The 48,007-nt window shown below is 63.0% G+C and carries 40 protein-coding genes and 3 pseudogenes; 21 read left to right on the forward strand and 22 right to left on the reverse strand.

Annotation, left to right across the window (positions count from 1 at the left end):
* Nucleotides 1–127 precede the first annotated feature (127 nt).
* From VGE08_RS22220 to VGE08_RS22230, 3 genes are read right to left on the reverse strand one after another with little or no spacing between them, the layout of a single operon-like run.
* The gene (locus VGE08_RS22220) at nt 128–538 is read right to left on the reverse strand and encodes an ATP-binding protein (RefSeq protein WP_331070160.1); all 411 of its coding nucleotides are present in this window, start codon (nt 536–538) and stop codon (nt 128–130) included.
* 60 nt (nt 539–598) lie between these two features.
* Nucleotides 599–2,152: an IS21 family transposase gene (gene istA, locus VGE08_RS22225; RefSeq protein ID WP_331070161.1), complete on the reverse strand. Its 1,554-nt coding sequence runs from the start codon at nt 2,150–2,152 to the stop codon at nt 599–601.
* A gap of 30 nt (nt 2,153–2,182) precedes the next feature.
* Nucleotides 2,183–2,635, reverse strand: coding sequence for a hypothetical protein (locus VGE08_RS22230; RefSeq protein WP_331070122.1), 453 nt, complete (start codon nt 2,633–2,635; stop codon nt 2,183–2,185).
* 378 nt (nt 2,636–3,013) lie between these two features.
* On the opposite strand from VGE08_RS22230, the pseudogene VGE08_RS26645 reads away from it, so the two are divergent.
* Nucleotides 3,014–3,109: pseudogene (locus tag VGE08_RS26645) on the forward strand (transposase); the annotation flags it as partial.
* A gap of 269 nt (nt 3,110–3,378) precedes the next feature.
* Here VGE08_RS26645 and VGE08_RS22240 read toward each other — a convergent pair.
* Together VGE08_RS22240 and VGE08_RS22245 are read right to left on the reverse strand one after the other, a co-directional pair.
* Nucleotides 3,379–3,510, reverse strand: coding sequence for a hypothetical protein (locus VGE08_RS22240; RefSeq protein ID WP_331070123.1), 132 nt, complete (start codon nt 3,508–3,510; stop codon nt 3,379–3,381).
* A gap of 38 nt (nt 3,511–3,548) precedes the next feature.
* Nucleotides 3,549–4,149: pseudogene (locus tag VGE08_RS22245) on the reverse strand (IS110 family transposase); the annotation flags it as partial.
* On the opposite strand from VGE08_RS22245, the pseudogene VGE08_RS22250 reads away from it, so the two are divergent.
* The 3 genes and pseudogenes from VGE08_RS22250 to VGE08_RS22260 all read left to right on the forward strand — a co-directional run.
* A pseudogene (locus VGE08_RS22250) lies at nt 4,144–4,527 on the forward strand (integrase core domain-containing protein); the annotation flags it as partial. The pseudogenes VGE08_RS22245 and VGE08_RS22250 overlap by 6 nt on opposite strands.
* Nucleotides 4,528–4,929: 402 nt before the next feature.
* On the forward strand, nt 4,930–5,949 hold the full coding sequence (locus VGE08_RS22255; RefSeq protein ID WP_331070125.1) for a helix-turn-helix transcriptional regulator: 1,020 nt from the start codon (nt 4,930–4,932) through the stop codon (nt 5,947–5,949).
* A gap of 57 nt (nt 5,950–6,006) precedes the next feature.
* Nucleotides 6,007–6,660: a trimeric intracellular cation channel family protein gene (locus VGE08_RS22260; RefSeq protein WP_331070126.1), complete on the forward strand. Its 654-nt coding sequence runs from the start codon at nt 6,007–6,009 to the stop codon at nt 6,658–6,660.
* A 67-nt stretch (nt 6,661–6,727) separates the two neighbouring features.
* Here the strand turns inward: VGE08_RS22260 and VGE08_RS22265 are convergent, their stop codons facing one another.
* The gene (locus VGE08_RS22265) at nt 6,728–7,615 is read right to left on the reverse strand and encodes a MurR/RpiR family transcriptional regulator (protein WP_331070127.1); all 888 of its coding nucleotides are present in this window, start codon (nt 7,613–7,615) and stop codon (nt 6,728–6,730) included.
* A 422-nt stretch (nt 7,616–8,037) separates the two neighbouring features.
* Here VGE08_RS22265 and VGE08_RS22270 point away from each other — a divergent pair, with 422 nt between their 5' ends.
* Nucleotides 8,038–8,592: a BON domain-containing protein gene (locus VGE08_RS22270; protein ID WP_331070128.1), complete on the forward strand. Its 555-nt coding sequence runs from the start codon at nt 8,038–8,040 to the stop codon at nt 8,590–8,592.
* 39 nt (nt 8,593–8,631) lie between these two features.
* Here the strand turns inward: VGE08_RS22270 and VGE08_RS22275 are convergent, their stop codons facing one another.
* The 8 genes from VGE08_RS22275 to VGE08_RS22310 all read right to left on the reverse strand — a co-directional run bounded on the left by VGE08_RS22275 (nt 8,632) and on the right by VGE08_RS22310 (nt 18,628).
* Complete coding sequence (locus VGE08_RS22275; RefSeq protein WP_331070129.1) at nt 8,632–9,288, reverse strand: DUF2459 domain-containing protein; 657 nt, start codon at nt 9,286–9,288, stop codon at nt 8,632–8,634.
* Nucleotides 9,289–9,344: 56 nt separating this feature from the next.
* Nucleotides 9,345–10,979, reverse strand: coding sequence for an alkaline phosphatase family protein (locus VGE08_RS22280; protein WP_331070130.1), 1,635 nt, complete (start codon nt 10,977–10,979; stop codon nt 9,345–9,347).
* 272 nt (nt 10,980–11,251) lie between these two features.
* Nucleotides 11,252–13,024: an IlvD/Edd family dehydratase gene (locus VGE08_RS22285; RefSeq protein ID WP_414717523.1), complete on the reverse strand. Its 1,773-nt coding sequence runs from the start codon at nt 13,022–13,024 to the stop codon at nt 11,252–11,254.
* On the reverse strand, nt 13,014–13,883 hold the full coding sequence (locus VGE08_RS22290; protein WP_331070132.1) for an SMP-30/gluconolactonase/LRE family protein: 870 nt from the start codon (nt 13,881–13,883) through the stop codon (nt 13,014–13,016). Before VGE08_RS22290 ends, VGE08_RS22285 begins: the two co-directional genes overlap by 11 nt.
* A gap of 44 nt (nt 13,884–13,927) precedes the next feature.
* Entirely contained in the window at nt 13,928–14,689 is a 762-nt protein-coding gene (locus VGE08_RS22295; protein ID WP_331070133.1) for an SDR family oxidoreductase, read from the reverse strand.
* A gap of 21 nt (nt 14,690–14,710) precedes the next feature.
* On the reverse strand, nt 14,711–15,865 hold the full coding sequence (locus VGE08_RS22300; RefSeq protein ID WP_331070134.1) for a fumarylacetoacetate hydrolase family protein: 1,155 nt from the start codon (nt 15,863–15,865) through the stop codon (nt 14,711–14,713).
* Between the two features lie 12 nt (nt 15,866–15,877).
* Complete coding sequence (gene xylE / locus VGE08_RS22305; RefSeq protein ID WP_349258774.1) at nt 15,878–17,368, reverse strand: D-xylose transporter XylE; 1,491 nt, start codon at nt 17,366–17,368, stop codon at nt 15,878–15,880.
* A gap of 177 nt (nt 17,369–17,545) precedes the next feature.
* On the reverse strand, nt 17,546–18,628 hold the full coding sequence (locus VGE08_RS22310; protein WP_331070135.1) for a LacI family DNA-binding transcriptional regulator: 1,083 nt from the start codon (nt 18,626–18,628) through the stop codon (nt 17,546–17,548).
* 134 nt (nt 18,629–18,762) lie between these two features.
* On the opposite strand from VGE08_RS22310, the gene VGE08_RS22315 reads away from it, so the two are divergent.
* The 3 genes from VGE08_RS22315 to VGE08_RS22325 are packed head-to-tail and all read left to right on the forward strand — an operon-like array spanning nt 18,763 to nt 25,638.
* Complete coding sequence (locus VGE08_RS22315) at nt 18,763–20,958, forward strand: alpha-glucuronidase family glycosyl hydrolase (RefSeq protein ID WP_331070136.1); 2,196 nt, start codon at nt 18,763–18,765, stop codon at nt 20,956–20,958.
* Between the two features lies 1 nt (nt 20,959).
* A complete protein-coding gene (locus tag VGE08_RS22320; RefSeq protein WP_331070137.1) occupies nt 20,960–22,915 on the forward strand; it encodes a sialate O-acetylesterase in 1,956 nt (651 codons plus the stop codon).
* A gap of 59 nt (nt 22,916–22,974) precedes the next feature.
* Nucleotides 22,975–25,638 (forward strand): glycoside hydrolase family 3 C-terminal domain-containing protein, encoded by a 2,664-nt coding sequence (locus tag VGE08_RS22325; RefSeq protein ID WP_331070138.1) that lies wholly within the window; start codon nt 22,975–22,977, stop codon nt 25,636–25,638.
* An 82-nt stretch (nt 25,639–25,720) separates the two neighbouring features.
* Here VGE08_RS22325 and VGE08_RS22330 read toward each other — a convergent pair whose 3' ends face one another.
* Nucleotides 25,721–27,007 (reverse strand): MFS transporter, encoded by a 1,287-nt coding sequence (locus tag VGE08_RS22330; protein ID WP_331070139.1) that lies wholly within the window; start codon nt 27,005–27,007, stop codon nt 25,721–25,723.
* 602 nt (nt 27,008–27,609) lie between these two features.
* Between VGE08_RS22330 and VGE08_RS22335 the strand changes: the two genes are divergently transcribed.
* The 7 genes from VGE08_RS22335 to VGE08_RS22365 all read left to right on the forward strand — a co-directional run bounded on the left by VGE08_RS22335 (nt 27,610) and on the right by VGE08_RS22365 (nt 37,154).
* Nucleotides 27,610–30,741 carry a TonB-dependent receptor gene (locus VGE08_RS22335; protein WP_331070140.1) on the forward strand — a complete coding sequence of 1,044 codons (3,132 nt, stop codon included), beginning with the start codon at nt 27,610–27,612 and terminating at the stop codon, nt 30,739–30,741.
* Nucleotides 30,742–31,181: 440 nt separating this feature from the next.
* Nucleotides 31,182–33,365, forward strand: coding sequence for a LysM peptidoglycan-binding domain-containing protein (locus tag VGE08_RS22340; RefSeq protein WP_331070141.1), 2,184 nt, complete (start codon nt 31,182–31,184; stop codon nt 33,363–33,365).
* A gap of 23 nt (nt 33,366–33,388) precedes the next feature.
* Nucleotides 33,389–33,763: a hypothetical protein gene (locus VGE08_RS22345; protein ID WP_331070142.1), complete on the forward strand. Its 375-nt coding sequence runs from the start codon at nt 33,389–33,391 to the stop codon at nt 33,761–33,763.
* Between the two features lie 157 nt (nt 33,764–33,920).
* Nucleotides 33,921–34,487 carry a L,D-transpeptidase family protein gene (locus VGE08_RS22350; protein ID WP_331070143.1) on the forward strand — a complete coding sequence of 189 codons (567 nt, stop codon included), beginning with the start codon at nt 33,921–33,923 and terminating at the stop codon, nt 34,485–34,487.
* Between the two features lie 16 nt (nt 34,488–34,503).
* Entirely contained in the window at nt 34,504–35,919 is a 1,416-nt protein-coding gene (gene ppnN, locus VGE08_RS22355; RefSeq protein WP_349258776.1) for a nucleotide 5'-monophosphate nucleosidase PpnN, read from the forward strand.
* Nucleotides 35,916–36,617 (forward strand): DUF6901 family protein, encoded by a 702-nt coding sequence (locus VGE08_RS22360; protein WP_331070145.1) that lies wholly within the window; start codon nt 35,916–35,918, stop codon nt 36,615–36,617. Before ppnN ends, VGE08_RS22360 begins: the two co-directional genes overlap by 4 nt.
* Nucleotides 36,618–36,884: 267 nt before the next feature.
* On the forward strand, nt 36,885–37,154 hold the full coding sequence (locus VGE08_RS22365; protein ID WP_331070146.1) for a hypothetical protein: 270 nt from the start codon (nt 36,885–36,887) through the stop codon (nt 37,152–37,154).
* Nucleotides 37,155–37,176: 22 nt separating this feature from the next.
* On the opposite strand, the gene VGE08_RS22370 is transcribed toward VGE08_RS22365, so the two are convergent.
* A complete protein-coding gene (locus VGE08_RS22370) occupies nt 37,177–38,193 on the reverse strand; it encodes an AAA family ATPase (protein WP_331070147.1) in 1,017 nt (338 codons plus the stop codon).
* Between the two features lie 204 nt (nt 38,194–38,397).
* Here VGE08_RS22370 and VGE08_RS22375 point away from each other — a divergent pair, with 204 nt between their 5' ends.
* The 3 genes from VGE08_RS22375 to VGE08_RS22385 all read left to right on the forward strand — a co-directional run bounded on the left by VGE08_RS22375 (nt 38,398) and on the right by VGE08_RS22385 (nt 41,443).
* Nucleotides 38,398–38,640, forward strand: coding sequence for a hypothetical protein (locus VGE08_RS22375; protein ID WP_331070148.1), 243 nt, complete (start codon nt 38,398–38,400; stop codon nt 38,638–38,640).
* A 211-nt stretch (nt 38,641–38,851) separates the two neighbouring features.
* Entirely contained in the window at nt 38,852–40,840 is a 1,989-nt protein-coding gene (gene htpG / locus VGE08_RS22380; RefSeq protein WP_331070149.1) for a molecular chaperone HtpG, read from the forward strand.
* Nucleotides 40,841–40,963: 123 nt separating this feature from the next.
* Nucleotides 40,964–41,443, forward strand: a complete 480-nt coding sequence (locus VGE08_RS22385) for an FKBP-type peptidyl-prolyl cis-trans isomerase (RefSeq protein WP_331070150.1) — start codon at nt 40,964–40,966, stop codon at nt 41,441–41,443.
* A gap of 33 nt (nt 41,444–41,476) precedes the next feature.
* Here the strand turns inward: VGE08_RS22385 and VGE08_RS22390 are convergent, their stop codons facing one another.
* Nucleotides 41,477–42,121 carry a YbhB/YbcL family Raf kinase inhibitor-like protein gene (locus VGE08_RS22390; RefSeq protein ID WP_331070151.1) on the reverse strand — a complete coding sequence of 215 codons (645 nt, stop codon included), beginning with the start codon at nt 42,119–42,121 and terminating at the stop codon, nt 41,477–41,479.
* A gap of 232 nt (nt 42,122–42,353) precedes the next feature.
* Here VGE08_RS22390 and VGE08_RS22395 point away from each other — a divergent pair, with 232 nt between their 5' ends.
* Nucleotides 42,354–43,010 carry an alpha/beta hydrolase gene (locus VGE08_RS22395; RefSeq protein WP_331070152.1) on the forward strand — a complete coding sequence of 219 codons (657 nt, stop codon included), beginning with the start codon at nt 42,354–42,356 and terminating at the stop codon, nt 43,008–43,010.
* A gap of 50 nt (nt 43,011–43,060) precedes the next feature.
* On the forward strand, nt 43,061–43,516 hold the full coding sequence (locus VGE08_RS22400) for a TerB family tellurite resistance protein (RefSeq protein WP_331070153.1): 456 nt from the start codon (nt 43,061–43,063) through the stop codon (nt 43,514–43,516).
* A 125-nt stretch (nt 43,517–43,641) separates the two neighbouring features.
* On the opposite strand, the gene VGE08_RS22405 is transcribed toward VGE08_RS22400, so the two are convergent.
* From VGE08_RS22405 to VGE08_RS22425, 5 genes are all read right to left on the reverse strand, one after another.
* Nucleotides 43,642–43,953: an HU family DNA-binding protein gene (locus VGE08_RS22405; protein ID WP_331070154.1), complete on the reverse strand. Its 312-nt coding sequence runs from the start codon at nt 43,951–43,953 to the stop codon at nt 43,642–43,644.
* A 252-nt stretch (nt 43,954–44,205) separates the two neighbouring features.
* Nucleotides 44,206–44,694 carry a DUF4426 domain-containing protein gene (locus VGE08_RS22410; RefSeq protein ID WP_331070155.1) on the reverse strand — a complete coding sequence of 163 codons (489 nt, stop codon included), beginning with the start codon at nt 44,692–44,694 and terminating at the stop codon, nt 44,206–44,208.
* A gap of 103 nt (nt 44,695–44,797) precedes the next feature.
* Nucleotides 44,798–45,331 (reverse strand): YggT family protein, encoded by a 534-nt coding sequence (locus tag VGE08_RS22415; RefSeq protein ID WP_331070156.1) that lies wholly within the window; start codon nt 45,329–45,331, stop codon nt 44,798–44,800.
* Between the two features lie 135 nt (nt 45,332–45,466).
* Complete coding sequence (gene proC / locus VGE08_RS22420; RefSeq protein WP_331070157.1) at nt 45,467–46,285, reverse strand: pyrroline-5-carboxylate reductase; 819 nt, start codon at nt 46,283–46,285, stop codon at nt 45,467–45,469.
* Between the two features lie 62 nt (nt 46,286–46,347).
* A complete protein-coding gene (locus VGE08_RS22425; protein WP_414717524.1) occupies nt 46,348–47,052 on the reverse strand; it encodes a YggS family pyridoxal phosphate-dependent enzyme in 705 nt (234 codons plus the stop codon).
* Between the two features lie 157 nt (nt 47,053–47,209).
* On the opposite strand from VGE08_RS22425, the gene VGE08_RS22430 reads away from it, so the two are divergent.
* On the forward strand, nt 47,210–48,007 hold a 798-nt coding region (locus VGE08_RS22430; RefSeq protein WP_331070159.1), incomplete at its 3' end, for a type IV pilus twitching motility protein PilT.

Raw genomic sequence — 48,007 nt, forward strand, 5'->3', positions numbered from 1 at the left:
GGCTGATGATCAACGGCGCGGAGCTCATTCCCTGGCTTCGGAGACTCTAAAGATATGTGGAGTGCATCATCCAGCTTCTCCGTGCGAAACCGATGTCGAGGTCCGCCGGCTCCACATATTTGAGTCCTCAACATAGGTCGATGCAAAGGAGCGCGGGCGTGGTGTAGCGACGCAGCCGACGCGATAGCGCCGTGGAGCTGTCTTGTGCCGCCAGATCGTGCAGCATTTCGGAGGCGAGCGTGAAGCGTGCGGTGTAACCGCGCAGCACCGCTTGGTGCAGCAGGTTCTTGGCGATCATGGTCTTGCCCAACCCATTGGGACCGACGATGACGATGTTGGCCGCCTGTTCGAGGAAGGCGAAGGTGAACAACTCCTCCAGCAGCGCACGATCGATCTCCTTGGGCCAGGCGTAATCGAAGTCGGCCAATGGCTTGAAAGCACCCAAGCGGGCGTTGTCCGTGCGTCGCTTGAGACTGCGCCGCTGACGCTCGCAATCCTCGACCTCCAACACGCGCGCAAGCCAAGGCTCGGCGATGATCTCCTCGGCGTGCGTTGCGAGCCCATAGAGGTGAGCCGGCGCAGGCGCGCTCGCAGCGACTCAACGCTCGGACTCGTCGCTGCGGTGATGACCAACGGGCTCGATGGCGTGCTCATCTGTGTGTTCATGGGCGTTCTCTCGCAGGAGTTGTTCGTAGTTCGATAGCGAATGCGGACGCACGGTGAGCGAGCGCACGCGTGGGTCGTTGGGCAGCGTGATTGCAATCGGCGGGGACTGACCGCGCCGGGCACGCTGCTGATCGATGAAGTGACGCACGGCGCCCAGGTGGGCAGCTTGTTCGCGCAGCGCCGCGGCGATGGCGGCCTCGAGGGCGGCCGCGCCATGGCTATCGAGCAGATCGACGAGCCCGCGAGTGAGCGCACCCAGATGCGCGCCGCGCTCGGCGGCGAGCTTGAAGAGCGCGCTGGCACTGGCGGCGGCATGATGAAGTCGATCCATGGCGCGATGGGCGCGGCCGGCGCGCTTGTGGGCAACCAGCGCCTCGATATGGCTGGGCTCTTCGATCTGCTGATCACGATCGAAGCTGCGCGCATGAGTGGCGATGACCTCGTCGCCGTCGAGTACTCGCACGCGTTCCTGAGTGGCCACGACCTGCAGCGTGCGGCGGACATGCGTGTGAGGAATGGAGTAATCGTTCAGATCGAAGCGCACGTACGGGGTCTTGTGGGAGGGAACATCCACACGTTCCTGACACGGAAACGGCTCGGCGGGCAATGCGAGCAGCCGGGGTCGTTCTTCCTCGAAGCACGCGCGCACCGTGCGCGCGCGATCTTCTGGACAGGGCCGCTCGGCGGCCTCGCCCGCACACCAGGCGAGCGCTTGCGCGTTCAGGTCGGCCAGATCGGCGAAGCGCCGAGCGGCGAAGAAGCGTTCGCGCGCGAAGCGAATCGCCCGCTCAACGCGGCCCTTCTCGTTGCCGCGGGCGATGGCGACCGGACGCGGCTGGAAGTGATACCACGCCGCCAGCTCCAGCAACGTGGGATGGAAGCGGATGGCATCGCCGATGCGCTCGAGCACCGCGCTTTTAAGGTTGTCATAAAGGCATTGACGAGGTACGCCTTGAAAGAAGTTGAATGCCTGGACATGACCATCCAGGAAACAACTCATCGACGCCCCGAGATAGAAGCGCAGGAATACCTGGCGCGAGTAGCTGAGCACCATCACGAAGGCCATCAGCGGGCGCAACGCTCGCCCGACCACCAGGCGGCCGAAGTGCGCCCAGTCAACCTGGCTCTGTTCTCCGGGGAGCGTGCGTAGTCGCAGATAGGCCTCGGCGCTCGGTCGCGGCCGATACAGCGCCACTTGATGACGGAAGTGATCCGGGCTGCCGGGGTAGCCACGCTCGCGCGCCATCTGATACAAGCGACTGGCGCGCAGCGTGGGATAACGCGTAAGCGTGTCCTCGATGAAAGACACATACGGATCGATCATCGAAGGACGCGGCCGCTCTCGCACGATCGCGATGCCGGCTTGCCTGAGCACACGACGCACCGTCGTGTGGTGTACGTGGAGCTGGCGCGCCAATGTGCCGATCGGCCAGCGCTCGGCATGATGAAGCCGCAGAATCTCCGCCTCGAGCTCGCGCGAGATCATCACTGCCACGATCGCAGACGGCGCCGACGCCTATCCGCTCCACTGCCACAAGCGTAATCGCGCCCACGAGGGCAGCACCTCACCACAGAACGTGCAGCGAGCCCGCGCTGCGCCGGGCGGATCGCCCGCATCGGCCCGTGCAATGTCGGAAACTTCGTCGCTGGCATCGCTCGACTGACCGCTGGTGACTATCGGGGTCGACACCTTGCGCGCCACCGCGTCGTAATGGCATCCCTGATGAGTCACTGTGTGTGGCTTGCGCGTGCGCCAGCGACGTTGCCGGGCTGCATGACGATGCGCTCCGCGACGCGTGCGTTGATAACGTGCCGCAGCGCGACGCAGCGACTCGCGACGACGAATCTGCGCGCACTCCCCGGCGCAGTAAATGTTGCCGTGATCGCAGCGACGGCAGATCCGCACCTGCACGCCACAGCGACGGCAGTTGTAGAGCCGATAGGTCGCAGGCTGAGCGGCGCCAGGCACCCGTGCCTCCCCGAAGCACTGGACAGCGCACGGGTGGCAGGCGCATAAAAGCCTTGCGAAAACGCCTGCCAAGGCGCTGCGCACCGAAGGCCCGGGGTGTCGACGCCAATCAACGACCCGGGTCTTCGGTCCTTCATCCTCCTGCGCCGCGCAGCATACCGAAAACAACACGCACGAGCGCGCGCTCGCAAAGATGCTGACTGGCCTTCGCCCCTCCGGGCGCCAGAGCTCGTCTGCGAGCTACGAATCTGAGGTTCAGGGAGGACGGAGATCTGGAAGTGCACTGCCGTGCCTCTTCCCGTCGATGAGATCCGGCGAGAACGATCAGCGCGGAGAAGTGCGCGCCATCGCCAGAAACAGGCGGTTCCTAACAGCCATCAACAGCTGGAGCAGGCGAACGCGAAGCTGAAGAAGCTGCTGGCCGAGCGCGACCTCGAAATCGATGTGATGAAGGAGGTTGCGGTAAAAAATGTATGACCCGCCCCGTGTTTGCAAGAGGCTTCTTCTGAGGGTGTGGCTCGTCGGTCTGCCAAAATGTATCCGGCCTACTGTTGGAAGTTGCGAGCTTCCTGGCCTTGATGGAGATCCGCGCACGTCAGGCCTAATAAATGGTGCGGTCTATGACGACCGATTTTTTGAGGCAGGCTCGAGACGTGTGGGGTTGACCGTACTGCCATCCTCGTGAAGTCTCCTGCAGAACCCGGTGGGAGAAGTTGTGCTTGTCGATGGCGAGCCGCGTGTTCCTATGCGGCGGTCGCGGCGCTAGCGCGATAGAGCTCACCGCGCGTAAGCACCGCCCATGCGATCCGCGCGATCTTGTTCGCTACAGCGACGGCGACCACGTTCTTGTGGGCACGCTGTTCAAGCTGAGTCATCCATAGTCCCAGCTCGTGATTTTGTCGATGCAAATGCTTCAGCAGGGATCGCGCGCCGTGGATTAGCAGCTTGCGCACGTACGGGTTACCCGCTTACTGATTCCAAGGAGTGTTGGCTTACCTCCAGTGGGATTTCTGTCGCGGAACGAGACCAAGCCACGCTGCGAGTTCACGACCGCGCTTGAACGCTGCGCCATTACCAACGGCAGCCACCAAGGCTGTGGCGCCCAGCGGTCCGATGCCAGGCACGCTCACTAGGCGGCGACAAGCATCATGACGTTTGGCGATCAGTTCGATCTCGTGCGTGTACTCGTTAATCGATTCGTCGAGATATTTCCAATGCGAGCGCAAACGATCGACGAGCTGTCGCATTCGATCCGACAGGCCATTCTCCGGATTCTCGAGCATTGATGGGAGCTCACGGCGTAGCGCGGCCCGGCCCTCCTTGACTGCAAGTCCATACTCGATCAGGAATGCACGGATCTGATTGATGATCGACGTTCTTTGGCGCACGAGCCGCTCGCGAATGCGATGCAGTGCTTGCAGATCGAGCTGCTCGTTCGATTTGACTGTGACGAAGCGCATCGTCGGGCGCGCGACGGCCTCGGCGATCGCCTCAGCATCATTGAAGTCATTCTTTCGGCGCGAGTCATCGATCTGCTCAGCCGGCTCGTCAGCACGCACGGCGCTCCGCGTTATCTGCGGTCTGACAACGGACCCGAATTCGTTTCAAGAGCCGTGCTGCGCTGGCTGACGCAGGCAAATATCGACACTGCCTACATCGATCTGGGCAAGCCATGGCAGAATGGCTCGAACGAACCGTTCAATGGCAAGTTCAGAGACGAGTGCCTGAACCTGCAGTGGTTCAAGAACAGGGTCGATGCAAAGATCCTGATCGAAACCTTCCGGCGTGAGTACAACGAGGTCCGACCGCACTCGAGCCTCGGGCAGCTTACGCCTAACCAATTCAAACAAACCCTTTCAACAATGAACCCGACAGCCGCATCTCCGAAGTAATCACTGGTCCTGAGAAAGCCGGCAGGTCAGGTACGCGTGGAGGGCAGCAAACTCGTGGTCAGCACCGCGGACCGAAGGGTACGCGATGAGTGAGAAGATCCAGCCGCAGCACCTTGCACGCAAGGCGGCGCTCTACATCGGGCCGAATGCTGCCCGCATTTGCAGCACGTTCTTTTGCAGCGCCGCTAGCTGAACCCGAAGAGGCCGCTTCTCGGCGTGCAATAGAACGGGATCACTCTCATCTAGTCTTTCTTCGCTGAATACGCATGCTGTCCCTGCGGTTAGAGACCCGAAAAGAGGGGGCCACTTCGCCCCACCCAGCTGTCATCTTAGTAACCCCGTCCGTACGGGCTCACACGGCGTGCCTCTCCAGTTGCTGCAGAACAGCAGGGAGTCCAATCAATGCTCAGAACGGCCTTCAAGGATTTCGATGAGTTCGCCGAGTCCATTGCGGGGATCGAAGGAAGGTTCGTACCCACGGCGCCGGCAGCGGCTGAGTGGTGGGTGCAGGGCACGCAGGCACACCGTGTGTCGGTGCAAGAGCTTCAAGTCGGCGGATGTGCGACGTTCGCCGGAACCGGTCAACGAGACCGGGTCGCGCTCGGCCTGCCGATGACCGATGCGCGCCGCATGCGTATCGATGCGGTCGACCTGCGCGAGGACTGCTTCATCCTCATGCAGGGCGAGCAGCCCTTTATATTCACCGGTACAGGTGCGACGCGCTGGGCCGGGATCACGCTGCCTTTCGATCATCCGATTCTCGATCCGCGTACGCTGGAAATACTCCGCGCCTCGGGCTCGGTACGAACGCGTACTCAGCTGGAATGCTTGACGCAGCTGCGCGCGCTGGTGAACCGCGCTCTTTCCAATGATCCCGATGTTTGCTTCGCGACTCCGCACGCGGCCGAGGCGCTCGAGGAGGATCTCTCCATCGCCATCACGCGGGTGTTGCAGTCGAGTGTTGAAGATCGAGATCCGAGGCGAAGATATCTGCATTCCCAACGCGCACGCGCGTTGTGGCGCTGTCTGGATTTGTTACTAGCCAGCCCGGAGGTGCTGCGCGTCGAGGACCTGGTGCGAGAGGCAGGGGTATGCGAGCGCGCGCTGCGAGCAATCTTTCTGGAGTACTTCGGCGTTTCGCCGAAGCGTCTGCTGAAGGCAAGACAGTTGTGGGAGATCCGCGCGGCGCTGCTCGCCCGCGAGCCGGGCCAGCTCGTAACGAAGATCGCGGCGAACCTGGGAATCTGGGACCTCAGCCTGTTCGCCCGTAACTACAAGGCGCTGTTCGGAGAGCGACCCAGCGATACGGTGCCATCGCCGGTACGGACATCGAGCCGTAACGCCAGCATGACATGGCTCATCTACGCGGCCAAGACGTTCCGCGCTCAGGCGCAAAGCGGTTACCGAAACAGGCCGCATTAGCGGGAGGGTCGCCTTCAGACGAGCGCTGACGCAATTTTCTTGGTAGGTTGCGCAGTCATGCGCACGCTCGTATTGATCCTCGACCTGGCTGGCACGTTCGTTTTCGCGATTGCCGGAGCAACGCTGGGGGCGAGGCGCCAGCTCGATATCTTCGGCATTCTGGTGCTCGCCTTCGCCGCGGCCTGCGCTGGAGGCATCACACGCGATCTGCTCCTTGGCGCGACGCCGCCTGCCGCGATCAGCGATTGGCGGTTTGTCGCCATTTCCAGCGCCGCTGGGATGATCGCGTTCCGATGGCACGCGAAGATCGAGCAGATGGCCAACCCGGTGCGTATGTTCGACGCGGCGGGGCTGGCGTTATTTGCAGTGTCCGGTACTCAGAAGGCGCTGGATTTCGAGCTCAACGGCGTGATGGCGGCGTTGCTCGGCATGTTGACGGGCATTGGCGGCGGTGTGGCCCGCGACCTGTTGCTTGCTCAAGTTCCCACAGTCTTGCGCTCGGATTTGTACGCAGTAGCTGCGCTGGGTGGAGCGACAGTCGTGGTGCTGGGCGATCGATTTGGCGTGCCGCCCGTCGTTGCCGCCCTGAGTGGCGCGGCCCTGTGCTTCGTGGTGCGTGCGATGGCCATCAAGCGCGGGTGGTATTTGCCCAAGGCATTTCATGACCCGCCGGGCCTGCCGTCGTCCAAGGATGACCGCACTCAGGGTTGAGGGATCGGGGCTGGCCAGGGGCACTCGGCACCGATTCAGGGTCTGATTCACACAAGCCTGCGAGTCATCACTCCAGGCGCCGCTTGAGGAGCGCCTCTCCGGACTGCTGCAGCTTGGTCGCGGTCCGGCTCTTGTGCTTCAGGGCCAGAGAAACGAACAACGCATCGATCAATGCCAGCTGCGTGACGCGCGAGGCGAGCGGCGCCTGAAAGTACTTGATCTCGCTCGGCGTCGCGTACAGGCAGTAATCGCTGTGCTCGGTGATGGGCGACTTGATCGCGTTGGTCAGGCAGATGGTGGCCGCGCCCTTGCTCTTGGCGACTTGCAGGCACTCCACGGTCTCGCGCGTCGTACCTGATAAGGAAATGCCGATGGCGACATCGCCCTTTTCCAGCTGGCTCGCGGCGATCAGCTGCATGTGAGAATCGAAATGGGCCGAGGCCTGCAGCCCGAGCAGAAGGAAGTTGCAGTACGCGGTGTACGCCACCGGGTACGACTGCCCGATGGAGAACAGCTCCACGCGCCGGCTCTTGCCGATGAGCTGGACGATGCGCTCGAACTGCGCCGGCGGGTTGACCTGCACGGTTTCGATCAGGCTCTGCGCATGAACCTGGAAGACTTTCTCCAGCTGCGAGCCATTCTCCAGTTGCCCGCCGGGCAACCCCGATTGGGCCAGGTCCCGGGCCAGGGCGATCTTGAACTCGGCGAAACCGGCCGTGCCCACCCGGCGGCAGAACGCCACGATGGCCCCGACGCTGGCCCCGCTGGCGTCCTTGAGCTGGGCGATGGAGGAGGTCAGGACTTTCTCCGGATCTGCCAGCACACAGTCCGCGATCAACCGGTCTGTCGGATTGAGGGACGCGAGAATGCCCTTGATATAGGTGAGCAGCGGCCGGCGGTTGTCGCCGTCCGCGGTCTCGCCCGCCCGTTTGGTTACTGAAGTCTTGCGTCGCACAGGCCCATTCTATGGGCAGCCTCGACATCGCACCAGCAGCCACGACCTATCGCTGAACATCGTTCATATCGATGTAGTGCCCCCGGCCGCACGGAAAAGCGCGTTTGGCAGCACGGTTCTTGTCATTGCAGGTTAACCCGTGTCGCTCGAATCGATTCCTCGCCTGATGCGGCCTTCGCATGGGGACTTTGCCGGGACTGGAGCTGACATGACTCACTCGCCGGCACTCTGATCCGGACCGTGTTCGCGTCGGCTGTTCATTGCTCGGCTTCACGCCGCCCTGATCAAATCACCCCGACGCAGCGTGGTCGAACCTCCCGCCGGCCGGAACTTCAGATTCCCTGACTCATTCCCTCCCTATTCGTCGAGCGAATCGCAGTTCCCATTATCCGATGGGACGCATCTGCGAGTGGAGGTGAGCCATGCGCCACTGGAGAGAACTTACCCTGATCGTGTGCTTGTTCTGCATCGTCGAAGCGGCGGCGGTTCAGGCCGCGCCTCCGCCTGGCAGCGATGTTGCCTTGACGACCAAGGTGAAGGCCGCGCTTGCATCCGATCGCGCCATCCAAGCCCGCGATATCGAAGTGGAAACGCGGGACGGTGTGGTTCAGTTGAGCGGATTCGTGAATTCCGAAGGCGAAAGAAACGCGGCGCTGCTACGCGCTCGGTCGGTCGATGGCGTAGCGGAAGTGCGCAACGATCTGAGCGTTCGTACTGACGACCGCCCCGCCCGAGGGCCGGTCGCCGACACCGTCATTGCGGCTAGAGTTCGCGACAGCCTGGGCAACGTGAAGCTGGCCGAAGACAGCGATGTGAACGTGGAGGTGAGCGAGGGCGTCGTGCAGCTGAGCGGCTTCGTCAAAACCGTCGAAGAGAAAGCGCAAGCGGGTGATGCGGCGAGCAGGGTCGCTGGCGTGAGAGATGTGGAGAATCACATCGCCTTGCTGGATGAGAAGGAAGGCTCCCGTCAGGAGTAACTTCCCGACGCTCTTCTTGCGAGCAGGCGCGTCGATCCGTTACGGCGCGCCTGCGAAACTTCTCGCTTCCCGGATCATGCGATTGGGCGAGATGACCGACCAGGCCGCGATCGGGCAGTTGGCATCTTCCAATCGCTTGGCCGTCCACCAGTTGCACATACGCGGAAAGTAAAAGCGTCGCCTGGCGCTGTAGAACTTGTTGGGCTGCGGTGTGACCTCGAGCGAAGCGCCATTCGCGGTGGGTTGTTCCTGAGTGAACTCGCGCTCTATGGATTCAGCCAGTCGTTGCAGACCTTCCGCTGTAACTCGCACCTCGACGACTTCATCGGCGAGCAGCGGTTCGGCTGCGGGATGGTCGAAGCCAATGACATGAATGCTGCTCGATGTGGAGAACAAGGCGGCCCGAACGGCCATCCACCAGGTCTCTTGCTCGGCTTGATAGTACCGGGCGTCGCCCCAGCCAAACTCCAGATAGCTGGAGTCTGGAAAATCGCGCAGTACGGACCATTCGCGGTTCGGCCAGTCTGCCGCGGCAACGGCAATGCCTGTATGCCAGGCGCGTTTGACTACGTAGACCGAGCGCAGCGACTCCGTTGGAGTCGCAGGCTCATAGCAGGCGTCATTCGAGACACAGCCCGCGAGTACGCTGGCGAGCAACGCCAGGGCACAAAATGAGAACAGCTGTCGCGGGTCCATGCGCCACGACGCTACTCAAATGTGCATATAACCGCAATCGCTGCGCGAGCACCCGGTCAGGGTTGCACGACGGGAAGCACGCGGCCATCGAACTCGCTGGCGGGAACGTCGAGGCCGATCAGCTTCGCCAGCGTCGGCGCGATATCGACGGTCTCGATCGCAGTCGGCTGCTCGAATCCCTTCACACCCGGCCACCAGAACACGATCGGCACGCGACGGTCGTAACTCCACGGCGAGCCGTGCGTCGAGCTGAACTCCGTATCCGGATTCCTGGGCGCGTGATACGGCGAGATGTACGGCTTCAGCAGCACGAACAGATCCCCAGACCGCTGCGGATTGAAGCTCGCCTTGGCGCGCTCGAGCAGCGTCCACTCATCCACCGGGCCTGATGGAGGAGCGGCGGCGATGAGCTCGTCCTTGGTGAAAACGGTGGCGACTTGCGGATGCTGTCGATACTTCAGAGCAACAGCGCGCAACACGGCTTCGCGCCGCTCGGCAGGGATGCCGGCGTTCAGATAGACATCGTGGGAGAATTCCATCGGGCCGAGCACGACGGGCTGGGGAAGATCGTGGAACTGCGTTTCCAGTGCGGCGCTGATGTTCACTGGAAACAGGCTTTCATCCACACGCTCTGCAGCGGTCACGCCGCGGGCGCGGTTGCGCTCGGTTGCATCCACGCCGCCATGATCCGCGGTCATCGCGACGACGTATGGAACATTCCACTTATCGAGCGCCGTGAGCAGCCGGCCGATCGTCTGATCGAGAGCGAGCTGCTGAGTGCACATCTCGGCGCCTTCGGTGCCATAGTAGTGGCCGGTGTAGTCGGTGCCGGAAAGACTCACGGCGAGCACGTCAATCGACTCTTCGCGACCGAGATTCAGGCTCTTCATGGCCGCGATGGCGGCATCGACCGTGAATGCATCGAGCGCCGGTGTGGCGCGCCAGCGCCGCGAATTGCCGGGGAACGACTTCAGCGTACCGATAGAGACGCTATCGGTGATCTTGAGCTCGCGCGATTTGGGCTCGCAGGCGGCCGGCAGCTTGGGAACCGTGGGCTGACTGTACGACTTGCGAACGCTTGCATTGATCTTGTCGCTGATCTCTTTGGGAACACTCGATTCCTTGCCGGTATAGGTGACGAAGCCCTGAGTGGTCCACCACAATGTGAGATCCGCGTTGTGTCCGCCGAGCATGATGGCCGATCGATCTTTACCCGCCACGGCAACCACGCGCGTCTTCGGATCGCGAGCCTTCATGCGATCGCCCAGCGTGGGGACCAGCAGCGGGTCGGGCGAGAGGGTGGGCTTGCCGTCGGGGCCGTCCATCTTCACGACGCAGTACACCGTGAAGGTCTGCTTGCCATTCAGCGTGTAAGGTTGAGACGGGACTTGCCAGCCATTGGCAATGATTCCCGTGCGGCCGGGCCGGGCGCCCGTCAGGATGGTGGAGTGGCCCGGACAGGTTTCAGTCGACGCATGACTCTGATGTCCGCGCGGAAACACCACACCCCCGGCAAGGCGCTTCAGTCCGGCCTGATACAGCGGCCGGTATTCGGTGAAGACATCGGCGGAAAACTGGTCGACCGCGATGGTGACGACGAGCTTGGGTTGGGGTGGTTCTGCGGAACTGGCCGCGAATGCGGCCAGAGAGCCCAACAACATACAAACGGACAGGCAACGTGCGAATGCCACGCGAGACGATGCTTTCATTTGTGACGAGCGGTTCCGTGTTATGCAGGCCCAAACCGGGCCGGGCATTCTACGGCAGTTGGCGGGCCGCCAACAAAAAGCGGGCCAGGTCCAATGGTGCTTGGTTAACCGTTTCTATCGCAGCGGTTCGCGGATAGCGGTTAGCGGTTAGCCAGAAATGTGGCCTCCGTTCTGCCCCAACCGCCAACCGCCAACCACTGGAGGGCGCTAACTAAGTGCCATTGGGGCCAGGTCGGCCGCCTGGCTCGAAGCGGTCAGTGATTGTGCCGCGGCGTCTTCCTGGCCACCTGGCGGTACTTGAGTGCCATCTCCATCACGCCGCCCTGGTCCAATTGACCGACGGTCGCGCGATACAGCTCCTGCCAGGGCGTGGCGCTTTCGGGCACGGGCGGAATGCCGTCCTTCTTGCGGCGGGCGATTTCTTTCTCCGAGACCAGCATGTCACATCGCGCGCGATTCAGATCGATGCGGATGGTGTCGCCCGTGCGCAGCCAGGCCAATCCGCCACCGGCGGCGCTTTCGGGCGAGGCATTGAGAATGGAGGGGCTGTCGGACGTGCCGGACTGCCGGCCATCGCCGATGGTGGGCAAGCTGGCGATGCCGCGTTTCAGTAACGCGTCCGGCGGCTGCATGTTGACGACTTCCGCGGAACCGGGCCAACCCAGCGGGCCAGCGCCACGAACTACCAGTACGCTGCGTTCGTCGATGCCGAGTGACGGATCGTTGATGCGGGCCCGGTAGTCATCGGAGCCGTCGAACACGATGGCGCGACCTTCGAACACGTTCTCGTCTCCGGAGGCGCACAGGTAACGCCGACGAAAATCTTCCGTGATGACGCTGGCTTTCAGGATGGCGAAGTCGAACAGATTACCGCTCAGCACGACGAAGCCCGCGCGCTCCCGCAGCGGCTTGTCGTAGGTCGTGATCATCTCGCGATCGCGGCTCGCACGACCGCGAACGTTTTCTCCCAGCGTCCGGCCCGTAACAGTCATCGTATCGGCATGCAACTTGCCGGCTTCGATCAGCTCGTGCAGAACTGCAGGCACGCCGCCAGCGCGATGGAAGCGTTCGCCCAGATATTTTCCGGCAGGCTGCATGTTGAGCAGCAGCGGAATGTCGTGCCCGTACTTGGTCCAATCCTGCGCGTGCAGTTCGAGGCCCGCGTGACGTGCCATTGCAGTGAGATGCGGTTGCGCGTTGGTCGATCCCCCCAGCGCGGCAATGGCTGTAATGGCATTGAGGAAAGATTCGCGAGTGAGGATCTTGGAGGGCCGCAGATCCTCGAATGCGATCTCGACGGCGCGACGGCCTGTTTCATAAGCCATCTGGCCTCGCTCGCGATAGGGCGCGGGAATGGCGGAGCAGCCGGGCAGAGACAGACCCAGCACTTCGGCGACGGCGTTCATCGTCGATGCCGTGCCCATGCTATTGCAGTGGCCGGGCGAGGGCGCCGAGGCAGCCGCGGCATCGAGAAATTCCTGCTCCGTGATTTGCCCGGCGGCCAGGCGCCGGCGGCTCTTCCAGATCACCGTGCCGGAACCGACCAGCTCGTCTTCGAACCAACCGTCCAGCATCGGGCCGCCGGACAGAACGATCGCAGGTATATCGACGGTCGACGCAGCCATCACCGCGGCCGGTGTCGTCTTGTCGCAGCCAGTGGTCAGCACCACGGCGTCGATGGGATAGCCGTGCAGAATTTCCACCAGGCCGAGATACGCCAGGTTGCGATCCAGCGCGGCCGTGGGGCGGCGGCAGTTCTCGAAAATCGGATGCATCGGGAATTCCATGGGCACGCCGCCGGCATCGCGAATGCCTTCCTTGACGCGCGCCGCCAGGTCCACATGGATGCGATTGCAGGGAGTGAGATCGCTGCCACTCTGCGCGATGCCGATGATGGGCTTGCCGCTCATCAGCTCCTTCGGCGTGAGCCCGTAATTCATGAAGCGCTCCAGGTACAGCGCCATCATGTCGATGTGATCGCGGGCGTCGAACCAGTCCTGGGAACGAAAGCGGCGCTTAGCCGTCATAACGGGCCTCATGCGGAGTCAGGCCGGCCGTGTGGACGCGCGTAGCGAACAAACCGCCGGCCAGCGGCTGCGTGGCGAGCTGCTCTTTCGACAAGCCCTTCCACGCCGTGGTGATGTACAGGGTACGAAGATCGTCGCCGCCAAAAGCGATCTTGGTGCAATTGGCGACTGGCATGTCGATGGTCTGCAGTAGGTCGCCTGCGGGCGAGAAGCGCTGCACGGCCCAACCGCCGAACAAGCCGATCCACACGCTGCCGCCCGAGTCGACGACGGGGCCGTCCGGATACGCGCCGGGCTTTTCGATGCGAGCAAAGACGCGGCGGTTGCTGAGCTCCCCGTCGTTCAGATCGAAGGCATAGACCACTCGGCCCAATGTATCGACATGATAGAGCGTGCGGCCGTCGGGACTGGTCGCTGGCCCGTTGGTGATCACGTAGTTCTCGTCGCAGCGTTGCAGGCCGCGCCAGTCGAAGCGATACAGCGAACCGGTCGGCTGTGACTCGTCGTTGTCCATGGTGCCGAACCACAAGCGACCCGTGGCATCGACATGGCCATCGTTGAGCCGGTTGCGCGGCTGGTCGGAGTCGACGCGCGTGATGAGCTTGAACTCGCCGGTACTCGGCTCGAAGGAATGAAGCCCGCTCTTGAGGCCGGCAATGAAACCGGCGCCCTTGGCCTTGACGACAAAGCCCACTTCTTCATGCGCCTGCCACGAGGACAATGCGCCGCCGCGCGTGTCGAAGCGATGGATCTGCCGGCCCTTGATATCGACGAACCACACAGCCTGCTCCGCCGCGGACCAGAGCGGCCCCTCACCTAACTGCGCGCCCACGGCGCAGACGCATTCGACCTTGCTCATGGCGCTCCCGTGGAATGACTGCTGCGGTATGACTGGTTCGAGCGTTACCGCCACCCCGCGTCGACGAAATATTCGTGACCTGTGCACATGCGGGCATCGTCGGAAGCCAGGAACACGACCATGTTGGCCACGTCGTTCGGTTCGACGCGGGCCTTGATGCATTGCATGCCCAGCATGCGCATTTCCTCGTCGGGCGTGTGCCACAGCGCAATCTGACGCGGGGTGCGCACACCGCCCGGTACTACGCAATTCACACGGATACCATACGTTCCGAGGTCGCGAGCCAGGGCGCGCGTCATGCCCTCGATACCGGCCTTGGCGGTTTGATAGATGGTGAGATCCGGCAAGGCCAGGTGCCACGACACCGAGCCGAGATTGATGATGGCGCCCGCGCCGGCAGCTTTCATGTCCTCGACCACGGCCTGCGCGCAGAACAGCAGATGGCGCAGGTTCACGGCAATGCGCTCGTCCCAATATTTTTCGGTGATCTCGCCCAGCGCGTGACGATCATCGTTGGCGGCATTGTTAACCAGCACGTCGACGCCGCCCAGCTCGGAACGAATTCGCGGAAACAGCTCGCGAATGGTCTCGATGCTGCGCAGATCGCAATGGTAGTAGCGAGGCGGTGTCTCGCTCGACGCCAGCTTGCGCTCGAGCTCGCGCGACGGCTCGTCGGCGATATCGAGGAAGGCAACGCGCGCGTTCTGCCGGGCGAAAGCTTCGACGATGGCCGCGCCAATGCCGGAGCCGCCGCCGGTGACAATGACACGCTTGTTGCGGAGTGAGGGGTAGACAGTGTGAGACATAGTGGAATTCGAGCCTGAGCTTTAGTTTGAGCGCTGGGCCAACAAGCCGCGGCTGGCGAGATTGCCCATCAGATGACCGATACCGAAGGACCACGGCGGCGCCCGGTCAGACGTCGTCAGTTTGTTTTCCAGGGTTCCCAGCGACGGCGAGGACACGCGGACCAGGTCGTCGAGCTTGTGAGTGAAGCCGCGGCCCGGCACGTCACGGTCGTCCGTGGGCGCGAACATGGTGCCGAGGAACAGCGCGAAGCCGTCGGGATATTGATGCTGGCTCATTGTCTGCTGCACCAGGTCGAGCGGATCGCGGCTGATGAGCGACATGGAGCTGCGGCCTTCCAGTTGATAGCCGTCGTTGCCCGCCACCGTGAGCGAGACCACCGCCTTGCGTATGTCGTCGATGCCAAAGCCGGCGTCGAACATGCGAATGAAGGGGCCGATGGCACAGGACGCGTTGTTGTCCTTGGCCTTGCCGAGCAGCAGCGCACTGCGGCCTTCGATATCGCGCAGGTTCACGTCGTTGCCGAGCGTCGCGCCGAGCGTGCGGCCCTTCGCGTCGCATGCGAGCACGATCTCGGGCTCGGGATTGTTCCACTGCGATTCCTTGCGCACGCCGATCCAGTCGCCCCAGCCGACCGAAGACAGTACCGGCGACTTGGTGAACACTTCAGCATCCGGGCCAATGGCTACTTCGAGGTACTGCGACCACAGGCCGTCGGCAATCAGGGCTTCTTTCAAACGCACCGCCGTTTCGGAGCCCGGTTTGACGGAGCGAATGTCCGCGCCCACTCGTTCGCCCAGCGCGTCACGAATCGACTGCGCTTTTGCGTAATCGCCGCGCGCTCGTTCTTCGATCACTCGCTCGACCGCGGAAACAGCGAACGTCACGCCGCACGCCTTGATACATTGCAGATCGACCGGTGCGAGCAAGCGAGGTGACGTAGCAGCACCGCTGAATGCAGGCGTCAGCGGCAGCTGATCCAACGGTCCCAGATCTTCACCCTCGGGCACCGTGCCATCCCAATTGTTCAGCAGCGCTGAAACGGTGGGCGCGGCGCGCGATACATCGCGAACACGGCCACGGCTGATGACGATGGGAGTCGGCCCAGCTGCGGTAGCAAGGCGGCCGACGAGAGTCGCCTCACGCCAGTCCGCCGGAAGATCTGCGAGTAATGTCATATAGGTAATCGATCAGAGCGCGGTGGCCGGGGCCTTGGCGGAGCCTTCGACCAGTTCGTGCGGTTGCTTGGTCCACAGGTGCTGGATCGCTTCCAGGCTGCGGCCCTTGGTTTCCGGCACGAAGCGCCACACGAACAGCGCGGCCAGGATGCTCATCACGCCATAGATCCAATACGAGAAGCCGTGATTGAACATCGCGTTCAAGGCCGAGTTGCCGTCCAGCACCTTGAACGACCAGGAGACGAACAGGTTGGCGATCCACTGCATGGCCACGGCCAGCGCCATCGCCTTGCCCTTGATGGCGTTCGGGAAGATTTCCGCGAGCAGCACCCACACCACCGGGCCCCACGAGAGTGCGAAGCCGGCGATGTAGGCGATGACCGCGATCAACGCGGCCGTGCCGACGTTGCCGCTGTGGAACAGGAAGCCGAGCGAGATCATGGAAATCGCCATCACCACGCCACCCAGAATCAGCAGCGGCTTGCGGCCCCAGCGATCCACGGTGACCAGCGCGATGAGCGTGAACACGATGTTGGCGACGCCGACGATGATGGTTTGCAGCAATGCGCTGTCGGTCGAGGCGCCCATGTTCTGGAACATCAGCGGCGCGTAGTACAGCACTGCGTTGATGCCGATGAACTGCTGGAACACCGACAGCATGATGCCGACGAACACCACCAGCGCACCGAAAGCGAACAAAGTGCCGCTGCGCTCGCGCAGCGATTCATCGATCTCCTTCAACACCACCTGGGCTTCATTTTCGTTGGAAAGTCGTGACAGCACGGCTTTCGCCTCGCTCATGCGGCCCTTCATCACCAGCCAGCGGGGCGTTTCCGGAACCAGCAGCAGCAGTGCGAAGAACAGTGCCGCGGGAATGGCGGCTGACAGCAGCATGAAACGCCAGCCGGTCGACAACACCCACTGATCATCGCCCTGCGAAGCGATGAACCAGTTGACGAAGTACACCAGCGTCATGCCGACCACGATGGCGACCTGCTGGTACGTGACCAGCTGACCGCGCTGCGCGGGCGGGGCGATCTCGGCGATGTATAGCGGTGAAAGCATCGAGGCCACGCCAATGCCGATACCGCCGAGGATGCGGTACAGGATGAACGCAGTGAGCGCTTCCGGCCCGGCACCACCAATCCACAGGAATCCGAACTCAGGATACGCCGAGCCCGCCGACGACACGACAAAGAGGATTGCCGACACCAGCAGGCCGCCCCGGCGGCCGATCTTCTGCGACATGGGACCGGCCAGCGCGGCGCCGATGACGCAGCCGAGCAGGGCGCAGGAGATCGCCCAGCCAGACAGGCTGTGCGCGCTGGTCTCGGGCAAGCCGCGGGGAATGATGAAATTGTGATCGATGGCGCCGACTGCACCGGAAATGACGGCCGTGTCATAGCCGAACAGCAGTCCGCCGAGTGCGGCGACAAAAGCCAGGCCACGCACCAACATGGCCTCGGCAGGCGGCTGCCCGGCGTTGGGAATCCCCTCTGACATAAACGTTCGCCCCCTGAGATGACGCCTACCGATGGATTGGCGCACCGGTTCCCGGTGACCTTGTGCTTGATGAGGGAGCGTAGTGATAGCGCTATCAAAATTCAAGCGCGAGCTACCGGTGCCGTCCTGGCGTCACCTGAACGGAGCGCGCTGAGCCGGCGCGCGCGGGTAGCGCAATCAGCCTGGGTTGGGGGCGGCCACCGAGTCGCGTTTGACCAGCATGTGGGCCACCACATGGTCCACCACGACGCGCGCTTCGCCGTCCTTGCGGCGGCGAATGCTTCGCAACAGCAGTTCGATGGAAGAGGCCGCCATGGCCGCGATCGGCTGTCGGATGGTGGTCAGCTCCGGCCAGACCGTGGTGGCGGTGGGCGTATCGTCGAAGCCGACCACCGATATGTCGCGCGGTACATCCAGGCCGCGCCGATGCGCGACCGATATGGCTGCGGCGGCCATGTCGTCGTTGCTGGCGAAAATGGCGGTAGGCGGCTTCTTGCGTGCCAGTAACTTTTCAGCCGCTTCCAGGCCCGAGCGATAGGTGAAGAAGCCCTGCTGTACCAGGGTCGGATCGACCGGGATGCCGGCTGCGGCCATGGCGGCCTGATAGCCTTCGTAGCGCAGGCCGCTGGCGGTCTGATTGGGATGGCCCTTGATGAAGGCGATGCGCGAATGACCGTATGAAATCAAATGTTCGGTCATCTCTTGCGCCGCGCGAAAGTCATCGATGCGCACGCCGGAAATGTCGGGTTGGAAGCGTCCCGAAGCGATCGCTACCACGGGAATACCGGCGGCCACGAGCTCGGAGCAAACTGCCTTGGACTCGCACAGCGGCGGCGGAAGAATCACGCCGGCCACGCTTTGCGCGATCTTGCGAGCTGCGGCCCGTTCGGTCGCGCGCGTCATGTGGTCCCACGTATCGAGCACCAGTTGCGTTCCCGCTTTGCTCGCGCCGTCCAGCGCACCGACCAGCAGCTCGCTCAGGTAGGCCGAGCTGGGGTTGGTGTAGATCAACGCGATCCGCGTGCCCGACGCGGCTGCCAGCGAACGAGCAGCGGCATTGGGTGTGTAGTTGAGCTCGCGGACGGTGCGCATGACCAACTCGCGCGTCGCCGCTCTCACATTGGCGTTGCCGTTGACGACCCGGGACACGGTCATTGGCGACACGCCAGCGCGCTCGGCCACTTCGTGGATGGTCACGGCGGCGCCTTTGCGGCGAGTCGAACTGGCCGAATTCCTGGCTTTGCGGGGGGCGGTTTGCATGAAAGCTGTAATTAGCGGCCGAACCGCTTGAAAAGATATCCACATTATTGCCCCGGACAGCGAAGGGTGGAAGCGCGCCGAGGGCTCGTGATACCGTTACCAAAAATTCGGTTGCACAATGGTAGGGGGACTTGATGGCGCCAGGTCATCGTTCGCTGGGTGGCGGGTGCGCGCCTGTGTTTCGTTTGCTGCTGTCCGCGTGGGCCCTGTGCCTGGCGTTCGTTACGCAGCCGGCCGTCGCGGAGGACGGCTACGATCTTTGGCTGCGCTACCAGCCGTTGGCCGCCGAACAGCGCGCTCCCTATACCCCGGCCACCGCGCAGTTGGTGATGCCGACGCCATCGCAGACTCTCGCGGTCGCGCGGGACGAGTTGTTGCGGGGTTTGAATGGCTTGCTGTCCCGAACACCCGCTTCCGTCGAGCAAGTTTCAACGGCAGGCGCAATCCTCGTCGGCACGCCGCGGTCGAATCCTCAGATCGCGCAGCTCCAGCTGGGCTTGCAGGTGTTGTCGCCGGGAGGCTATGTCATCCGCCGGAGGAACGTGGGCGGACACTCCACCCTGGTCGTTGCGGCCAACGACGATGTCGGTGTGCTCTATGGCGTGTTCCATTTTCTGAGGTTGTTGCAGACGCAACAACCGCTGCAGGCGTTCGACGTCAGCGAGTCCTCGCGCATCCAGCTGCGCATGCTGAATCACTGGGACAATCTGGATCGCACGGTGGAGCGGGGCTACTCCGGCGAGTCGTTGTGGGATTGGCACAAGCTGCCTGACTACCTTGACCCGCGTTACACCGACTACGCTCGAGCCAATGCATCGCTCGGCATCAACGCGACGGTGCTCACAAACGTTAATGCGAACGCCCTCGTTCTGACACCGACGTATGTGCACAAGGCCGCGGCGCTCGCGGAAGTGTTTCGTCCCTATGGCATCCGCGTGTTTCTAACGGCTCGCTTCAGCGCGCCGGTGGAAATCGGTGGGCTGAAGACCGCCGATCCAGCCGACCCGGCCGTGCAGCAGTGGTGGAAGGACAAGGCGGCGGAGATCTACAAGATCATCCCGGACTTCGGCGGCCTCCTGGTCAAGGCGAACTCCGAAGGCCAGCCGGGTCCGCAGGACTACGGCCGCACGCATGCCGATGGCGCGAACATGCTGGCCGATGCGGTCAAACCGTTCGGCGGCATCGTGATCTGGCGTGCGTTCGTCTATTCCCACGAGCAGCCGGACGATCGCGCCAAGCAGGCATACGACGAATTCGTGCCCTTCGACGGCAAGTTTCGCGAGAACGTGCTGGTGCAGGTGAAGAACGGCGCGATCGATTTTCAGCCGCGCGAGCCGTTCCATCCCTTGTTCGGCGCGATGCCGAAGACGCCGCTGGCGATGGAGTTCCAGATCACCAAGGAATATCTCGGTTTCGCCACGCACCTGGTCTACCTCGGCACGTTCTGGGAAGAGGTGCTGCGTGCGGACACGTATCGGCCGCGCAAGGGTTCCACGGTCGCGAAGATCCTCGACGGATCGGCCCACAACTACGCGCGCACGGCAATCGCAGGCGTCGCCAACATCGGCTCGGATCGCAACTGGAGCGGCTCGCACTTCGACCAGGCGAACTGGTATGCCTTCGGACGGCTGGCTTGGAATCCGATGCTCTCGTCCAAAGCCATCGCCGAGGAGTGGGTGCGGATGACGTTCTCGAACGATCCCAAGTTCGTCGAGCGCACCGTGGCGATCATGATGAAGTCGCACGAGGCCGTGGTCGACTACATGACGCCGCTCGGCCTGCATCACCTCATGGGCCGTGGTCATCACTACGGACCGGGGCCGTGGGTCGAAGGCGGCCCCCGTGCGGATTGGACGTCTGTTTATTTCCATCGCGCCGACGAGAACGGCATCGGCTTCGGTCGCACCAAGACGGGCAGCAATGCGGTGGCTCAGTACGCGCCGCCCGTGGCCGCGGAGTTTGGTGATGTGAAGCGGGTGCCGGAGAAGTTCTTGCTGTGGTTCCATCACTTGCCCTGGGACCATCGCACCCGGTCGGGCCGCATCCTTTGGGATGAGCTGGTGTATCGATACACCCGTGGCGTCGAGACGGTCCGCGAGATGGGCGCCGAATGGCAAAGCCTCACTCCATGCATCGATGCCGAGCGGCATGCACAAGTGGCGGCGTTCCTGAAAATCCAGAAGGACGAAGCCAAGTGGTGGCGCGACGCCAGCATCGCCTACTTCCAGACATTCTCGAAACGCCCGGTGCCCGCCGGCTTCGCGCCGCCGGAGCACTCGCTCGACTACTACAAGTCCCTCGAATTTCCTTACACACCCGGCCACTACTGATATGCGGACCTGCATCAGTCTTGTTCGTCATGCGTTGTTCGCGGCCGGAGCGCTGTTTGCCGGTGCCGCCGGCGCGGCGCCGCTGTTGCACGACTTGTTTCAGGATCACGTGGTCCTGCAGCGAGACAAAGTCATCCACCTCTGGGGCAGGGCGCAGCCGGGCGAGTCGTTGACTGTGACGTTGTCCGGCGCGAGCCTGCAAACGCAGGCCGACTCATCCGGGCAATGGCGACTGAGCCTGCCGAGCATGAGCGCCGGTGGTCCGTATCAGTTGTCGATCAGCGCCGCATCCGGCGACAAGCAGGTGGTCGACGATGTGATGATCGGCGACGTCTGGTTGTGCTCGGGCCAGTCGAACATGGTCTTGCAAGTGCACCGCGCCCTCGACACTCGCTCCGAGATAGCGAATTCCACCAACGATTCCATTCGCATGCTCACGGTTCCGCTGGCGAGCAGTGCCGTTCCCCAGGATGGATTCGCCGGTCCGGTCAAATGGCTGAAGGCGTCGCCGACGACGGTGCCCGAGTTCTCGGCCTTGTGCCTGTACATGGCGCGCGAGCTGCAGAAGAAAGACAAAGTCGCGATGGGTTTGATCGCCTCTGCGTGGGGCGGTTCGAAAATCGAGTCGTGGCTGTCCACTGCCACGCTGCGTTCGCTCGGTGGTTATGAGGGTGGGTTGGAAGCACTCGCTCTGTCGAGCAAAGACCCAGCCGCGGGCGCTGCGCAGTGGGGAGCCACCTGGGAAGCGTGGTGGCGTGAGCGCACGAAGGACCGGCCTGGCACCGAGCCGTGGAGCAACAAGCCGCGCGGCGACTGGAAGGTCGCACCGATGGAACGCGGCTATTGGGAAGATTGGGGCGTGCCCGAGCTGGCCAACTACAACGGCATGCTTTGGTATCGAACCCATGTGACGTTGACGAAGGCGCAGGCTGCGCAGAAGGCGACGCTCGCCGTCGGCCGTGTCGACGAATCAGATCAGGTCTGGGTCAACGGACGTGTTGTCGGAGCCGCAGGCCCTGGTAGCGAGCGGTCATATCAGGTGCCGCCGAATCTACTGCGCGCTGGTGACAACTCCATTGTCATTACCGTACTCGATACTTACGCGAATGGCGGACTGCCTGGTCCAATGGAAAGCCGTGCGATTCGCTTCGCCGATGGCTCGAGCGTGGTGCTCAATAACGAGTGGCGCTATCTGGTGCCGCCGCCGAATGCAGCTGTCCCGCCCCGCGCGCCATGGGAAGCCGTTGCCGGCCTTGGTGTGATTCACAATGGCATGATTGCGCCGCTGTCGAACCTCAGTTTGCGTGGGGTCGCCTGGTATCAGGGCGAGTCGAATGCCGATGAGGCTGGGCAGTATCAGAGCCTGCTGAAACATTTCATGGCCGACTGGCGCTCGCGCTTCGGTGCGGACATTCCGTTCTTCATCGTGCAGCTTGCCGGCTATGGCCCCGCATCCACGCAGCCCGTCGAAAGCAATTGGGCGGAGTTGCGCGAGGCACAGCGGCTTGCTGTGCAAGAGGACGCCAATGCCGGGCTGGTGATCGCTGCCGATCTCGGTGAACGCACTGATATTCACCCGGCAAACAAACAGGAAGTGGCCCGCCGTCTCGCACGCGCCGTTCGTCACGTTGTTTACAAGGATGCAGCGCCGCCTTCCGGCCCGATTCCTGTCGCCGCTCGGCGCGATGGCAATTCTGTCGCAGTCGAGTTCACCGATGTGACAGGCCGGCTCGTTGCTTACAGCGCGACGCGGCCCATCGGTTTCGAAACATGCGGTGCCACCAAGAACAGTTGCGAGTTCGCGGACGCGACCCTACAGGGAAATCGCGTCGTGCTGAGCAGTCCAAACTCGGCCAGCGCGACTCGCGTCCGCTATTGCTGGGCCGACAGTCCGGTGTGCACGTTGTACGACGAAGCACCGCTGCCGGCCGGCCCGTTCCAGGTCGAAGTGAAGTAACGAATCCGTCGCCGTCCGGAAGACGGCACGCTGTGGGATTGGGACAAAGGGGGATGAACATGCGCTACAAGTCAGGATCGGCGAAAGTTGCTGTGGGTCTCGCAGTGCTGTTGGCACTTGGCACGGCGTCGGCGGAACAACCGGTCTACAAGGATTTGACCAAGTCTTTCGAGGAGCGTGCGGCCGACCTGGTCGCGCGCATGACGCTGGAAGAGAAGATTGCACAGCTCGGCAACAACGCACCGGCGATTCCTCGGCTCGACGTGCCAGCCTACGAGTGGTGGAACGAGGCACTTCATGGCGTCGCCCGTGCCGGCGCGGCAACGGCGTTCCCGCAGGCCATCGGCCTTGCGGCTACCTTCGATGACAAGATGATGTTCGAGATCGCGACCGTGATCAGCGACGAGGCACGAGCCAAGCATCATGAGTTCGCGAATCGCGGCTTGCGCGGCCGCTATCAAGGCCTGACGTTCTGGTCGCCCAACATCAATATCTTTCGCGACCCACGTTGGGGGCGAGGCCAGGAAACATACGGTGAGGACCCGTGGCTCACGGCCCGGATGGGCGTTGCCTTCGTAAAGGGACTGCAAGGCGATGATCCGAAGTATCGCAAGGTGGACGCGACCGCGAAACATTACGCCGTTCACAGTGGGCCCGAGGCGGATCGTCATCATTTCGACGTGCATCCGAGCGAGCGCGATCTGTACGAAACCTATCTGCCGGCGTTCCAGGCGCTGGTGCAGGAGGGCGGCGTAGCCTCGGTCATGGGCGCGTACAACCGCGTGTATGGCGAATCCGCCTCCGCCAGCCCACGATTGCTCCAGCAAATCCTGCGCGACGACTGGGGTTTCAAAGGCTACGTGGTCTCGGACTGCGACTCCATCGATGACATCTGGAAGCATCACAAGATCGTGGGCACGGCGCCGGAAGCCGCGGCACTCGGCGTGCGTTACGGATGTGACTTGGATTGCGGCAAGACGTATGACCAGTTGCTCCCGGCTGTAAAGCAGAACCTGATCAAGGAGACCGAGATCGACGCGGCGCTGCGCCGGTTGATGCTCACCCGCTTCCAGCTTGGCATGTTCGATCCGCCGGAGCAGGTCCGCTGGGCGCAGATCCCGTATTCGGTCAACCAGGCGCCAGAACACGATCGACTCGCGCGTCGCGCGGCGCAGTCATCGATCGTGCTGCTGAAGAACGATGGCATGTTGCCGCTGTCGCGAGATATCAAGACGCTCGCGGTCATCGGTCCCACGGCCGACGAAGTGATGTCGCTGCTCGGCAATTATTACGGCACTCCGGCGGCGCCAGTGACGATTCTGCAAGGCATCCGCGAGGCCGTCGGTCCGAACACGAAGGTGCTCTATTCACGCGGCGCGGATCTCGTCGAAGGTCGAGAAGAACCGCGAGCCGTGCCGCTGATCGACGCGACCTTCATGCGGCCCGAAGCCGGTTCGAATCAGCAAGGTCTCAAAGGCGAGTACTTCCGCGGTCGTGACTTCGAAGGTGCGCCGGTGATGACCAGAGTCGACCCGCGCATTGCGTTCCGTTGGGATCGCGCGGCGCCCACCGATGATCTGGCGGCGCGAGGCGAGCTGTCGAATGAGCAAGCCTTGGCCAGCGATGGCTTCAGTGTGCGCTGGACCGGCGAGTTGCTGCCGCCGGCCTCCGGCAAATACGAGCTCGTCGTCGGTGCCAACGATGGCGTGCGTTTGTATCTGGACGACAAGTTGCTGGTGAACGGCTGGGACGTCAATGAGCGCGTGCGCAGTCACAGCGTCAGTGTCGATCTGCAGGCGGGCCGTGCGTACAAGATCAAGCTCGAATACTTCGAGGATGTTCGCGACGCCGAAGTCAGGTTGGGCTGGAATCGTCCTGGCGCGAAGCCGCCTTTCGAAGAAGCGCTGGATGCCGCTCGTGCCGCCGATGCCGTCGTGTTCGTCGGCGGTTTGACGGGCGACGTCGAAGGCGAGGAGATGAAGGTGAGCTATCCAGGCTTCGCTGGCGGCGATCGCACGGATCTGCGTTTGCCCGGCAGCCAGCGCAAGTTGCTGGAGGCGTTGCATGCCACCGGCAAGCCCATCGCGTTGGTGCTGACGGGCGGTTCCGCACTTGCGGTTGATTGGGCGCAACGGCGGCTGCCGGCCATCCTGATGGCATGGTATCCGGGGCAGCGCGGCGGCAATGCCGTGGCCGACGTTCTATTTGGCGATGTCAATCCGTCAGGCCGGTTGCCGGTCACGTTCTACAAGGAGACCGATCAGCTGCCGCCGTTCGATGACTATTCGATGCAGGGGCGCACCTACCGTTATTCCAAGAATGAGCCTCTGTATCCGTTCGGTCACGGTCTGTCGTACACGCGCTTCGAATATTCGAATCTGACGTTCGATCGCACGAGTGTCGGCGTCGACGGTTCCCTACAAGCGTCGGTCACGGTGAAGAATGTTGGCGCACGCGCCGGCGACGAGGTCGTCCAGTGGTACGTTGCACCTGTGGATGCCAAGCGGCCGCGGGCCAAGAAGGATCTGCGAGGCATCAAACGACTGGCCCTGCAGCCGGGAGAGTCGAGCAGCGTCAGCTTCACGCTCGAACCGTCGCGCGATCTGCGTCACTACGACGTGGATGAGAAGCGCTACGCCGTGGATCCCGGCAAGTATGAAGTGCAGGTGGGCGCTTCCAGCGGGGATATCCGTGCGCTCAAGGGGTTCGAAGTGAAACGTTGAAAGGCCAGCGGTTGGCGGTTAGTGTGGTTAGTAGTTAGCGTCAGCCACCAACCACCTTCCGCTAACCGCTAACCGCCAACCGCTACATCTTGGCCGGCTCGAGATTCGGCACCAGGAAGTGAATGATCCCCAGCGCCAGCAGATACGCTGTCGCGGCCATCAGGAACACCGGCACGTAGCTGCCGGTGGCCTCCAGCAGGAAGCCGGTGAACGTGGCGATCATCATGCCACCTACCGCGCCACCAAATCCGCCAATGCCCACCACGGATGCCACCGTGCGTCGTGGGAACATGTCGGAAGGCAGTGTAAAGATGTTGCACGACCAGCCTTGATGGCCTGCAGTGGCCAAGCCGATCAACAACACCGCCAGCCAGACGTTCTGTACCTGCGACACGAACACGATGGGCACGACGCAAAGCGCGCAGATCAGCATGGCGGTCTTGCGTCCGCGATTGACGCTCCAACCCATCTTGATGAAGCGACCCGCGAGCCAACCACCGGCGATGCTGCCGACATCGGCAATCACATAGATCGCGACCAGCGGCGCTCCCAGGCCCAGCAGGCTCAAACCGTATTCGCTGTTCAGATACTTGGGCAGCCAGAACAGGAAGAACCACCAGATCGGGTCGGTCATGAACTTGCCGAGCAGAAAGGCCCAGGTCTGCCGATACTTCAGCAACTGTGACCAGGGCACGCGCTCGGTGGCCTCGGGCGGATCGCTGCGGATCATCGCCAGCTCGGCGGCGCTCAGCTTCGGATGTTGTTCGGGCGGTCGATAAGTGCTCAGCCATGTCACCAGCCAGGCAGCGCTCAACACGCCCGTGAACAGGAAGGCGGCTTGCCAACCGAAAGTCACTGCGATGATGGGCACTGTCAGTGGAGCCACGATGGCGCCGACGTTGGTTCCCGAATTGAAGATGCCGGTCGCGAACGCGCGCTCGCGTCGCGGAAACCATTCGGCGACCGTCTTGAGCGCGGCCGGAAAGTTGCCCGCTTCGCCGAGGCCCAATGCAAACCGCGCCATCGCAAATCCGGCGACGCTGCCGACCAGGGCATGGCTCATCGCGGCCAGGCTCCAGATGCAAATTGCCAAGGCGTAGCCCAGCTTGGTGCCGAGTCGATCGATGACCGCGCCGGCGGTGACCAGGCCGATCGCATACGCGGCCTGGAAGCAGGTGATGATGTAGCCGTACTGCACTTCGCTCCAGGCGAATGTTTTCTGCAGTTCGGGCGCGAGCACGCCCAGCACCTGCCGATCGATGTAGTTGATCGTGGTGGCGGCGAGCAGCAGGCCGCAGATGCGCCAGCGATAGCGGCCGACGGACGCCGCGGAACTGCTGGTAGCAATGGCTTGAGTGGTCGATTGCATGCGAGGCGTCCGTCAGTTGGCAAGGGTCAGTTGCGATGACCAGTACGGGACGCCGGAATCGCGCGCTTGCAGGCCGGCAGTGGCCGGGCGAAGAGTCGTCACTATCAGTCCCCCCTGGATTGGTTCAGGCTCGAGGCCGGCTGCATGTTGCCACCCGGCTTATGTTTTGTTGATACCGTTATCATTAACCCAGGCCGGCGGCCGGGGTCAATGACTGTTGCAAAGTCCGGGTACCCAACGGCCCTGCAGCGGCGCGGGGCGGCGCCATCACCGGAAAATTCCGAACCGATTTGCGGGTTTTTTCCGTTGTCTGGCCGCGTCAGGGAGCGTCGATGCGAAATGTGCAGCAGCTGGCGCCAGTGCCGGCTCGACCCCAGTTGCATTTGTCGAATTGTGAGCGCTATCATCAAATCACGCTGCCGGCCCGTGCTCGGTGCCGTGACAGCGGCTGAAAAACATCAAACAGCGAATTTTCAGGGGGAGAGAACGATGCGTTCGCTTCGGCTCTTTGTTTCAGTGCCGCGCTCGCTGCGCCATCCCCTCCTGTGTCATGCGCGTGCCTCCGGGCGCGCTGCTCAATCGATCGTCATGGGAGGAAGTCAGTGAACAATCGTAAACCGCACCAGCAACGCGCTGCTCGCAGTAAGGCCCTGAGCATCTGCATTGCGGCGGTGCTGGGCCAGGCGCAATTGGCCCACGCACAGGAGGCTGCGCAAGAGGCCGCGGCCTCGGAGCTGGAAGAAGTCGTCGTCACTGGTTTCCGGCAGAGTCTCGAAAACTCCACCGCCGCCAAGCGCGATGCGGTCGGCTTCGTCGACGCGATCTTTGCCGAGGACATCGGCAAGTTTCCGGACACCAACATCGCCGAGTCCTTCAACCGCATTCCCGGTATTACCATCAACCGCGAAACCTCCGGCGAAGGCTTGAACATCGCCATTCGCGGCCTCGGCACGAACTTCACCAAGGTGTTGTTGAACGGCGCACCGGTCGCGGTGGCATCCACGGGCCGCACCGACGCGCAGAGCACGAACCGCGAAGTCGATCTCGATCTGTTTCCGACGGAGCTGTTTTCGCAGCTGACCGTGAGCAAGACGCCCAGCGCGGCGATGCTCGAAGGCGGCGCGGCCGGTACCGTGAACATGCGCAGCGCGCGGCCGTTCGATAAACAGGGCGCCCACGTTGCGTATTCGATTCAGGGCATGGACAACAGCAATGCCGATTCGATGGGCTCGCGCGGTTCGCTCGTTGCGAGCAACACTTGGGGCAGCTTCGGCGCGCTGGTCGGCGTAGCCGCCGTGCGCAACAAGGTGAAGACCACCGGCTTCGAATCCATCGGCTGGACCAATCCCAATCTCGTCACGCCCAACGCCGACCCGAACAACCTCGTCCTGCCGGAAGACGCGCAATGCCGACCGGGCGGCGACAGGTGTAACAGCACCGGCGGCGGCAACTTCACCATTCCGCGCGTGGTGCCGAGCAACGCCGGCAACGGCCTGACCCCAGGCGATGTCATCAACCGGGAATTCCTGCTCGCGAACAATCCCGGCCTGACGCTGGAGCAGATCGATAACGCGCTGGTTCCGCGCCTGGGCCGGCCGGCGGTGATCGAAGGCGATCGCGATCGTTACAACGCCATCGCCAGCTTCGAATTCCGCCCCAGCGAAAACTTCCATGCCTACCTCGACACGATGTACGGCAAGAAGGAGAACGACCTGGAGCGCATCGACATGAACCTGGTCGGCCGCAACGGCGCGATGATCCCGCTGAACATGCAGGTGGATCGCGACGACTGCTCGCAAGGTTGTGTCGTCACCAGCGCCACGTTCGCCAACGCGCAGGCGTTCCTGGAATATCGTCCGTTCATCGAAGACACCGAGTTCTACGGCGCCAATCCGGGCTTCACCTGGCAGCTGACCGACCGTTTGTCGCTCGACTGGGCGGCCAACTACACCAAGAGCGAATTCGAGCGCGAGTCGCCCACGCTGCTGGCCATCACCCCGCCGAACTCCGGCATGACGGTGACGTACAGCAACAACGGCGGCATTCCGAGCATCCAGAGCAGCCTCGACCTGAACAATCCGGCCAACTTCGGCTGGGCGGGCGGCGGTCGAGTCAACATCCAGAACGAGTTGCGCGAGACCGAAACCAAAGGCACGCGCGCCAGCCTCACCTTCGGCGACAGCGCGCTCAGCATCAGCGCCGGCGCGGCGTACGACGAGGTTTCCAGAGAGATTCGCGCGAGGGACAACAGTCAGGCGTGGCAGAACGCGGTGTGCGGCAACAACCCGACCGTGTATCTGGAGTCGCCCAATTCGCAGCCGGCGTGCCTGGGTCTCAATCAACCCGGCACGGTGCCGGCGGGCAACGATCCGAGCTATCCGGGATACGGCACCGGCTACACGGCCGGCTTCCCGGCGTTCGCCTATCAGGGCTCCCTGGTGCCGACGGCGGCGTTGCCGAGCTACCTGCGTCCGGGTCCGGGTTTCATCACAGCCGATTGGAACCGCTTTGCTCGCGATACCAACTACGCTCAGTTCCGTGACAGCGCGCCGGATGCGGGTGGTTCGAACACGGGCGCCGCTGGCGGTGTGATCGAGGAGAAGTCGACCGGCTTCTACACCGAGGTCAACGGCGACACTGATATCGGCGACAAGCGCCTGCGTTACAACGTCGGTGTGCGCTATGTGAGAACGGATCAGACCGTGATCGGGCGATTGTCGGTCCGCGACCCGCGCAACACGGTGAACGGCGCCGCATTGCCTGACGGTGCTCTGTATCCCAATGTGGTGAGCTACCGTGAGGAGAAGGAGACCTACGAGAACTGGCTGCCCTCGGCCAACGCCGCGCTCAATGTTGCGGACAACGTGATCGTGCGAGCGGCGCTGTCGCGCTCGATGACTCGTGCCAATCCGAACGATCTGCTGCCGGGCCTGAGCTTCAGCAGCCCTTCGGCGGACACCGGCAATATCGGCAACCGCGCGCTCAAGCCCTTCATCTCCGACAACATCGATCTCGGTATCGAGTACTACACGGGCGACGAGGGCTATGTCGGCGTGGCGGCGTTCCGCAAGGGCATCGATGGCTTCACGATTCTCCAGGGCACTACAGTGCCGTTCACTGACCTCGCCGAGTTCGGCGTGACGTATGACACGCTCACTCCGACTCAGCAGCAGGCCATCAACTCTCGCGGCGGCCCGAATGCGGCCACCGTGGTGTTGAACCAGCAAGTCAACGCCAATGGTCGCCTGACGGTGAATGGCCTGGAGTTCAACTGGGTGCAGCCGCTGGACTTCCTGCTGGCGGGCATCGGCCTGGATGGTTTCGGCTTCACCGCCAACTACACCATCGTCGATCAGAAAGGCGAAGGCCAGCTGCCTGCGGTAGCGGTGGGCGTCGCGCCGGAAACCTACAACGCGACGTTCTACTACGAGAAGAATGGCATCAGCGCGCGCCTGTCGACGACCTTCTCGGAAGGCTCGCAGGCTTCGAACCTGAACCAGAACGGCATCCCCGCCGCCGCACAGTTCAACGACGACTACGAGCAGTGGGACTTCTCGTCGAGCTTCGACTTCTCGACGATGTTCGGCTGGTCGGAGCTGGTGCCGCAACTGACGGTGGATGTGATCAATCTGTTCGACGACGAACAGCGCCAGTACTTCCAGTTCCCGAACGCAACGTTCACTCAGTACCAGCCCGGCCGCACCGTGATCGTCGGTCTGCGCGGGAGGTTCTGAGCGCAAGCCAAGCATCAACGATCGAGCAACGTCGGTGGGGGTGGCTGTCGATTACTCCCGGTGGTGACCGCCACCGACGTTTCCAAGGCAGGGGCGGCCATGTCGCAGCGGATAGCGGATAGCGGATGAGCTGAATCCTGGCCTCCGTTCTGCCCTAACCGCTATCCGCTATCCGCCAACCACTGGAGCAATGGCGTTCTGCCCTAACCGCTAACGGCTATCAGCCAACCACTGGAGCAATGGCGCTAACTAAGTGCCATTGGTCTCAACCCATTCAGGTTCGCCACGGGTCCGCGTGCAACCATCATCCTCCCGGCGACGAAATATCAGGGAATCGCTTAGCCCGCTGCCTGCGGTAATTTGCGAACTGGAGCGCTGTGCAAGCGCTGAGGTTTTACATAGTCTTGCCCGCCGTGACCCTCCGTGCGACGTCCCGATTCATGAAGACCCTGAACCGCCTGCCGCTGCTGCTGTGGCTCGGCTCCATAGCCCTGCTGACGATCGTCCTGGTGGCGCCGGTGCGCGCCAGCTCCAACCAGAGCGAACACTTCGTTCGGCCGCCCGAGCTGGAACCGGACATCGCGTTCTGGCGCCGGGTGTACACCGAAGTGACCACTTCGGGCGGCCTGCTGCACGATCCCGAGGACCTGAGCGTCGTCTATGAGGTGATGAAGTTCCCCTCGGACATCGCGCCGAAAACACGCTCGAACCAGATCGAAAACGCCAAGAAGAAGTACGCGCGCATCCTCGAGCGGCTGGCCAGCGGCGCCGAAGACTTGAGCGAGGAAGAGCTGCGCGTTCAGGCGCTCTGGCCGAAGGGCACACGGCGTTCGCGCTTCGAGCAAGCGTCCGAATCCGTGCGCTTCCAGCTGGGGCAGGCCGATCGTTTCCGCGAAGGGTTGGTGCGCTCGGGCGCCTGGCACGATCACATTGCCGATACGTTCGCAAAGATGGGCTTGCCGCGCGAGCTGGCGGCGCTGCCGCACGTCGAGTCGTCGTTCAACACCTATGCGTATTCCAAGGTCGGCGCCGCCGGCATGTGGCAGTTCATGCGCAGCACGGGCCGTCGCTTCCTGCGCATCGACGCGGCGGTCGACGAGCGTCTCGATCCGTATCGCTCCACTCAGGCGGCGGCTCGCTTCCTGGAACAGAACTACATCATCCTGGGCAGCTGGCCGTTGGCCTTGACGGCGTATAACCATGGTCCTGGCGGCATGAAGCGCGCGCAGGAGCAGCTGGGCACCAGCGACATCGTGACGATCGTGCGCAAGTACAACAGCCGCTCGTTCGGTTTCGCCTCACGCAATTTCTATCTCGCATTCCTGGCCGCGCTGGAAATCGACTCCAATCCGGAGAAGTTCTTTCCGGGCATCCGGCGCACCGCCCGGGACACCAGTGTCGTGCTGAAGCTGCCGCAGTCGGTCCCGGCGAGCCGCATCGCCAATGTGCTCGACATGGACAGAGAAGAACTGCGTCGCCTCAACCCGGCGCTGCTCAACTCCGTTTGGAAGGGCGCCCGGCATGTGCCGCGCGGTTATGAATTCCGCGTGCCCGCGCACATCGATCTGACTGCCGTGCTCGCCAAGTTGAACACCGGTGTCGAGCCGAGCGAGGTGCTGCTGGCGGGTGCGCAATATCGCGTGGAAAGCGGCGATACGCTCTCGGCCATCGCCAGCCGTCACGGCGTGAGCCAGGCGGCGCTGGCGGACCTCAACAATCTCGACCGGCCGTATCGTCTGCGTGTTGGCCAGGTGCTGACGCTGCCCGAGAAAGGTGGCAAGCCCACCGCAGTGGTCGCGCAGACGCGAAAGGAAACACCGCCGCCAGCGCCGGCGGCGAAGCCGACGCCACCCACTGGTGTGGTGGGGAGCGAGCGCTATGTGGTCCGTCGCGGCGACACATTGGGCAAGATCGCCAAGCAGCATGGACTGAGCGAAGACCAGCTGATGGAGATGAACAACATCCGCAACCGCCAGTTCATCTATGAAGGCCAGGTGCTGGCGCTGGCGCCGTCGGCGCGCGCCAAGCCGCCGGTGGAAGCGGAAGTGTCGGTTGCGACCGTCGCGGCAGTCAGCCCGCCAGTGTCGGGGGCTGAAGCTCAGGAGCCCGTGTCGGAGCGTGAAGCCGAAGAGATCGGTCCGGCGCTGGTGCCGGGCACGCAGGCCGCGGCTTCCGCCGACCCGAGCGACTATTCGGTGAAGGACAACAGCATGGCCATCGTGCAGGCCGCGGAGACGCTCGGGCACTATGCTGAATGGCTCGAAGTGCGCGCCAGCCGGCTGCGCCAGCTGAACCGCATGTCATACGGCACGCCGGTGGTCATCGGCCGCAAGGTGAAGCTGGATTTCTCCAAGGTCACGCCGGATCAGTTCGAGGCGCGCCGTGTCGAGTACCACCGTGCCTTGCAGGAGGCATTTTTCACCGAGTTCCGCATCCAGGGCACCAGCGACCACATCATCAAGCGCGGCGAGTCGGTATGGGTGCTGGCTCAGCAGCGCTATAACATTCCCATCTGGTTGCTGCGTCAGTACAACCCGGATCTCGACCTCGGCTCGCTGCAGCCCGGGGCACGATTGGTGATTCCGCTGGTCGAAGGGACAGGAGCTGCGGAGCCTTCTGCTTGAAACGAGCGTTAAGATCAATCGGATTGCCAATCGGGTGCGCGGTGCTCGCGGCCGTGCTCGTGGGCGGCTGCATGAGCGTGCAGCTGTATGAGGGGCCGAAGCGCGATCGCAACGAAGTCGCCCGTATCAGCGGCGATCCCGTAGTTACCGCGGGGTCGCCTGTCACTGTGGTCTTGCGTCAGGTCGACGGCCAGGACATAGCCGTAACGCAGACCACCGTCGAAGTGCTGGAGGGGCAGCACAAATTGCTGGTGGATTGTCGGATCGCCGAGACCAAGAGTGTCTCGCGTCACGTGCTGGAGGTGGAAGTGTTCGGCGGCCGGAACTACCGGTTGCGGGCGGACACCGGTCCGGCCTTGCGGGAATGCACAGGCGTCAGGCTGGAAGCCCTGAATTGAGAGCAGGGCACGGCGGGCGGGAGCTTGGTGATGCAAATCACGGTATTTCGCGGCGCTGCCGTCAAGATACATGGACGATGTCCTACAGCCTCCATGCACACGTGCGGCGGCGACATGAGTCCCGAGCCCGCCAGACAGGCTATATAATGGCCCAGCGTTGACCGTCGCCAACCCTATGCCACGAAACATCGCCGCTCTCGTCACCGCTTCGTTGATTGTTCTTTCTGGGGCCTGCGCGCGGGCGGAATCGCCTTTGCAGTCCTCGGCGCTGGTCTCCACCAGCGTGGAAGCGGCGTTGCCGCTGGCCGACAAAGTCGTGGTGCGCAAGAGCGAGCGCAAGCTGTATCTCATGAACAACGGTGCCCCGCTGCGGACCTTCAAGATCGCGCTCGGCCTGCGCCCGGAAGGGCACAAGCAGTTCGAGGGCGACTTCCGTACGCCCGAAGGCAGCTACCGCCTGACGCGGCGGAACCCGAACAGCGAATATTTCCTGTCCATCCTGGTCGATTATCCGAACCAGCAGGACGTGAGGCGTGCCCGTTCCCAGGGGGTGCGCCCGGGCGGCGCGATCATGATCCACGGCCAGCCGAACACTCCGAAGAAGTCGCGCGACTACTACGCGAATGTCGACTGGACCGAGGGCTGCATCGCCGTGTCGAATTCGGACATGGTGGAAATCTGGCTGATGACCCCACCCGACACGCCCATAGAGATCCTGCCGTGAAAGAGAGCTCAAGATGATGGTGCCGTCCAACGACGGACGCGCCTCGGCCTCGGTGACCCAGGCCGAACCCGAAGGAGTGGTCGACGCCAGGGTCTCGCCGCTGGGCAGCCTGGAAAATCTATCGCAGCGTGAAGTTCAACAGTTGCTCAGCTCGGGGCGCGGCGGCGTCTACGAGCTGTTCCGCCGCTGCGCGCTGGCGGTGCTCACTTCGGGCCTGGAGTCCGACGACGTGCGCGCCATCTTCGACCGCTACAAGGACTTCGAGATCAAGCTCGGCCGCCAGGCCTGGGGCGTCAAGCTGGAAGTGAAGAATGCGCCGGCGAACGCGTTCGTCGATGGCGCGATGATTCGCGGCATCAAGGAACATCTGTTCTCGGTGCTGCGCGACATCGTCTACATCCACGATGCCATTCTCGGCACCGACCGCTTCGATCTGAACGATCCGACCAGCATCACCAACGCCGTCTATCACATCCTGCGCAACGCGCGGATCCTCGATTACAAGGGCCGGCCCGACCTGGTGGTCTGCTGGGGCGGCCATTCCATCGGCACCGCCGAATACGACTACACCAAGCGCGTCGGTTACGAGATCGGCCTGCGGGCGCTGAGCGTGTGCACCGGCTGCGGTCCGGGCGCGATGAAGGGCCCGATGAAGGGCGCCACCATCGGTCATTCCAAGCAGCGCATCCGCGACGGCCGTTACATCGGCATGACCGAGCCCGGCATCATCGCCGCCGAGCCGCCGAATCCGATCGTCAATCAGCTGGTCATCATGCCGGACATCGAGAAGCGTCTCGAGGCGTTCGTCCGCTGCGCGCACGCCATCGTAGTGTTCCCGGGCGGCGCCGGCACCGCCGAGGAGATCCTGTATCTGCTCGGCATCCTGCTCGATCCGGCCAATGCCGAGCAGCCGTTGCCCGTGATCTTCACCGGGCCGCCGTCCTCTTCGGAGTATTTCGGCCAGATCGATCACTTCATCGGCGCGACCTTGGGCGACGCCGCGCGTAACCGCTACAAGATCATAATCGGGGATCCCGCACAGGCTGCGCGCGAAGCGGCCAAGGGTATCGAGGCGGTCCGCGAATATCGGCGCGCCAAGAGCGATGCTTACAACTTCAATTGGCTGCTGAAGATCCCCGGAGATTTCCAGCGCCCGTTCGAGCCGACGCACGAGGCCATGGCAAGGCTCGAGCTGCGCCGCGGACTGCCATCGCACGTGATGGCCGCCAACCTGCGGCGCGCGTTCTCGGGCATCGTGGCGGGCAACGTGAAGGAACACGGCATCCAGGCCATAGAAGCGCGCGGACCGTTCGAGCTGCACGGCGACAAGGAAGTGATGAACCTGCTGGATGAGCTGTTGTCCGCGTTCGTGCAGCAAAAGCGCATGAAGCTGGCGGGCGAGTACAAGCCTTGTTACCGGCTGGTCGCATGAGCAAGGTCGCGCTCACCTACCGCTTCACTTTCCCCGATTCGCAGGAACGCGTCTTCGAACTGGAAATGGATCGCGACACCGCCGAGCTGGCGCGGCCCGAGGTGTCCGAGCCGCCGCCCTGGACGGCGTTGACGTTCAATCAGTGCGCGGGCTGTCCGTTCAAGCCCGGCGACATGTCGCATTGTCCCGCGGCCTTGCAACTCGCCGGCGTGATCGACGGCTTCACCGATCTGGTCTCCTACGACAAGGTGCGGGTCTCGGTGGAGAGCGAAGAGCGCCAGGTCGTGGCCACGCTGCCCGCGCAACAGGCGCTGGCATCGCTGATGGGCTTGATCATGGCCTCCAGCGGCTGTCCGAACACTGCGGTGTTTCGCCCGATGGCGCGTTTCCATCTGCCTTTCTCGAGCGAGTCGGAGACCGCGTATCGAGTCGCGTCGATGTACTTGCTCGCTCAACACTACATCGCGCGCGAAGACGGGAAGGCGGACTTCGTTCTCGAAGATCTCGAACGCGTGTATCGCGGTGTGCACTCGGTGAATCGCGGCATGGCGCAACGGCTGCGCGCCGCGAGCCGGCAGGATGCGATCGTGAATGCAGTCGTGCTGCTCGATGTCTTCAGCAGCCTGGTGCCCGCGGCGATTCACGACATCCTCGATGAGATCAAACCGGCATTCGCCGCGTTGCTTGCCGCGAAATAAACATCGGTCGGTGTCGGAAAATTTTTCAGTTGCGCGCGTGTCGTCAGTGCGCGTTCAAGTTGTGTTTTGCGCGCGACGCTGCGAAATCGCGCCAATAATGAATAACGAGCGGTTAAATCCAGCTCGCTTTGTGACGCGGCACGCGTGCAAGTAGCGTCTCCCTTGCGATGGGTGTCGCACTCTGGAGACGTCGCTGCATGGCTGTGATGTAGTTCCTCACTCGCTGGGTGTGTGCTCCGTAACTTCGCTACCAACAGGAGATCACACATGACCACCACCGAACCGAATTTCGACGAGATGAGCGCCACTGGCCGGCATCGCGCCTGGACGGGCGAGAGCGCGGGCGCGATCGTTCGTGCCGGCACTCCGCCTCGCGATCCGCAGCGCGCTGCCAATGCCAACTGGCTCGATCGCGCGCAGCCGAGCAACTCGCGCCACGCCGCGATCACGCGTTCGTTGCACACCTGGTCCAACTACAAGAGCTGGACTGACAAAGTGCGCAGCAACTGGGACAAGGAAATGAAGGGCGGCAAATAAGCCGCGCGAACGGGCCGGCTCGTCAGCCGAATACACGTCGAAGCAGGGAGGGCAGTAACGATTCGGAACGCTCGATTTTTTTCGAGCTGCCACGGGGCTCGCTGAGCGCACTGGCGGAACTGGCGAGCGCATTGACCACCGCCGCAGGATTCAGTCGAGGCGGCGCTGCATCGATCGTGGCAGGTTTGACGATGGCCGGGATGGGCGCGGCGGCCGGTTGAAGTGCCGAAGGTTTCGGAACCGGAGTCGGCGGAGCGATCTGCTCCAGAGTAGTCGTCGCGACCTTCGGTGCAGAGGTCACGGCCGAAGTGATCGCGGGCGTGCCCGGTTCCACATGCAGCGGCTTACGCTGTGCCAGCCAGCCCACCAGCGGCAGCCATTGCTCCAGATCCTCGCGCACCGCATTCGGTTTCATTTCGAACACGCCCAAGCCGCTCTCCGCGGAACGGATATAAACCTGCGAATCGCGCAGCGTCGCCACCACCGGGATCTTCATCTTCTCCAGGAACTTCATCAGCGACTTGTAGATCAAGGTCTGCTTCTTGACCCGGTTGGCGATGACGGCGATGCGATGCTCGTCGCGCCGGACCTTGGCGATCAACAGCAGATTCGAGATGCACTTGGCCGCCGCATGGATGTCGATATCCGAAGGCAGCACCGGCACCAGCACCGCGGTGGCATTGCGAGTCAGATCGGGGAGGCGCTGCGGCTCCACCGCCGCTGGCGTGTCCACCACCAGCCGCTGTGTATCCAGAGGCAGACGAGTGGCGAAGCTGCGGGTCATTCCGGTATTACGTTCAAACCCAGCGATGCCATGGATCACCGCTTGATCCTTGCTTCGCTTGCTCAGCCAATGCGTGCTCGAGCCTTGGGCATCCATGTCCATGAGCGTCGGGCGCAATCCTTCGACCGCGAAATAGCTGGCCAGGTTGGTCGCTATCGTGGTCTTGCCGGAGCCACCCTTGGGATTCAAAACGACGATCTTCTGCATGCCCGCCGACGCTGCCGGTTGCGGCGCCTCATTGGTGAATGTGTTCATGAACACTGTCGTCGATCAGCCTACGCAGCCCCTCGCGGTGCCGCAAGTCCAGGCCATGGGGGCCCTGAATCGAACCGGGCCCGGGACCCGCACTCCGGACTGTGACCATCATCACCGGCCGTGCTTGTCGGTGCTGTGAGTCGGCTCACATCGACCCCATCCGGGCGCCGCTAGAGTCACTGGCGTCTACGGAGGACTCCCCGCATGGAATTCCTGCTGTTGTGGGCCGACAACATTGACGACGCCCTGTGCGCCGCGCGTCATCTGGCCCCGAAAATCCTGAGCTTCATGGCAGCTTTCGCCCTGTTCGCCTTGACCGGATTCGCGCTGCTGCTCGCTCCGCACGTGACGCTGGCGATCATCGGCCTGGTGCTGTCCGCGTCGCTCATCGAGCTCGTGCGCCGCCGCCGCGCGGCGCTCGCTCACGACCGATTGAACGACGACTGATTCTTCTCCCGCCGCAACCATCCCGAGCAGAAATCCGTTCCCGAGCAGAATATATCGGGAGCCATGGTGACCCCGCTGGCTTGAAAGCCTGCAGCGGGTCCCCATAAGCCGACGCGTCCAACTATCATTGCCGGCCTTCCGACCGGCTTCACCGCGCGATGCGTGCCTGCAAGGGCCCGTTGCGCGCGACGCGAACTTATGGAGAGCACCAATGAGCGACACGGGCACGCAAGAGACTCAGACTCCCACCCAAGGCGAGACCGCCACCCAGACGATGGGTTTTCAGGCCGAGGTCAAGCAGCTGCTGAAGCTGATGATCCACTCGCTGTACAGCCACAAGGAAATCTTTCTCCGGGAGTTGATCTCCAACGCCTCCGATGCGCTCGACAAGCTGCGCTTCGAAGCGCTTGCCAGGCCCGAGCTGCTCGAAGGCGGCGGCGAGCTGGCCATCACCATCGATGCGGACTCCAAGGCGCACACCGTCACCATCATCGATAACGGCATCGGCATGAGCCGCCAGGAAGCCATCGAGCATCTGGGCACCATCGCCAAGTCCGGCACCTCCGATTTCCTCGCCCGACTCACCGGCGACCAGAAGAAGGATGCGCAGCTGATCGGCCAGTTCGGCGTGGGCTTCTATTCGTCGTTCATCGTTGCCGACAAAGTGGAAGTGTTCTCTCGCCGTGCCGGCTTGCCCGCCAGCGCGGGCGTGCATTGGACATCGGCCGGCGATGGTGAATTCACCGTGTCGGACGTGGAGTTGCCGGAGCGCGGCACCCGCATCGTGCTGCATCTGAAAGAAGGCGATCACGAGTTCGCCGATCAATATCGCATTCGTTCCCTGGTGCGGAAGTATTCCGACCATATCGCCTTTCCGGTGCGTATGCCCAAGCCCGCCCCGTACAAGGCGGACGACGAGAAGGACGAGAAGAAGGATGACTCGGTGGTCGCCGAGGTCAACAAGGACGAACCCGCCAAGCCGGAGTTCGAGACCGTCAACCACGCGCAGGCGCTATGGGCACGGCCGCGCACGGAAGTGAAGGACGAGGAATACAAAGAGTTCTATCGTCACGTCACGCACGACTTCACCGATCCGCTCGCGTGGTCGCACGGCAAGGTCGAAGGTAAGAAGGAATACACGAGCCTGCTGTACATCCCCTCGCGTGCACCCTACGACCTGTGGCATCGCGAAGGCGCTCGCGGCTTGAAGCTGTACGTGCGCCGCGTGTTCATCATGGATGACGCCGAACAGTTCCTGCCGCTGTACCTGCGCTTCGTCAAAGGCGTGGTCGATTCGGCGGATCTGCCGCTGAATATTTCGCGCGAAATGCTGCAACAGGATCCGGCCATCGACACGATGAAGACCGGCCTCGCGCGCCGCGTGCTCGACCTGCTGGCGAAGATGGCGAAGGACGAGCCGGAGAAGTACGCGACCTTCTGGAAGGAATTCGGCACGGTGATGAAGGAAGGTCCGGCCGAGGATCACGCCAATCGCGAGCGCATCGCCAAGTTGCTGCGCTTCTCCAGCACGCTGGCGGACAAGCCGGAAGCGGACGTGTCGCTGGAGGACTACGTGAGCCGCATGAAGGAAGGCCAGAAGGAGATCTATTACGTCATCGCCGACAGCTTCAACGCCGCCAAGTCCAGCCCGCATCTGGAAGTGCTGCGCAAGAAGGGCATCGAAGTGCTGCTGTTGTCCGACCGCGTCGATGAATGGCTGGTCGATCACCTGCGCGAGTTCGACGGCAAGCCGCTCAAGAACGTGGCGCGCGGCGAGCTGGATTTCTCGGCCATACAATCGGACGAAGAGAAGAAGGCGCAGGAGGAGCTGTCCAAGGAGCACAGCGCCCTGGTCGAGCGCATCAAGAAGGCGCTCGGCGATCAGGTCAGCGATGTGCGCGTGACCGCTCGTCTCGCCGATTCGCCGGCGTGCCTGGTGCTGGGCCAGCACGACATGGGCGCGCAGATGCGCAGGATCATGGAAGCGGCCGGACAGAAGGCGCCGGTGAGCAAGCCGACGCTGGAGGTGAATCCGGCGCATCCGCTGCTGCAGAGGATCGAGAAGACCAGCGACGAGGCGGAGTTCAACGACCTGTCCATGCTGCTGTTCGAACAGGCGACGCTGGCCGACGGCGGCCAGTTGCCCGAACCTTCGGCGTTCGTGCAACGGCTGAATCGCCTGCTGATGAAGACGGCCTGAGTTGTTCCCATGAAACTAACTAGAGCAACCCCAGGCACAGGGATGTGCCCGCCGCCGTCCGGCGGCGAGCGCAGGAGGAAAAGTCGCGCCTTTTCCTCTCTGCGCCATAGCGCGAGTGGCAGGATGCCCGAGTCGCGTTTGTTAATTATCGCCGCGGCTCTGCTCGCGGCGGCGTGCAGCAAGGAAGGTTCACCTTCGGGCTCCGAACGCAGGCGCGCCGACGCTCCGCAGGCCACGGCGCAAGTTACCGAGCTGCAGAAGATCGATATCGTCAAAGGCACCGGTGAAGGCATTTCCGCCGGACAGCAGGCGGTGGTGCATTACACCGGCTGGCTGTACGAGCCCGGTGCGCCGGATCACAAAGGCAGGCAGTTCGACAGCTCGCGAACCAGCGGCCGGCCGTTTCGCTTCGTCGTAGGCGCAGGCAATGTGATCAAAGGCTGGGACGAGGGCGTGCAGGGCATGCAGCCTGGCGGCCAGCGACAGTTGGTGGTCCCGGCGGAGTTGGGTTACGGCGCGACCGGTGCGGGCGGCGGTGTGATTCCGCCGAACGCGACATTGCTGTTCGACGTGGAGCTGCTGGCGATCGAACCGGCGCCCTGACTCCAGGGCGCAGATCAGAGCCGAAGCCGCTTACTACTCCAGCGGCTTCGGCTCGTTGAACTTGGGATTGTTCGAATAGGTACCGGTCAGCGTCGCCTGCGCCAGGATGTGCGGGCGGATCGCTTCCAACACCTGTGCGCCGGTGAAATCGCCTTCTACGGGCGCTCGTTCGCAATCGAGCGCGTACACCGTGAAATGATAGTGATGCACGATCTCGTCGTTCCACGGCGGGCACGGGCCATCGTAACCCCTGTACGTGCCTTTCATGTCGGCGTCGCCAGCGAACCAGGCGGTGTAGTCATTCACGCCGTGGCGCGCGCCGGCCGGGCCGCCCAGGTCCTTCTTGCCGCCCGCCACGATACCGCTGGAGCAGGTGCCGGCTTTGATTTCGGTCACCTGCGGCGGAATGTCCACCATCACCCAATGGTAGAAGTCGACGCGCGGCAGGCTGGCCGGCACGCTCTTGCCTTCCTGGTTCACGTCATCGGGCTTGCTCGGCACGTCCGGATCGACGCAGATCAGCGCGAAGCTGCGCGTACCGGCGGGCGCGTCGCTCCATTTCAAATGCGGGTTGTGGTTGTCCGTAAGACGAATGTGCAGCACGGGGTCCGGCGCGCCAAACGCGAATTGCTCGGGAATCGGCTGGTCGTGCTGGAAGCTGGTGGATGTGAGCTTCATGAGGCGTTCTCGCTGGCAGGCTTGCAATCAGGGGCAAGGCTCTGAAAAAAATGAAGGACGGCGGTCGATGTTCCGTCATCGGGTGCGAAATCGCCGCCGGCGCAACCTCGACTCCGTATCGCTTCGCCGTGAATGGTACTCTGAGGCGGCCGGGTCTTCGAGCCAGCCGTGATTTCACGCCAGCGTCTAGCCCCGGCATCGATCCGGCACCGACCCACATGAACAGGAAACAATGACCGCCGCTGCCACCCCCACACGCAACCTGCAGATTCCCGGTCCCGCCGGCACGCTCGAAGCACTGCTCGATGAGCCTGCGTCGATCAGCTCGCCCCAGTCGGTCGCGGTCGTCTGTCATCCACATCCGCTCTATGGCGGCACCATGACCAACAAGGTGGTGTATTCGCTGGCGAAAGCGTTCAACGAGGCGGGCATCGCGGCCGTGCGGTTCAACTATCGCGGCGTGGGTGCGAGCACTGGCACTTACGATGACGGCAACGGAGAAACCGCCGACGCGCTCGCCGTGCTGGAATGGGCCGCGCAGCGATGGCCCGGCGCACGGCTTTGCGTGGGTGGGTTTTCGTTCGGGGGCGCCGTCGCGATACGTGCCGCCGCCGCTCGCGATGTGGCGCGCCTGGTGACCATCGCGCCTGCAATCCGCAGGGTCAGCGTGGACGAGAGCTCGCTACCGCAGTGTCCCTGGCTGATCGTGCAGGGCGATCGAGATGAACTGGTGGATCCCAGCGATATCCAACAATGGGCGCAGGCGTTGCCCGAATCCCCCAGCCTGGTGATGTTGAACGGCGTGGAACACTTCTTCCACGGCCGCTTGAACGAGTTGCGCCAGGTGGTGGTGCGCTGGCTGATCGAGCTGGCGCAGCTGGGGCGCTGAACGGCGCCGATGTCCCGCCGCAACTTCCGCAGTATCGACCTGGAGAATGAATGATTCTGGCGCAGTTGAAGAAGATTTTTGGCAGCGACCCGTTGCCGCGCGGCGTGCTGGAGGATCGCGAGCCGTTCGAGCTGGCGACCGCGGCCTTGCTGCTCGAGCTGGCGCGGGCGGACTTTTCCGAGTCGGAGCAGGAGGTGGCGGCGATTCGTCACCTGTTGCAGAAGCGCTTCGATCTTACCGACGAGGCTCTGGAAGTGCTGATGGTCAATGCCGCGCGCCGCGCCGACAAAGCGGTGTCGCTGCATGAGCTCACGCATCGGATCAATCGGGAGTTGCCCGAGGCGGACAAGTTGGCGATCGTGGAAATGCTCTGGCGCGTCAGTCACGCCGATGGCCGGATCGACAAGCACGAGGAGCACTTGATCCGGCGGATCGCGGGGTTACTGCATATTTCCGATCGCGACCGGGTGCGCCTGAAGCTGAAAGTGGTGGTCGACGGCGAGTGATCGACTGCTCGACCCGACTCGGACGAGGAATGCCGAGGGTCGCGGCGGGGTAGAAAATTCGGGGCGGGAACGCAACGGCGCCGGAGGAATCCGGCGCCGCAGGTAGAGCTTCGCTCGGGTGAAACTCAGTTCACCATCTCCTTGAGGTTCTTCAGCGCCGCGATGCGCACCTTCTTGCTGGCGGGCTTGGCCTTGAACGTCATCTTCTCGCCGGTGAAGGGGTTGATGCCTTCGCGAGCCTTGGTGGCCGGCTTCTTCACCACCTTCATCTTCAGCAGGCCCGGCAGGGTGAACAGTCCCGAACCCTTCAGGCTCTTCTTCACCACGCCGCCCAAAGACTCAAACACATCGGACACTTGCTTCTTGGCAAGGCCGGTGTCCTTGGAAATCTGCGCAAGGATCTCCGACTTGGTCGGCGCAGCATTCTTTTTTGCCATTTGTAGTCTCCTGAGTAAGTGACAAATCGCGCCGTCTTGAACACGAGCGGTCGCGGGCAATCGCAAGACGCGCGGAAAATAGCACAAGATTTGCCGGGAAATAAGCGGCCGACCGGTTTTTTCGCCTATTTTTTAAGGCTCGCACGCACTTCCCGAGGTGCGCGCAGGGCCGTTGCGGCCGGCGCGTCGGTCGAATGCGACTTACGGACGATGGCTGCACTCGCCGGGCGTGCCGGGCGCTGCGTGTCTGGACTAGTTCGAGACGAATTCGCGCTTCAACTTGACGTTGAACGGCTGCTGTTCGCCCTGCGGCGTGACATTGATGTCGAACACCAGGATTTCGGTGCCGGCGATCGACACCTCGCCGATCGAATAGATCGCATCGCCTTCGGAAACACGGCGCATCCGGATGTCTTTGAGCTGGCCGTTCAAGTTGTAGGCGTCCACCGCGACGTCGGCCTCCACCGGCTTGCGCGGCGCATGCTCCGCTTCCTTGCGCAGCACGGTCACGTTGAGCATGACCCGGTTGCTACTGCGCTGAATGCCGTAGGCGCGCGCCACCTCGGGGGTCAGCTCGTCGGTACGCAGTGCGTTGAAATGCACCTCGTAATTTCCGAAGTCCTTGAAGGTCTCGTCCAGCGCCTGCGCGGGCATGGCGCGTCGTTCGGGTTGCTCGGTGCAGGCCGTCAGCGCGAGGGCGCAGGTGAGGGCAGGCAGGGCCACGAGCGCGGTCTTGATCATCGAGCGGTGGATCTTACGAACGGCGGTGTGCTTGCGTGTGTTATTGAGCACCGGTGTTCTCCAACGTCGTGTGGAGCACTGTTTATAGCACCGTTGACGCGCCTCAGGTGATTGCGATGTTCAACGCCTGCAAGCCGATGATGACGAACAGGGCCGACAGGTCGAACCCGCCGAGCGGCGGAATGATCCGGCGCACCGGCCGCAGCAGCGGCTCGCTCAAGGTATCGATCAGCGCCGCGCCCGGGCTGGACGTGCCCGGCGCGATCCAGCTCAGGATGACGTGCAGGAACAGCACGAAGATGTAGAAGTTCAGGATGGTCCTGATCAGCGTGATGAGCACGACATAGGCGAACTGCCCGGGCGTATAGACGAAGGGGTAAGCGTCCAGCAGCCACATCAGGGCCGTTGCCGCGGTCTGCACGATGAGCAACGCAACGATGGACGCGGTGTCCACCTTGCCGATCGGCGGCAGCACCTTGCGCAGCGGCAGCACGAGCGGGTTGGTCACGCGGATCACCGCCTGTGTCAGCTGATTGCGTGAATTCGCCCGTGCCAGCGGCAGTAATACCCTCAACAGGAAGACCGTGACCAGCAGTACTTGGAGCAGGGTGCCGACGATGAATCTGATTGCATCCATTGGGGCGGTTAGCGGTTGGTGGTTAGTGGTTGGTGAGAGGCAGACGGCATAACGGTTCGTGTAGAGAGCGGTGGTTCAGTCGGAGCAATGCGACTGCAGCTGGTCCGTTCTGGACCAACCACTAACCACCAACCGCTAACCGCCGAGTTCTTTCGCGAGTTGCGCCGAGCGTTGGGCCGCCGCGGCCACGGCCTGCGAAAAGATAGCACGGACGTTGTTCGCTTCCAGGTGCTTGAGGGCCGCTTCCGTGGTGCCGCCCTTTGACGTTACCTGTTCGCGCAGCGTTGCCGGCGAGTCCTTCGACTCGCGCGCCATGAGCCCCGAGCCATATGCCGTTTCGACCGCCAGCTTGCGCGCCACTTCCGCGGACAGGCCTAGCGATTGCCCGGCCGCTTCCAGCATTTCGATCAGCAGAAAGAAGTACGCCGGTCCGCTGCCGGAAATCGCGGTGACCGTGTCCATGTCGGACTCGCGCGCCACCCACAGGGTGGTGCCGACCGCACCGAGGATCTGTTCGGCGACCGTGCGGCTCGCTTCGGTCACTTGATCGTTCGCATACAGCGCGGTCACGCCACAGCCCTGCAATGCAGGCCGGTTCGGCATGCAGCGCACGACTGGAACGCCGCCGCTCCAGCGCTGAATGTCGGTCGCGAGAATGCCGGCCGCGACCGAGATCAGTAACGGGCGGCTGCGCACCAACTGTTCCTGCAGCGAGCTGACGACATTGCGCAGTTCCTGCGGCTTGACCGCCAGCAGCACCACATCGGCATCGCGCACGGCGTCGGCATTGTCGCTGGACGTGTGTACCTGGTACTGGGCCTGCAAGGATTCCAGCGTGGGACCATAGGGATCGGCCACGACGATCTGCCCTGGCTCCATGCCCTTGGCGATCAAGCCGCCGATCAGGCTGCGGCCCATGTTGCCGCCACCGATGAATGCGATGCGTTGTTTCATATTTATCGAGATCGGTTCGTTATCGAAAAGGTCTCTGGGCCATGCTGGAAGGCATGGCGAGCTCACTTGCGAAGCCGTTCACCGAAGATCGCCGTACCTATTCTCACCCAGGTGGCGCCTGCCGCCACCGCCGCTTCCAGATCGGCGGACATGCCCATGGATAAGGTGTCCACGCTCAGCCCTGCGTCGAGGAGCTGACGCTGACAGGCCGCGAGCTGCTGGAACAGCTCGCGCTGTTCTTCGAAGGTGTCGCGCGGCGGCGGAATGCACATCAGTCCGCGTAGCTTGAGCCTCGGTAGGGCTGCGACCGCTCGTGCGAGGGGCAATACTTTCTCTGGCGGTACGCCACCCTTGCCGGGTTCGGGCACCAGGCTGACCTGCACACATATATTGAGAGGTGCGGCGTAGTGTGGCCGCTGTTCGTTCAAACGGATGGCGATACGCTCGCGATCCAGTGTGTGGACCCAGTCGAAATGTTCGGCGACCGCCCGCGTCTTGTTGCCCTGGAGCTGGCCGGTGAAATGCCAGGTGAGCTGCAGATCCTGCAATTCCTGGAGCTTCGGCAACGCCTCCTGCAGATAGTTTTCGCCAAAGTCCCGCTGCCCCAGCTCGGCCAGAATCCGAATGGCGGCCGCCGGGTGGCCCTTACTGATTGCCACCAGCCCGACCGAATCGGACAGTCTGCCCCAGCGGGCCGCTGCCGAAGCGATGCGTTGCCGGGTTTCCGCCCAACGATTCGTCAATTCTCGCGCCGTCTCATCCGTCATCATGGCCGCCACGGTTTCAGCCGAAATTTGCGGACCGGTTAACATATTGAGCCCGGTACCCGCCCGTTATACTGCCGCACGCTCATCATTGCGTCCGCATCGCCCGCTGGCGAGCCCGCCCCGCGAGGGGCGCGGTTCGCCGACTGGAAGGAAGATCATGCCCGTCGATATCGCGCAGCTGCTGGCTTTTGCCGTCAAGAACAATGCCTCGGATTTGCATCTGTCGGCCGGTGTGCCGCCGATGATCCGTGTGGACGGCGACATGAAGCGCGTCAACATGCCGGCGCTCACTCATAAAGAAGTACACAGCATGGTGTACGACATCATGAATGACAAGCAGCGCAAGGCGTACGAAGAATTCTACGAGACCGATTTCTCCTTTGAAATTCCCAAGCTGGCGCGCTTCCGGGTCAACGCCTTCAACCAGAGCCGCGGCGCCGCGGCGGTGTTCCGTACCATTCCGTCGCTGATCATGTCGCTGGACGACTTGAACGCGCCGAAGATCTTCAAGGACCTGGCCATGCAGCCGCGCGGCCTGGTGCTGGTGACCGGGCCGACCGGCTCGGGCAAGTCCACGACGCTGGCCGCCATGGTCAACTACGTCAACGACAACAAGCCGGATCACATCATCACCATCGAGGACCCGATCGAGTTCGTGCACGAGAGCAAGCGCTCGCTGGTCAACCAGCGCGAAGTGCATCGTGACACGTTGGGCTTTTCCGAAGCGCTGCGCTCGGCGTTGCGCGAAGACCCGGACGTGGTGCTGGTCGGCGAAATGCGCGACCTGGAAACCATCCGCCTGGCGCTGACCGCGGCCGAGACCGGCCACCTGGTGTTCGGCACCCTGCACACCTCGTCGGCGGCCAAGACCATCGACCGCATCATCGACGTGTTCCCCGCCGGCGAGAAGCCGATGGTGCGCTCGATGCTGTCGGAGTCGCTGCGCGCGGTGATC

Origin of the sequence: Steroidobacter sp., assembly GCF_036406195.1 — a bacterium.
GTDB lineage: Bacteria > Pseudomonadota > Gammaproteobacteria > Steroidobacterales > Steroidobacteraceae > Steroidobacter.

Bases quoted from the DNA above. Each gene is read 5' to 3' on its own strand.
- VGE08_RS22315 (WP_331070136.1), top strand. From the start codon at position 18,763: ATGGCGCCAGGTCATCGTTCGCTGGGTGGCGGGTGCGCGCCTGTGTTT.
- VGE08_RS22395 (WP_331070152.1), top strand. From the start codon at position 42,354: ATGACCGCCGCTGCCACCCCCACACGCAACCTGCAGATTCCCGGTCCC.
- VGE08_RS22320 (WP_331070137.1), top strand. From the start codon at position 20,960: ATGCGGACCTGCATCAGTCTTGTTCGTCATGCGTTGTTCGCGGCCGGA.
- VGE08_RS22360 (WP_331070145.1), top strand. From the start codon at position 35,916: ATGAGCAAGGTCGCGCTCACCTACCGCTTCACTTTCCCCGATTCGCAG.
- VGE08_RS22255 (WP_331070125.1), top strand. From the start codon at position 4,930: ATGCTCAGAACGGCCTTCAAGGATTTCGATGAGTTCGCCGAGTCCATT.
- VGE08_RS22340 (WP_331070141.1), top strand. From the start codon at position 31,182: ATGAAGACCCTGAACCGCCTGCCGCTGCTGCTGTGGCTCGGCTCCATA.
- VGE08_RS22375 (WP_331070148.1), top strand. From the start codon at position 38,398: ATGGAATTCCTGCTGTTGTGGGCCGACAACATTGACGACGCCCTGTGC.
- VGE08_RS22400 (WP_331070153.1), top strand. From the start codon at position 43,061: ATGATTCTGGCGCAGTTGAAGAAGATTTTTGGCAGCGACCCGTTGCCG.
- ppnN (WP_349258776.1), top strand. From the start codon at position 34,504: ATGGTGCCGTCCAACGACGGACGCGCCTCGGCCTCGGTGACCCAGGCC.
- VGE08_RS22325 (WP_331070138.1), top strand. From the start codon at position 22,975: ATGCGCTACAAGTCAGGATCGGCGAAAGTTGCTGTGGGTCTCGCAGTG.
- VGE08_RS22330 (WP_331070139.1), bottom strand. From the start codon at position 27,007: ATGCAATCGACCACTCAAGCCATTGCTACCAGCAGTTCCGCGGCGTCC.
- VGE08_RS22270 (WP_331070128.1), top strand. From the start codon at position 8,038: ATGCGCCACTGGAGAGAACTTACCCTGATCGTGTGCTTGTTCTGCATC.
- VGE08_RS22365 (WP_331070146.1), top strand. From the start codon at position 36,885: ATGACCACCACCGAACCGAATTTCGACGAGATGAGCGCCACTGGCCGG.
- htpG (WP_331070149.1), top strand. From the start codon at position 38,852: ATGAGCGACACGGGCACGCAAGAGACTCAGACTCCCACCCAAGGCGAG.
- VGE08_RS22295 (WP_331070133.1), bottom strand. From the start codon at position 14,689: ATGTCTCACACTGTCTACCCCTCACTCCGCAACAAGCGTGTCATTGTC.
- xylE (WP_349258774.1), bottom strand. From the start codon at position 17,368: ATGTCAGAGGGGATTCCCAACGCCGGGCAGCCGCCTGCCGAGGCCATG.
- VGE08_RS22405 (WP_331070154.1), bottom strand. From the start codon at position 43,953: ATGGCAAAAAAGAATGCTGCGCCGACCAAGTCGGAGATCCTTGCGCAG.
- proC (WP_331070157.1), bottom strand. From the start codon at position 46,285: ATGAAACAACGCATCGCATTCATCGGTGGCGGCAACATGGGCCGCAGC.
- VGE08_RS22290 (WP_331070132.1), bottom strand. From the start codon at position 13,883: ATGAGCAAGGTCGAATGCGTCTGCGCCGTGGGCGCGCAGTTAGGTGAG.
- VGE08_RS22310 (WP_331070135.1), bottom strand. From the start codon at position 18,628: ATGCAAACCGCCCCCCGCAAAGCCAGGAATTCGGCCAGTTCGACTCGC.
- VGE08_RS22385 (WP_331070150.1), top strand. From the start codon at position 40,964: ATGCCCGAGTCGCGTTTGTTAATTATCGCCGCGGCTCTGCTCGCGGCG.
- VGE08_RS22300 (WP_331070134.1), bottom strand. From the start codon at position 15,865: ATGACATTACTCGCAGATCTTCCGGCGGACTGGCGTGAGGCGACTCTC.
- VGE08_RS22240 (WP_331070123.1), bottom strand. From the start codon at position 3,510: ATGACTCAGCTTGAACAGCGTGCCCACAAGAACGTGGTCGCCGTCGCT.
- VGE08_RS22370 (WP_331070147.1), bottom strand. From the start codon at position 38,193: ATGAACACATTCACCAATGAGGCGCCGCAACCGGCAGCGTCGGCGGGC.
- VGE08_RS22410 (WP_331070155.1), bottom strand. From the start codon at position 44,694: ATGATCAAGACCGCGCTCGTGGCCCTGCCTGCCCTCACCTGCGCCCTC.
- VGE08_RS22285 (WP_414717523.1), bottom strand. From the start codon at position 13,024: ATGACGGCTAAGCGCCGCTTTCGTTCCCAGGACTGGTTCGACGCCCGC.
- VGE08_RS22425 (WP_414717524.1), bottom strand. From the start codon at position 47,052: ATGACGGATGAGACGGCGCGAGAATTGACGAATCGTTGGGCGGAAACC.
- istA (WP_331070161.1), bottom strand. From the start codon at position 2,152: ATGATCTCGCGCGAGCTCGAGGCGGAGATTCTGCGGCTTCATCATGCC.
- VGE08_RS22275 (WP_331070129.1), bottom strand. From the start codon at position 9,288: ATGGACCCGCGACAGCTGTTCTCATTTTGTGCCCTGGCGTTGCTCGCC.
- VGE08_RS22260 (WP_331070126.1), top strand. From the start codon at position 6,007: ATGCGCACGCTCGTATTGATCCTCGACCTGGCTGGCACGTTCGTTTTC.
- VGE08_RS22415 (WP_331070156.1), bottom strand. From the start codon at position 45,331: ATGGATGCAATCAGATTCATCGTCGGCACCCTGCTCCAAGTACTGCTG.
- VGE08_RS22390 (WP_331070151.1), bottom strand. From the start codon at position 42,121: ATGAAGCTCACATCCACCAGCTTCCAGCACGACCAGCCGATTCCCGAG.